Here is a 57,671-nt window from a genome sequence, read left to right on the forward strand (position 1 = left end):
CTCACTACCTATGTATTCAGTAGTGGGTACCTAAGTATTACCCTAGGTAGGTTTCCCCATTCGGAAATCCACGGATCAAAGCCTGCTTGCGGCTACCCGTGGCTTATCGCAGCTTACCACGTCCTTCATCGACTCCTGGTGCCAAGGCATTCGCCCTATGCTCTTAATAACTTGACCAGAAATTGTATTTCACTTCATTTGCATTGTTCAATTTTCAAGGTACATTGGTGGGCTTGGGAGGACTCGAACCTCCGACCTCACGCTTATCAGGCGTGCGCTCTAACCACCTGAGCTACAAGCCCATGGAGAGTTAACCTCTCAAAACTAGACAGCTCAAGAAATGATTTGCTCCTTAGAAAGGAGGTGATCCAGCCGCACCTTCCGATACGGCTACCTTGTTACGACTTCACCCTAGTTATTGATTTCACCTTCGGCAGCTTCTTCCTTGCGGTTAGATCGCTGACTTCGGGTGCCCCCAACTCCCATGGTGTGACGGGCGGTGTGTACAAGACCCGGGAACGCATTCACCGCGACATTCTGATCCGCGATTACTAGCAACTCCAGCTTCATGTGGGCGAGTTGCAGCCCACAATCCGAACTGAGACTGGCTTTTAAGATTGGCTCCAGATTACTCTTTCGCTACCCGTTGTACCAGCCATTGTAGCACGTGTGTAGCCCAGAACATAAGGGGCATGATGATTTGACGTCATCCCCACCTTCCTCCGAGTTATCCTCGGCGGTCTCTTTAGAGTGCCCACCCAAAGTGCTGGCAACTAAAGACAAGGGTTGCGCTCGTTGCGGGACTTAACCCAACATCTCACGACACGAGCTGACGACAACCATGCACCACCTGTCTCTCTGTCCCCGAAGGGATTTCCCCGATTAAGGGTAATGCAGAGGATGTCAAGTCCTGGTAAGGTTCTTCGCGTTGCTTCGAATTAAACCACATGCTCCGCTGCTTGTGCGGGTCCCCGTCAATTCCTTTGAGTTTCAGTCTTGCGACCGTACTCCCCAGGCGGAGTGCTTATTGCGTTAACTGCGGCACCGAGGGGGGTAACCCCCGACACCTAGCACTCATCGTTTACGGCGTGGACTACCAGGGTATCTAATCCTGTTCGCTNGCTTCTTGCTCAAAATATCATTTTGGCATTTTGCATGTTTTTGCTTGTCATTTCTTGTGCTGTTTAGTTTTCAAAGGTCAATATGACTTGTTGTCGTTTTAGCGACTTAATCATCTTATCATTTTTATTTCTTGTTGTCAATCACTTTTTTATTTTTTTATTTTGTGTGATTTGATTTGTTGCGACAACATTTAATAATTTATCATATATTCTTTTACGTGTCAATATTTTTTTATTTTTATTTTATATTAATAAATTCTAAGCTACATATGAATTTGAATTTACCTTATATAAAAGAAATAACAGATTATATTCTTAAAATTTGAATATAGTTTTCAAAATAAAATAAGCTTTACAGCTTCTAGGAATTATTTTCTAAATTTTCCTGTATATTGATTGAATAGTGATAATGTTATACATTTTTTAGAAATTTATTAAGATTATCAGTTTTTTCTATATAACAAATATTTCCTATAACATTTTCTAGAATCCATATAGGTGCTATAATCTTATCTATATATAAGCCGATAGGTTATATATAGGGTCTATTTTCGAATCTGATGTACTAGGAAATGCATAAAACAAAGGAATCTTAATATGAAAAATTTCATCTTGTAATGTATCTTATGATCCTTATCATAACCCTTCTCTATGTTTGGTTTACATTATTCAATTGATATTTTTGCCTAGAACAACAGATTGTATGTACAAAACAATATTATTATAGGAGGCTTTTGAATCATGAATGGAATGAAATCTCTATTTAAGATAAGTCCTGTATTTTTAATAGCAGGCCTTATGATTGGAGGAGTAGATGCCCTGTTAGCTGCTCCCGCTGCTACACTTTATGCTGCTATTGTAGCTATGCTCACCGAAAAGATGGGTTTTAATGACCTTTTGGAAACTTCTGTTCAAAATGTAAAAGAACTAAATCTTGTATTTTTTATCCTTATGATGGCTTACGCTATGGCAGAGGTCTTTATGGCATCTGGAGTAGGCGCTTCTATTATCATTATGGCTTTAAATCTTGGAGTAACAGGAAAAACAATTGCCGTTGTAGGCTTCTTTGTTACATCTATTCTTTCAGTTGCAACAGGTACTTCTTGGGGAACTTTTGCAGCTTGTGCACCTATTTTTCTATGGTTAAATCATATCGTAGGAGGAAATCTTTTACTTACTTGTGCTGCAATAGCAGGAGGAGCTTGCTTTGGGGACAATATAGGTCTTATCTCTGATACTACTGTTGTAAGCTCTGGTATACAAAAAGTTGAAGTAATCGATAGAATTAGACATCAAGGTGTTTGGGCATTACTTAGCCTTGTTGCTGCCGGAGTAATATTCTTCTTTATGGGATTAGGTCTTCCAGGAGATACAGCATCTGCTAGTGAAGCAATCAATCAAATTACTCCAGATGTAATGAATTATCTACAAGCAGAAAGACCTTCTTCTGTAGTATTATTAAATCAAGTAAAACAAGGGGTACCACTTTATATGATTATCCCTTTACTATTAGTTCTTGTAGCAGCTATTAAAGGACTTCCTACTATAGCTTGCCTAGGTATAGGAATCATTGCATCTTTTGGATTGGGTAGTGTTGCTGGAACTATTAAAAGTTTAGGAACTTTTTCAGAACTTGTAATGGCAGGCTTTAAAGATGCTGGAAGTTGGGTTATCGTAATGATGATGTGGATTGGAGCTTTTGGCGGAATTATGTCTAAAATAAAAGCCTTTGATCCTCTATCAAAACTCGTACTAAGAATGGTAAGAAATGTAAGACAACTTATGTTTGCAAATGGAATCTTAAGTATATTAGGGAATGCAGCTCTAGCCGATGAGATGGCTCAAATCGTAACAATAGGACCAATCATTAAAGATCTTACAGATCAAAACGTAGAAGCTTCAGAAGAAGATATGTATAAACTAAGACTTAGAAATGCTACCTTTGGATCCTCTTTAGGAGTATTTGGATCACAACTTGTTCCTTGGCATGTTTATATAGGATTTTATGTAGGAATCGCTTCTGCTGTATATCCTCTACATACCTTTGTGGCTATGGATATTATCAAATACAATTTTATGGCTATGATTTCCGTAGCCAGCATATTAATATTTACACTGACTGGTCTTGATCGATTGATCCCAGGCTTTGGACTTCCTAGTGAACCTGCTGTAAAACTTAGAAAAAGCAATTCTTATGCAGAATCTAAAATATCATAATATGTATTATAAAAGGCTATAATCAAAAGATTATAGCCTTTTATTCTATAGCTTCAGAAGAATCTTCTTCCGTTTCTTCTATTTTTTCTGCTTTTGTAAGAGATGCAATAATCTCCTGTGGTTGATTAAGAATACTAATCTCTTTTGAGAATTCCATATCTGCAACCTTTAAAGGATTTCCAGGTGCCAAGCTAGATATATCTATTGCTATACTTTCTGGAATATTCGTAGGTAAACACTCTACATGCACTTCTCTTAGTTGCTGTTGTACCACTCCTCTATTAGCCTCTGCTCTTTCTCTTCCTATTAATCGAATAGGCACTATCGTTTGAATAGGTTTATTTTTAGATATTTCCTGAAAATCTATATGCTGTATTTCATTTGTAATTGGATTTCTTTGAACTTCTTTCATCATTACTACAGCACGATCTGTATCCATATTTAAATCTAAGAAAACATTCATTCCATAATTTCTAATGATTTGATTGATCTCCATCTTCCCTACTTCTATAGGTTGTGTTACTCTACTTGGTCCATATACTATTGCTGGAATATATCCTGCATCCCTTGTTCTATGAGATGGACCTTTTCCTGTTTCACTCCTTAAATCTGCTTGAATAGAAGCTTTTAACATATTTACCCCTCCTAAACCTATGGTCTAGTAGTAAGTATATCCAATCCATTTTTTTATCATACTAATAATTTTCTACACATTCAAAAAGGCGTCTCATGGACGCCTTCAGACTATTACAAAACTATACTTTAGCAAAGTCATAAAAATTAGGAACATTTATTGAGAATTTGTGAAAATATAGAATAAGGGAGAAAATCATTAGCATTACACTGTTTGAGCAAAGCGAGTTTGTAATGCTATTTTCGATCGTTTCTTTATATTTTCCAAATTTGAAAATTTAGTGACGTTTTTTATGACTTTGTCTACAAATTAAAACCGTCTCATAGTCGCCTTCCCTACATAACAAATTTGTTGATTTCTATAGTCAATTCTTTTGTCAGTTCATTGAGTTGATTTGCTGCATTCGCTACTTCATCTACAGTACTTGCTTGTTGTTGCATAGATGCACTTACTTGTTCTGCAGAAGCTGCTGTTTCTTCTGAAACTGCTGAAATATTTTGTATAGAGAGTACAATATCATCCTTGTCTCCATTAATTTTTTCAATTTCTAAACTGATATTCTCAATTCGATCCGTAATATTTTTAATAGTTGTATAAATATGATTAAAAGAGTCATTTACATCCATTACAGCTTTTGATTGTTCTTCTGATCTTTCTTTTACTTCTTTCATAGTTTTTACACTCTCATTAGCTTGACTTTGTATGTCTCCTACTACTTTTTTTATTTCATCAGCAGATTGTCTAGATCCTTCTGCAAGCTTTCTGATTTCATCTGCCACTACTGCAAATCCTCTCCCTGCATCTCCTGCACGTGCCGCTTCAATAGATGCATTGAGTGCTAATAAGTTGGTTTGTTCTGCTATAGAATTGATGGTTTCAATCATATCTCCTATGTTTCTTGATTTTTCTTCTAATTCATAAATCACTTTTTCTATCTTTATGGTAGATTCATTATTTAAGTTTGTTTTTTGTTTTAATTCTCCTACTACCTTTGTCCCTGCTTGACTTGCATCAATCACAGTTTTTGCTGAATTTGACATGTCTTCATTTTCTGCCATTAACTGTTTAAATTTATCATCTAGATTCGATACTAGTAAAGCTCCTTTTTCAGTATCTTGTGCTTGTTCACTTACTCCTTTTGCAATCTCTTCAACAGCTCTTGATACTTCTTCTATAGATACATTTGTTTGCTCAGATGAAGCCGCTAAATTTGTTGCCGATCTTGATACTTCTTCACTAATATGATTGGCCTTACAAATTAATTCTTTTATACTATCTACCATAGTATTAAAAGTAGTAGAAATCTCTCCTATTTCATCATTAGAGTCTATATTTAACTTCACAGACAAGTCCCCTTTTGAAACAGAACTTAATCCAGCTAAAATCTTAGGTACATTCTTTAAAATTTTCTTCGTAAAAAGAAAAATTACTACACTTAAAACAATACAACTAAATGTATATATGAGAATGACAATGGTTCTAATTTTTTTAACATATTCTAGTATATAATCTTCATCTATTGTCATACCTATGGACCATCCATTTAATTTGATAGGAGTATAAGCCATATATTTTTTTACCCCATCAACAGTATATTCTTTTGTATCTGATTCTCCTTTGATCATACTTTGTGCAATTTCACCAATTTCACCTGACTCTTTTGCCATATTTACTTTTAGAATTTTATCTTTATCTGGATGATATACTACATTTCCTTGTTGATCTAGGAGTACAGCATAACTGTTTTCACCAATTTTATATTGGGATAATATTGTTTCTAATTGATCTATATAGATGTCAATAGCAGCAGCCCCTATAGATCTTGATTCTTCAAATATAGGTGTAGCTACAGTTACTGCTACTTTTCCTGTAACGCTATCTACATAAGGAGAGGAAAAATATGTATCTCCCTTTTTAACTGTATCTATATACCAAGGCCTTTTTAACAAATCATAATCAGCTGCTACTTCATAATTTCTATCTTCACTAATAAAATTTTTATTATTTTCTAACGCTACATAAACCAATCCTAGATCAGTATCCGAATTTTTTACTCTTTGTAAGGTGTTTAATATGGCTTCATAACCTGGTAGTTGTTTAACTGCTTTTCGATCCGTTACACTTTCTGTTTCTTTAATATAATGGATGATATTTTCTGTATAAGCCAAAGTCGGAGTAATGGCATATTTTTTTGCAAAAAAAGCTTCTACCTTCGTTCCAATATTGTTTGCTTCATTCATAATTTGTTTCATTGCTAATTCATTCACCATACTGCTTACTCTACTATTAATAAATACTCCAGTAAATACAAAAATCATAATAGCTACAGATAAAACTACCGCCAACAGTTTATTTGCAATATTCATATTTTTTTTCATTAAAATCCTCCTTTATTTAAAATATTTTATATTACATATTTCGACACAAACAAACATTTTCTTTTGCGATTTTTGCATTTTATGGACTATTGTAATTTTTTCTAATATTGTAAAATATTTATCCATTTGTACAGCTCTTAAACATTTTTTTAAATAACGCAAACAAAAAGGGCCTAAGCCCTTTTATATTACAAATTTATTGATTTCTGTAGTCAATTCTTTTGTAAGTTCATTGAGTTGATTTGCTGCATTAGCTACTGCATCTACAGTACTTGCTTGTTGCTGCATAGATGCACTTACTTCTTCTACGGAAGCTGCTGTTTCTTCTGAAACTGCTGAAATATTTTGTATAGAGAGTACGATATCATCTTTATCTGTATTCATTTTTTCAATTCCTAAACTAATATTGTCTATTTTATCTGTAATACTTTGAATGGACATATAAATATGATCAAAAGACTCATTCACGTCTATTACTGCTTTAGATTGTTCCTCGGATCTTTCTTTTACCTCTTTCATGGTTTGTACACTTTCATTGGCTTGATTTTGGATATCTTCTATTACTCTTTTAATTTCCTCTGCCGATTTTCCTGAGCCTTCTGCAAGCTTTCTGATTTCATCTGCTACTACTGCAAATCCTTTTCCTGCTTCTCCTGCACGTGCCGCTTCAATAGATGCATTGAGTGCTAATAAATTGGTTTGTTCTGCTATAGAATTGATAGTTTCTATCATATCTCCTATATTTCTTGATTTTTGTTCTAATTCATAAATCACTCTTTCTATCTTTTTAGTAGATTCATTATTCAAAGTAGTTTTTTGTTTTAATTCTTCTACTGTCTTTGTTCCTTCTTGACTTGCATCAATGACTCCCTTTGCTGAATTGGACATGCCTTTATTTTCTTGAATGAGTTCTTTAAATTGATCATCTAGATTAGATACCAATAAAGCTCCTTTTTCAGTATCTTGCGCTTGTTCCGTTACTCCTTTTGCAATCTCTTCAACAGCCCTTGTTACTTCTTCTATAGATATATTCGTTTGGTCTGATGCTTGAGCTAAATGGGTTGCAGATTTTAATACTTCTGCACTAATATGATTCACTTTTCCAATTAATTCTTTTATACTTCTCACCATCATATTAAAAGTAGTGGCGATTTCTCCTATTTCATCATTGGAGTCTATATTTAAATCTACAGATAAATTTCCTTTTGAAACAGAAGTTAACCCCTCTAAAATTTTAGGTATATTCTTTAATATTTTCTTTGTAAACACAAAAATAGCTACACTTAAAACAATACAGCTCAGTGTATATATTAAAATAACTATAGTTCTAATTTTTTTAATATAATCTGATATATAATTTTCATCTATTGTCATAGCAATAGACCATCCATTTAACTCAATAGGTGTATAAGCCATACGTTTTTTTACTCCATCTATAGTATATTCTTTGATATTTGATTCTCCTCTAATCATACTTTTTCCAATTTCACCAATTTCACCTGACTCTTTTGCCATATTTACTTTTAAAATTTTATCTTTATCAGGATGATACACTACATTTCCTTGTGAATCTAGCAGTACTGCATAGCTATTTTTTCCAATTTTGTATTGAGATAATATTTCTCCCAATTCTTCTATATAAATATCCAATACAGATGCACCTATAGACTTTGAATTTTCAAATATAGGTGTAGCTACGCTAACTACTGTTTTCCCTGTCACACCATCTATATATGGAGAAGTAAAATATGTATTCCCACTTTTTATAGTATCTGTATACCAAGATTTTTGGGATAAATCATAATCATCTGCTACTTCATAATTTCTATCATCACTTATAAAATTATTATTTTTTTCTAATGCTATGTATACTAATGCTAAATCAGGATCAGAGGCTTTCACACTTTGTAATGTATTTAACACTGCTTCATAGCTTGGTAATTGCTTAACTGACTTTCGATCCCCTACGCTCTCTGTTTCTTTTATGTAATTGACGATATGATTTGTATTGGCAATAGTTGGAGTGATGGCATATTTTTTTGCAAAGAAAGTTTCTACTTTAGAAGCAATACTCTTAGATTCATTCATCACTTGCTTCATCACCAATTCATTGACTATGCTACTTACTTTGCTATTGATCACAATTCCAGAAAATATAAAGATAATCATTGCCAAAGTAAGTATTACCGCAAGCAATTTGTTTGCAATACTTATATTTTTTTTCATAAAATCCTCCTCTTATTTTATATATTTAATCTAGTATTTCGACATTTATTTACTTTTTCCTTTTTGTTTAAAAAATAATGGGATCATTTTTGTCCTATTCTTTTTAATTTTTCGCACAAAAAAAAGGGCCTAAGCCCTTTTTTATATACTTTCTTCCTCTTCATTTGTCACTTCTATTTTACTTACTCCTGTAAGAAGTGCAATCACTTCTTCTGGCTCACTTAATACCTCAATATTTTCATTTTTCCATATATCTAAATGTTCTACTAATAGAGGTTCTCCAAATGCCATTTTAGATGCATCAATCTCTATACTTTGAGGAAGATATTTAGGATATGTTTGAATTTCTATTTCTTCCATTTGTTGTTGAAGTACTACTGTTGTATCTTTTATTTTGTTTCTATTGATCAAATAAATAGGTAGTTTAACTCTTACTTTTTCATCTGCTTCTAATTCTTGTAAATCTATATGTAAAACATTTAGTTTTGTAGTATGCCGTTGAATTTCTTTAATAATAGCAGGTTTGATTTTTTCTCCTATTTTTACTTCAACATTTGATCCAATGCCATAACAATTTAAAACTTTTTCTGTTTCTGATTTGTTAAATTGAACATCTGTTGTCTTTTTATTCCTTCCATAAAGGACAGCTGGAATAAATCCTTCTTTTCTTAATTCCTTTAATGATTTTTTTGTATTTATTTCTCTTGCTTGTGCTTTTAATAATGGTTTTGCCATTTTCTCTCCCCCTCTATATTATTTTGTATCCCATATCTATTAAACCAGATTTTTATAAATTTTTCAAATTTTTGTTTTTTTGATTGATATTCATTCAATTTAAAAATGATTTTGCAAGATAGATTATTTTTTATAATTAATGGTATAATAGAAACAAATACAAGGAGGGATCATATGAAAAAATGGATATGTTTTGTACTTATAACACTTTTAGCAGTAGGTTGTACTCCTAAAGGTTCTAAAGAGCCTGAACCTAAGGAACCACAAAAACAAGAAACATTAGTTTCTTTATATTATGCAAATGATGAGTACATAAACACAGGAGATGAGAGTAAAGAAAAGTTTATAAAAATCGAGAAAAAATTTGAGAAAAATAAAGATTTTCCTATGTCTATTTTAAAAGAACTTCAAAAGAAGCCTGATGATGAAAATGCACAAACGCTTATTTCTGATTTAAAATTTTTAGATGTAGAAATAAAAGATAAAACAGCTTATGTAAATCTTTCCTCAAAAAATTTAAATGGTGGATCTTTACAAGAACTTTTTGTAATTGGTCAAGTTGTATACTCTTTGACTTCCGTTGAGGATATTAAAGAAGTTCAATTTTTAGTAGATGGTGAAAAAACAGATACACTCATGGGCCATTACGATACAAGCACTCCTTTTACAAAGGATACAGAATTATAGAATAAAAAAGTGTGAGGCTTTATGCCTCACACTTTTTTATTTATTGTGCTAATTTTTTATAAGTTTCATATTTTTCTTTTGCATCTCGTTCTGCTTTTTCAAACAATTCTTCAGCAATTTCTGGGAATTGTCTCTTAAGTGAACTATATCTTACTTGTGCGTCAATAAATTCTCTAAAGCTTGCTTTTGGCTCTTTAGAATCTAAGATAAATGGATTTTTACCTTCTTCTTTAAGAACTGGATTGTATCTATATAGATGCCAATATCCACAATCCACAGCTTTTTTAATATTGTCTTGACTTCTTCCCATACCTTCTCTTAATCCATGATTGATACATGGTGCATAAGCAATGATTAGAGATGGTCCATCATACTTTTCAGCTTCTATAACAGCTTTCATAAATTGGTTTTTATCTGCACCTATACCTACTTGAGCTACATATACATAACCATAATTTGCAGCCATCATACCAAGATCTTTTTTCTTAATCTTTTTACCAGATGCAGCAAATTTAGCTACAGCTGCTGTAGGAGTTGCTTTTGAAGACTGTCCGCCAGTATTTGAATAAACTTCTGTATCAAATACTAATACATTTACATTTTCTCCAGAAGCTAGAACATGGTCCAATCCACCATATCCAATATCATTTGCCCATCCGTCTCCACCAAGAATCCAAATAGATTTTTTGATTAAGAAATCTTTCTTTTCTTTAATTTGTGATAATATATCTTTTGCTTTTTCATCTGCACAACTTTCAAGTATTGGAAGAATTTTTGATGTTGCAACTTTAGACCCTTCTGCATCATCTTCATTTTCTAGCCATTCTACAAATGGAGCTTTGATTTCTTCAGATAGATCTAATTGAATCAATTCATTGATTAAATCTTTTATTTTACTTCTCATTTGTTTTACGCCTACAGCCATACCATATCCATACTCAGCATTATCTTCAAATAATGAATTTGCCCAAGCAGGTCCTTTACCTTCAGCATTTTTGCAATAAGGTGTAGCTGGTGCTGAAGCTCCCCAGATAGAAGAACATCCTGTTGCATTAGCAATCATCATTCGATCTCCAAATAATTGAGTAATTACTTTTGCATATGGAGTTTCTCCACATCCCGCACAGGCTCCTGAGAATTCAAGAAGTGGTTGTTCAAATTGACTTCCCTTTACTGTTTCTTTATTCATTGGATTTTGTTTTGGAGAAACACTCATTGCATAATCCCAATTTGGAACTTGAACTTCTGTATGTTTTTCAATTGGTTCCATTACTAATGCTTTTTGTTTTGCAGGACAAATATCTGCACAGTTTCCACATCCAGTACAATCTAGTGCACTTACTTGCATACGATATTTATATCCTTCAAGTCCTTTTCCACTAGCTTGAGCCATTTCAAAACCTTCTGGTGCTTTGTTTGCTTCTTCTTCATTTAAAAGTATTGGTCTAATTGCAGCATGAGGACATACAAATGAACATTGATTACATTGGATACAATTTTCTTTGATCCAATTCGGAACATTTACAGCAATACCACGTTTTTCATAAGCTGCTGTACCATGTGGGAAAGTTCCATCTTCTCGTCCTTCAAATGTACTTACTGGAAGTGCATCTCCCTTTTGAGCATTCATAGGTCTTAATACCTCTTTGATAAACGCTGGTGCTTCTGATGTTGCTGCAGCTTCTTCTTGTGCCCCCGCCCAAGCATTTGGAACCTCTACTTTTACTAATGCACCTATTCCTTTATCTACAGCTGCATAGTTCATATTTACAATTTTTTCACCTTTTTTGCCATAAGATTTTACGATAGCATCTTTTAAATATTTTATAGCATCTTCAATAGGAATAACTTTAGCAAGTTTAAAAAATGCTGCTTGCATAATCATATTTGTTCTTCTACCAAGTCCAATTTCTTCAGCAATAGCTGTTGCATTGATAATATAGAAATCAATATTATGGTCCTTGATATATTTTTTCATAGATGCTGGAAGTTTTTCTTCTAGTTCATCTACTGTCCATCTACAGTTTAGAAGGAATGTTCCTCCGTCTCTCAATCCATCTAATAAATCATATTGATTTACATATGCAGGAGTTGAACAAGATACAAAATCTGCATCACTAATTAAGTAAGTAGATTTGATTGGTTTTGTACCAAATCTTAAGTGAGAAATAGTTACTCCACCAGATTTTTTAGAGTCATATGCAAAATATCCTTGCGCATACATATCTGTATTGTCTCCAATGATCTTAATAGCACTCTTATTTGCTCCTACTGTACCATCAGATCCTAGTCCCCAGAATTTACATCTAATAGTTCCTTCTGAAGCTACTGAGATATTTTCTTTTATTTCAAGTGATGTATGAGTTACATCATCTACAATACCAATAGTAAATCCATTTTTAGGTTGATCTAACAATAAGTTATCAAATACAGATTTGATTTGAGAAGGTGTTGTATCTTTAGACCCAAGTCCGTAACGTCCTCCTACAATAATTGGTGTATTTTCCTTGTCATAGAATAAGGAACGTACATCTAGATATAATGGTTCTCCTACTGCTCCTGGTTCTTTTGTTCTATCTAGTACTGCAATCTTTTTAACTGTCTTTGGAAGTACATCAAAGAAATATTTTTCAGAGAATGGCCTATAAAGACGTACAACCACTACCCCTACCTTTTCTCCTTTTTGATTTAAATACTCAACAGTTTCTTCAATTGCATCTGTTACAGAACCCATTGCAACAATTACTCTATCTGCATCCGGAGCCCCTATGTAATCAAAAGGCTTGTAGCTTCTTCCTGTAATTTTTTCTATTTCTTTCATATAGTCTGCTACGATATCAGGAATTGCTTCATAATATCTATTGGATGCTTCTCTTGCTTGGAAGAAAATATCTGGATTTTGTGCAGTACCACGAGTTACAGGATGCTCTGGATTTAGAGCATGACATCTAAATTCTTTTATTTTTTCGTAATCTACAAGCTTTGCAAAATCTTCATAATCTATAACTTCTATCTTTTGAATTTCATGAGAAGTTCTAAATCCATCAAAGAAATGTAAGAATGGCACTCTACCTTTAATAGCAGATAAATGTGCAACTCCTGCCAAATCCATTGCTTCTTGTACACTTGCAGAAGCTAAAAGTGCAAAACCAGTTTGACGTGTAGCCATAACGTCTGAATGGTCTCCAAAAATAGATAAAGCATGACTTGCTACTGCACGAGCACTTACATGGAATACTCCTGGAAGTAGCTCTCCTGCAATTTTATACATATTAGGAATCATAAGAAGTAATCCTTGTGAAGCAGTAAAAGTAGTAGTAAGTGCTCCTGCTGCTAATGATCCATGAACTGCTCCTGCTGCTCCTGCTTCAGATTGCATTTCAGTGACCTTTACCTCTTGTCCAAAAATATTTTTTTGTCCATGAGAAGCCCATTCATCTACAAATTCTGCCATATTAGATGATGGTGTAATCGGATAAATTGCTGCAACATCAGTAAATGCATAAGAAACATATGCAGCAGCTGTGTTACCATCCATAGTTTTCATTTTCTTTGCCATCGTACTTCCCCCTTTAGTAATATTTAGTAGCTTTTTTTCATTGTATTACATTTTATAGAAAAATTCTAGTTTTTCAATCTTTTTTGATTTAAAATAAAAATTTGCATCTATTTTTAGAATATATATATTATTTTATTTTTTCTGTATTATGACAACGTTATCCTATTGTTCCTGTATTATTACATTTTTCTTCATTTTTAAAACAGCTTCGATTTTTTTTGATATATATTGACACACACCACTACAACAGCTCTCTTCGGTTAGTATAACAGAATAAAAAATCAGTGTCAATATATTGTATATAAGAAAAAATAGACCTCATCATAAGGGCTATTTGATAAAATTTCTTCTTACTTTTTAGCATTTTAAAAAAGTACACCCTAAAAATCATGAAATAGGAATGTACTTCTTACGTTTATTGATTCATTATAATAAATATTGTAAAACAACCATTAATATCACCCCAGGAACTCCTAAAAATCCTGCTACTAATGCAGTCAGAGGATTGATTCCAATATGTAGATTTAAAAATGATCCTATAAAATTAAGAACCACCAGCATAATTCCTCCAACGATTCCATTATAGATAAACTTCATAATCAATTTGATAGGTATCAATAAAATATATCCTAAAATATATAAAAGAATTAGTCCAAAGGCATAAGCCAAAAGTATATTTAACTCTATACCCATTCCCATTTTCGTCCCCCCTTTGTCATCTTAATTTATTATATAATCATTATACCAATAATATGATTTTTATTCATTATAAAAGGCAGGAAAATTCCTGCCTTTTACTGCATAGATGCTTTAATGCCCAGTTCTCTTGCTACTCGCATCAAATATATATATCTTGTTTTTGCTGCCTCAACTCTATAAATTGCATAATCAACTAAATCTGGATCCGTAACATTTTGAAAGAAAGCTTCTGCATTTCTCCACTCTTCATGGGCAGATTTAATAGTATCAATTATTTTGTCTTCTTCCGTCCTCATATCTTCCCCATGAAAAACTTGAGCATACACACCTGAAATCATGTTGAAGAATCCATTTTCATTTTTTTCTGCACGACTTTCTCCTCTTCTCATGCAACCCCCCCAATTTCGCTTATATGTATATATTATCCATTTTGGGGACGAATTATACGTATAAACAAAATGTTTCTGGAGAGAATTTATGCTAGAAGTTTTAAACTTTTTTAATAAGTTTCAACAAAGACTTCAAAATGTCCTTGAGGATGTACACAGGCAGGACATACCTTCGGTGCATCATCTCCTTCATGAATATATCCACAATTATTACATTTCCATCTTACAACTTTATCTTTTTTGAATACTGTATTATTATGGATATTTTCAAGAAGCTTTCTATATCTTGCTTCATGGTGCTTTTCTACTTCAGCTATTTTTCTGAATGCTACTGCAATCTGAGGAAATCCTTCTTCATCAGCAATATCAGCAAAATTAGGATAAAGATCTGACCATTCTTCATTTTCTCCCTCAGCTGCCCATAAAAGGTTTTGTTTTGTATCTCCTAATCCCACTGGATAAGCTGCAGTCATCTCTACTGCATCTCCCATTAAACTTTCATTTAAAAATTTGAAAAATCTTTTGGCATGTTCTTTTTCATTTTCAGCAGTTTCTAAAAATAAATTAGAAATTTGTACATATCCTTCTTTTTTCGCTGTAGATGCGTAATAAGTATATCTATTTCTTGCTTGCGATTCTCCTGCAAATGCTTTCATTAAATTTTGAGCAGTTTTTGTACCTTTTAAAGATTTCATTAAAAATCCCCCCTATTTTTTTCTCTATAGTCATAGATACCCTTTTTGATCCATATAACACATTTATTTTTTAAAAAGCAAACTTTTATCACATTTTTGCATAAAATAAATCAAACCATAGTTTAAAGGTATTTTCTTTTACCTTTTTCTATGGTTTTTGATAAAAATTTATAATTCTCGTCTTCCTTCTAATGCTTTGGATAAAGTGACTTCATCTGCATATTCCAAATCTCCTCCTACAGGAATCCCATGAGCAATTCTTGTAACTTTGATTCCTAATGGTTTTATAAGCTTTGAAATATACATAGCTGTGGCTTCTCCCTCTATGGTAGGGTTTGTAGCTAATATGATTTCTTTGATTTCTTTTCCTTGTATTCTCATTAAAAGTTCTTTGATTTTAATTTCCTCAGGACCTATTCCTTCCATAGGAGAAATAGCTCCATGAAGGACATGATAGACTCCTTCAAATTCTTTTGTTTTTTCCATGGCAATCACATCTTTAGGATCTTCTACAACACAAATCAATTGTGAATCTCTATGGGTATTTCTACATATATAGCAAGGATCCATATCTGTAATATTAGCACATTCTGAACAATATCTAGTATTTCTTTTAGCATCTACAATAGCTTGTGATAGATTTTGTGCATCTTCTATATTCATATTTAAAACATGAAAAGCAAGTCTTTGAGCTGTTTTTCTTCCTATGCCAGGAAGTCTTGAAAACTCATCTATAAGCTTTGCAATAGGTGCTGCGTAATAATTCATCTCAATCTCCTTTCTTCATACATAAAAACCGAGCCTTAAGGCTCGGCAACCTAGAATAAACCTGGAACGTTCATTCCTCCTGTAATTTTTCCCATTTCTTTAGACGTCATCTCATCAGCTTTTCTTAAAGCCTCGTTTATAGCAGCTATAATTAAATCTTGTAGCATTTCAACATCATCTGGATCTACTGCTTCTGGATCAATATTTATATCTAAAACTTCTTTTTTTCCATTTACTTTTACAGTAACTACTCCGCCACCAGCACTTGCTTCTACTTCTTTTTCTTCTAATTCTCCTTGCATCTTTTCCATTTCTTTTTGCATCTTTTGTACTTGCTTTAACATATTATTCATATTTCCAGGCATCATTGGCATTTTGCCCTTACCTTTTGCCATATTCTCTCCTCCATTTCTAGAAAGTTTTCACTATATTATACCATATATAGATGGGTAATTATACAGATTCATTACTCTATAATTTCTACTTGATTCTCTCCAAATAGCTCTATAATCTTTTGTACTTCTTCATCCTCTTTAGACTGCTCTCCTTTAGGCATAGTATGAAGTTCATCTTCCATAACGCATTTTAAATGTAGCTTTTGCCCCACCATTTCTGTCACAACATCTTCAATAAATTCTTTATAAGGACTTTTTTCTGCTGCTTCCTTATGAAATCCATATCCTTGTTTAAAAGATACAATGAGTTGATTCCCAGAAACCTCTACAAGCTCTCCTTCCATTAAAACTGCATAAATGGAAATTTTTCTTTTCTTTATCACTTGCAAAATTTGACTCCATCCTTTTTTTAAAGATTCTAATGGAATCCTTTTGACAGAAGGATTTTTATGTTTTTCTTCCTTTTTTTCATCCAAATCTTTAGATTTTTCTTCCTGCGTTTCTATGTGGATTTTTCCTGACTGAATGACTTTTTCTAGCTGAGCAATTCTCTCTACTAACCCCTCTATAGATACATCCATTTGTGGTTTAGAAAGTTTGATCATAGAAATTTCTAAAAAGACTCGGGGCTGAGTCGTCCATTTGACTTCTGCTAGTGTAGATGATAATTCTTGAATAGCCCTTATAATCTCATTCATAGATATTTTGTTTTCTTGTTCCCTAAGCCTTTGTATATTTTCTTTGGACATATGAATAATTCGATCTGGCGCATTGGATACTTTTGTCATCATCAGATTTCTATAATGCTGTAATAAATCTTTTATAAATTGTTGTATATCTTTTCCCAAGGATACTATTTCTTCAATTTGTTCTATTAAATTTTGTGTCTCTCTATTGGCAATGGCTTCTACTATTTTAAATAAATACTCATCACTTACAGTTCCTAAAAGATCTATTACATGTTCATAAGTAATTTTACCATTTTCAAAGGATATACATTGATCTAATATGCTTAAAGCATCTCTCATGGCTCCATCTGAATTCCTTGCAATAAGATGAAGTGCTTCTTCTTCTACCTCAATACCCATATGAGTACAAATATGATTCATTCGATCTATAAGATCTGTTTCTGTTACTCTTTTAAAATCAAATCTTTGACATCTTGATAAAATCGTTGCAGGAATCTTATGAGGCTCTGTAGTAGCTAAAATAAATAATGCATAGCTAGGAGGTTCTTCTAAAGTTTTTAAAAGAGCATTAAAAGCACCTGTAGAGAGCATATGCACCTCATCAATAATGTATACTTTATATTTTCCATTGGTGGGTGGATATTGTACATTTTCTCGTAATTCTCTAATATCATCCACCCCATTATTAGAAGCGGCATCTATTTCTATTACATCCATAATATTTTCGTGTAATATTCCACTACAATTTTCACATGTATTACATGGATTGTACTCTTTTGGTTGAAGGCAGTTTACTGCTCTTGCAAATATTTTAGCTGTAGAAGTTTTTCCCGTTCCCCTTGTTCCACAAAAAAGATACGCATGAGCAATGTTATTGTTTCTGATTTGATTTTTTAAAGTCTTTGTAATATGCTCTTGTCCTACTACATCTTCAAAAACTTGTGGCCTCCACTTCCTATAAAGAGCCATATATGCCATACCATACACCTGCTTTCATATAGAATATACCTGAATAAGAAAAATTCTTTCATTTCATTCAGAATTTCCCTTCCTTAAAATTTATAGAAACTTTAATCTTCTAAAATAGTTAACAATTTTAACTTTTCTATACCATTGTAATTAACATAAAAAAACATGTAGTTTTTTCTACATGTAAGTATTTTATGTAAGGCTGTGCACCTATCGTTGATAGGTTACTACAAACGTAACCTGTACAGTTAACTCGGTTTAGGCTCCCCTGCGGCACACTAGAGTGCCCACTTACCGTTGCTTCCTTCCGGATCTGGCGGGGTTCATGAGTTCTAGTTGCGCAGGACCCAATCTTCATCGCCACTTATACAGGGCAGACTTCACAGTAACAAACCGTCGATAGGCATTCAATCCTGCTACAGCGGATTGCAGGTTACAGGGCACCGCTACCTCCCCATCTAGCACAGCAAACTTTATAAACTTTTTAATTGGCGGAGAGAGCGGGACTCGAACCCGCGGGGCCTTGCGGCCTTACACGCTTTCCAGGCGTGCCCCTTAGCCAACTCGGACATCTCTCCATAGCGGGACATCTACTAATATATCATATTTAGACATAAATGACAAGTATCTAATTTTTTCATATAGTACCAAATTATAATCATTTTGCGTATTATTCATTCCAACTATTAACTTTAATAAAGTCATAAAATTCGCAAGCTCATGGCGCCAACGAAATCTCTTCATTGCATTCAAGATTTCCGTTGCTTAAAAATAAGAAACAATTATTGAGAATCACATCTTTTCATTTCTAAGAATCATGATCAAAAGATATATTCCCATAATGGCCGCACTTACATATCCGATCAGTCCAAAAAATGACATATCATATATTTTGGGTCCTACATTTGCAGTAATCACTAACGAAGAGCCTACTACAATAGAAGAAATAATAAGAGCAAACACAATTCTATTTGCCATCTTACTTAATTCTCTTATAGTCTCCTCCATATGAGCATGTTCTATCTTTACCTTTAACTTTCCTGCTAGTGCACTATTCATTAGTTCTAAGCTTTTGATGGGAATTTTTAATCCATATTTAGATAGTTGGTATATATTTTCTATTTGTTCTATTAGATCTTGTTTAAAATCTCTTTTAAAAAGAATATGTTCTTTTATATAAGGAAGTGCTGCATCCATCATATTCATCTTTGGATCAAGCTTTTGTACAACCCCTTGGATCGTCATCATTCCTTTTAAGAACATGGTAATATTTTTGGGCATAGAAAGATTGTTTCTCTTGCTTACTTGAAATATTTCATTCATAAACTGAGGAAAGTCAATATCTGATATGTTTTGTTGTACATATTTATTATAAATTTCTTCAATATCAGAATACAATCTATTCATTTGGACTTTTCCCTTTTTTATTCCTATTTTTACAACATTTTGAGTGATTTTTTCTATATCTTTTGTGGCAGATGCATATAATAACTCATTGAGTTTATATTTCATTCCCTCATCTAAACTTCCCATCATACCAAAATCTATATAAGCAATTTTTTTATGAGCAATCAACAAATTTCCTGGATGCGGGTCTGCATGAAAATATCCATCCTCAAATACTTGTTTCATATAATGATGCGTAAGCTTTTTTGCAATTTCTTTCAAATCATATCCACTTCTTTTTAAATCATCAATATTACTAATTTTAATTCCTTTTATGTATTCCATAACTAAAATATTAGAGGTAGTATATTCCTTGTAAACTTTAGGAGAAATCGCATATTGTATATTTTTATTTTTTTCATCAAATTTTTCTATATTATTTGCTTCATGGAAAAAATCTAATTCTTTTTTCATCATTTCTCCTATTTCATCTATCACCTCTTCAAAATCTATTACATTTTTCTGTGGAGCAAACTTTCCTATCTTTGTAAGCTTTTTTAAAAGAGCAATATCATTCATCATTACTTCTTTTACAAAGGGTCTTTGAATTTTTAAAACAACTTCTTCTCCTCTTTGTGTACATGCTAGATGTACTTGAGCCATAGAAGCTGATGCAATAGGCTCTTTTTCTAAATAGGAAAATACTTCTATTATTGGTCTTTTTAACTCCTTCTCAATAAGGTTTTGAATATCTTCAAATTTTTCAATTTTTACTTGATCTTGAAGCTTCTCAAATTCAAGGATATATTCTTCTGGTAATATATCTGGTCTTGTAGATAGAATTTGTCCTATTTTTATAAAAGTTGGTCCTAATTCCTCTAAAGCCTCTCTTGCATTTTCAGGAGTCATCCTTTCTTTTTTGATTCCATGTTTTATAAATACAGATATAATCTCTCTAATCCTCTTTCTTTCATTGATTGTATTCATTTCATATATTTGCCTCTCTTTTTTATCTTTATTTAATATTATAATCATTATTCCCTTCAATCAATCTATAAATTTTATATGATTTAACCCTTTCATGAATGAACGGTTATAAACTGGGGAAAATTATACAAAGAAAACGATTAGAAAGGATGACTGATTATGCCTAATGTTCAAATAGAACCTCCTCACTCAGACCTACCAAAAGAAAAGTTTGAACAACTAGCCGCTTATATAGATGGTCTAGATACTGCAAGAGGTGCATTAATTGAAATTCTTCATAAAGCACAAGATCTATTTGGTTATCTCCCAAGAGATGTACAACTTTTTGTAGCTAGAAAAATAGGGATTCCTGCTGCTGAAGTTTTTGGAGTTGTTACCTTCTATTCTTATTTTACTACAAAACCTAAAGGAAAACATACTATTAGTGTGTGTATGGGAACTGCATGCTTTGTAAAGGGCTCTAATGAAATATTTGAAGCCTTCAAAGAAAAATTGCACATTAATCCTCAAGAAACTACAGAAGATGGTCTTTTCACTTTAAACGATGTTCGTTGTATAGGTGCATGTGGGCTTGCTCCTGTTGTAACGGTAGATGAAAAAGTATATGGAAAAGTCACCATTGACGATATTGATCATATTATCAAAACCTATAGAAAGGAGGATTCCATGTGAAAATAGATTCTATGGATACTTTACAAAAAATAAGAGAAAAAGCACTAAAAAAAGTAAGATTAAGAAATCCCAATGAAAATATGAAAGATCATCAAGATGATCAAAAAGATATTTTAGTCTGTGGAGGCACAGGCTGTATGGCAAGTGATAGCAATAAGCTGATTAAAAATCTTGAATTGATCTTAAAAGCAAGAGGATATTCTGACAAAGTAAATGTCATCAAAACAGGATGTTTTGGCTTTTGCGAGCAAGGTCCCATTGTCAAAATACAACCTGACAATATATTTTATGTAAAAGTCGGCCCAAAAGATGCCAAGGATATTATTGATAAACATATTATAGGCGGACATCAAATAGAAAGATTGTTGTATAAAAATCCTTCAAATGAAGAAAGAATACACAAACATAAAGATATTCCCTTCTATAAAAAGCAACTACGTATTGCTCTTAGGAATTGTGGACGCATTCATCCTGAAGATATTTATGAATATATTGCTTTTTCTGGATATGAAGCTTTAGGAAAAGTTCTTGACAAATCTCCTGAAGAAGTAATAGATATAGTAAAAAAATCAGGCCTCAGAGGAAGAGGCGGTGGAGGCTTTCCTACAGGTCTTAAGTGGCAGCTTACTCGTGAATCAGAAGGAGATATAAAATATATCATCTGTAATGCTGACGAAGGAGATCCAGGAGCTTTTATGGATAGAAGTATATTAGAAGGAGATCCTCATAGCGTGCTTGAAGCTATGATTATTGGAGGATATGCAATTGGTGCAAATCATGGAGTTATCTATATAAGAGCCGAATATCCACTCGCTGTAGAAAGACTCAATACCGCTATTGATCAAGCAAGAGAATTAGGATTACTAGGAAAAAATATATTTGGTTCAGACTTTCACTTTGACATTACCATAAAATATGGAGCAGGTGCTTTTGTTTGCGGAGAAGAGACTGCTCTAATTAACTCTGTAGAAGGTAGAAGAGGAGAGCCAAACAATAAGCCTCCTTATCCTGCTCAAGAAGGCTATTGGAGTCGTCCTACCTGTGTAAACAACGTAGAAACCTTTGCAAATATTCCTCCTATTATTTTAAAGGGTCCTGAGTGGTTTTCATCTATAGGAACAGAAAAAAGCAAAGGTACAAAAGTATTTGCCCTTGCAGGGAAAATAAACAATATAGGCCTTGTAGAAGTACCTATGGGTACTACTCTTCGTGAAATCATTTATGATGTAGGAGGAGGAATTCATAAAGGGCATAAATTTAAAGCCGTACAAACTGGAGGTCCTTCTGGAGGAGTCATTACAGACAAAGATTTAGATACTCCTATTGATTACGAACACTTAACAGAAATCGGATCTATGATGGGATCTGGTGGAATGATTGTTATGGATGAAACAAATTGCATGGTAAACATTTCAAAATTCTATATGGAATTTATTATGGATGAATCCTGTGGAAGATGTACTCCTTGTAGAGTAGGTACAAAAAGAATGCATGAATATTTACAAAAAATCACTCATGGAGAAGCTACAATGGAAGACTTAGATGCTTTAAAGGAGCTTGCTTATATGATCAAAGATGGATCCCTTTGTGGTTTAGGTCAAACTGCTCCCAATCCAATCTTAAGCACTATGAAATACTTCTTTGATGAATATAGATCTCATATAGAAGATAAAGTTTGTCCTACTGGAGAATGCAAAAAGCTTTCTAGTCCTAAAAATGAGGAGGTGAAAATATGAATGAAGAAAAAATGATTCATATTAGTATAAACGATATGCCATTAGAAGTAAAAGAAGGAATTACAATTCTTGAAGCTGCTCATAAAGCAGGAGTAAAGATCCCTACTTTATGTCATCTAGATTTACACGATTTAAAGCTTGCCAATAAAGTGGCCTCTTGCAGAGTATGTACTGTGGAGTTAATCGGAAAAAATTCTTTAGTGCCAGCTTGTGTTACAAAGGTATCAGAAGGAATGGTCATTCATACAGATTCTATTCGAGCTATCAAAACAAGAAGAATGGCAGTAGAACTTTTATTGTCAAACCATCCTAATGAATGTTTTACATGTCCTAAAAATTTAGAATGTGAATTACAGTCTTTGGCAAAAGAACTTGGAGTACGGGAAATAAAATGGCTTGGAGAAAGAAAAAAATTTGAAAAAGATTTATCTAGCGATGCCATCGTGAAAGATCCTAATAAATGTATTATGTGTAGAAGATGCGAAACCATGTGTAACGAAGTCCAAACATGTGGAATATTATCTGCTATTGGTCGTGGCTTTAAAGCATTTGTAGGTCCTGCCTTTGATATTCCTATGGCAGAATCTTCTTGTACTTATTGTGGACAGTGTGTATCTGTATGTCCTACAGCTGCTTTAACAGAAGTAAACCATACAGACAAAGTATGGAAAGCTTTAGCTGATCCTGATAAACATGTAGTGGTACAGACTGCTCCTGCTATCCGAGTAGCCATTGGAGAATTATTTGGAATGGATGCTGGAACCATTGCCACAGGAAAAATGGTTACAGCCCTTAAAAGAATGAATTTTGATGCTGTATTTGATACGGATTTTGGAGCTGATCTTACCATTATGGAAGAAGCAACAGAATTTATGCATAGGATGGAGCATGGTGGAACCCTACCTATGCTTACAAGCTGCTGTCCTGCTTGGGTAAAATTTATCGAACATCAATTTCCTGAGTTATTAGATGTTCCTTCTACTTGTAGATCTCCTCATATTATGTTTGGAACCATCGCAAAAACCTACTATGCACAAAAGCACAATCTAGATCCTAAAAATATAGTAGTCGTATCTGTCATGCCTTGTATCGCCAAAAAAGCTGAAGCAAAAAGGCCAGAACTTACTAAGGATTATCAAACAGATGTAGATATTGTCATTACTACCAGAGAACTAGGAGCCATGATTAAAGAAGCTGGAATTGATTTTAAGAATCTTCCAGATAGTGAATTTGACCACCCATTAGGAGAAACAACAGGCGCATCTGTCATATTTGGAACAACAGGAGGCGTCATAGAAGCTGCTATGCGTACAGCTTATGAATGGATTACAGGAGAAGAATTAAAAGAAGTTGAGTTTACTCAATTAAGAGGTATGGAAGGCATACGAGAAGCTACTGTAAAAATAAAAGATAAAGACGTACGAATAGGCATCGCTCATGGTCTTGGAAATGCTCGTATTATCCTCGAAAAAATAAGAGATGGAAAATCTCCTTATGATGCCATTGAAATTATGGCTTGTCCTGGAGGATGTATTGGTGGAGGAGGACAACCTTTCCATCATGGAAATGATGAAATCGTAAGGAAAAGACAACAAGCCATCTATGAAGAAGATCGAAATAAAAAAATAAGAAAATCTCATGAAAACACTGAAGTATTAAGGCTGTACAAAGAATTTTTAGGAGAACCTTATGGAGAAAAAGCCCATAAGCTTCTCCACACCCATTATGAAAAGAAAGATAGAATATAATCATTGTATAAGTCTTAGTATATACTATACTAAGACTTATACAACTAAAAATACTAAAAGACTTGCTAAAAGAATAGCTACAATAAACACAGCATACCTTAAACTATTTACACTTTTACCTATTTCTTCTATAACTTCTTGTAAACTTTTGAATTCAAATTTCATATCTTTTATTATATATTGGATAGAAAATCTCCTTATTTTTTGTTTCTTATATTTTTTAGGTTGGATTTGTATTCCACTAATAGACTGAATGACTCCTTGTGTCAAATACACAAAGTCTACTACAATTCTATCTATAAAGTGAAATATAGCCGAAGTAAAACGAAATGTATAAACAAGTACAGGTTTATATAAATCTCTTTCAAGATTAAACCAATTTAAAGATGGATTGATATAAATTTTTTCTCCCTCTACTTCTTTTCTTAAAACTTTTTGTACAAATATGATATATATAAGTACCCCTATAAAAATCGTTTTGATAGAAGATATAATATAAGCAGGTTTGTAAAAATGAATGGGTGTATATTTTGATGTACCAAATATATATATAGCTTTCTGAAGAATAGGAGAAATACTATTAGGGAAAATCCCTATATAAACAATCACCCCTGCTAATGTGGCCATAGGAAAAATAGCTCTTTTTTTCACAAGGTGTTTAAGTTGTCCATTGTATTGTTCATTTTTTTCAACAAATACAGTTATAAATATTTTAAGAAGATATGCTACTGTAAAACTACTACTTAAAGTAAATATGATCTCTGCTATGGTAAACCATATATTGTGATACATATGATGAGCCACTCCTAGTGCTTCATGTAAAATAGTTTTACTAATAAATCCATTGAACCCTGGCATGCCTATAATAGCCAAAAGCCCAATGAAAAATACAGCCTTTAATTTTGTTTTATTTTTTCCAAAGCCTTTAATTTTATTGATACTTAATTCATGTAATACCATATAAATAATCCCTGCCCCCATAAATAAAAGTACTTTAAATATGGCATGATTAACAATATGATATAGTGTACCATAAATAGCTACACTTTTATGATCCTTTAAAAGTCCATACAGTCCTATTCCTACTAAAATATATCCTGCTTGACTCATGCTACTATAGGCAAGGATTCTTTTAATATTTCTTTGGAAAAGAGCCAAAAACCCTCCTAAGAACATATTCACAAGACCTAATACAAATAAAATGGTAGATAAAGTTTCATCGATCTCTATCATCCATACGGTTACAATAATCCCAAATATTCCTGTTTTGATTAGAATTCCTGACAAAATAGCACTTGCTGGGGTAGGTGCTGCCGGATGTGCCTTTGGAAGCCATACATGAAGAGGAAACATACTTGCCTTTGTTCCAAATCCAATAATCATAAGACCACTAATTAAATACTGTATATTCCCTATTTTTTTCATTTTCATTCCTAATTCACTAATATTTAAAGTTCCTGTATAGTCATACAAAATAAATAATCCCATTAAAAGTACAAGACCTGCTCCTATAGCCATAGCTAAATAAGATTTTCCTGCTTCATGGGCATATTGATCTTCGTCATGAATGATAAGTGCATAGGAAGTAAAAGACATGATCTCGAAAAAAGCAAATAAATTTAAAATATTTTCGGAAATAAAAATTCCTATGGTGCTAAATAAAGTAAGCATGAAAAACGAATAATATCTATTTCTTTTTTTATAATGAATCAAATATTGAGTAGAATACATAGTTGTCAAAACCCATATAAAAGTAGTAATAAAAACAAATATATATCGAAATGCATCTAATCTTAAAGATAGTCCTGTTCCCATAATATCTGGTATGAAAAGTAAAATAGGTTCTTTCATCACTCTTTTATAAAGAAAAAGTACGATCAAAAATTCCAAAGCCGTCATTAATATGTTGAAAAGATCTCTATACGTTTCATTTTTTCTTCCTATAAGCCACCCAAATATAGCCCCTATGAATGGGATGACTAAAATGAGTATCAAAGCTGTTTGATCAAACAAAATCATCCTCCTCTCTTTAAAAAACAAGTACCATTAAAAGGATTGCTAATATCACCGCAACTATAAACAAAGCATACATCAAACTATTCATTCCTTCATACATATGACTTACTACTTGAGATACAGTCTTTGTTGGAATATCTATAGAAATATTTTTATTGCCTTTACTTAACTCTATCCCACTTAATCTTTTTATTTTTCCTCCCATATAATATACTAAATTTAAAGCACTTTGATCAATTACGTGAAAAACATATGAAGAAGATATAAAAATCCATCTTAAAGTAGGTTTATATATATTTTTTTCAATACTCAACCAGTTTAAAGTAGGATTCATGTAAACAATCTTTCCTTCTATTTCCTTTGTCAAATATTTTTTAGTCAATAGATATAAGATGATTCCTAATACTATATTGATCAAAGAACTTTTCATATGACTCCATGTATAGAAATGCTGGATAGAAAAATGTCCTTCTCCTAATTCATCTGTTGCATATCCTATGATATTCATCATATTTTGAGGATTTATTCCTATATAAATAATCAATATACTTAAAATCAACATAGGAAATAGTGCTCTTTTTTTGATAAAACTTCTCCATTGACCTTTGTATTTTTCATTGTTTTCTATAAATACAGTAACAAATATTTTTAACATATAAGCTACAGTAAAAACACTACTAATAGTAAAAATCACTTCTGCTACAGTCCATCCTATATTGTGATACAAATGATGTGCCTCAGCTAAAGCTATATGAAGTAACGTCTTACTAATATATCCATTAGACCCTGGAAATCCTATAATTGCTAAGAACCCTAGGAAAAATAATCCTTTCAATATATACTTATGCTTTCCAAATCCCTTAATTTCATTAATACTTAGTTCATGAAGAATCATATAAATAATTCCTGCCCCCATAAAAAGTAACACTTTAAATATAGCATGATTTACAATATGAAATAATGTAGCATAAATAGCTACGGAGCCATGTTCTCTCAAAATTCCTATTAAACCAATTCCTACAAGAATATAACCTGCTTGACTCATTCCACTATAAGCCAATATCCTCTTTATATTTCTTTGAAATAAAGCAAAAAAGCCTCCCACAAACATATTGATCAAACCTAAAATCAATATAAAAATAGAAAAGTTCATATCACCTTCCATTAAATAATAGTTAATAATAAATATTCCGAATATACCTGTTTTGAGTAATACACCAGATAAAATAGCACTAGCTGGAGTTGGAGCAGCAGGATAAACTTTAGGAACCCATACATGAAAAGGAAATACTGTTGCTTTTACTCCAAATCCTATAAAAATCAAAGTACTAATCATATACTTGATGTTTCCAATATCTCTCATAGCCTCTCCCAACTGGCTAATGTATAAAACACCTGTATATTCATATAAAAGGAATAATCCCATCAAAAGAACCATCCCCCCTCCAATAGCCATTCCAATGTAAACTTTTCCTGCTTGGAGAGTATATTGATCCTCATCATGAATAATCAACATATAAGAAGTAAACGACATGATTTCAAAGAAAGTAAATAAATTGAGTATATTCTCTGATAAGAATATTCCTATAGTACTAAATAATGTAAGCATGAAAAATGCATAATATCTATTCCTATTTTTGTGACGAATCAAATATTGAGTAGAATAAATAGTAGTTAAAAACCATATCAAACAACTAATCCATAAAAAGATATAACGGAAAACATCTAGTTTTAAAGATAATCCCGTTCCCATAATATCAGGGATAAAGACAGTGATAGGTTCTTTGACAACTTCTTTATATAAAAAAGTCACGATCAAAAAAGTGATACCTGTTAATCCTATATGAAGTATATCTCTTATTTTTTCACTCTTTTTACCTACTAAGTATCCGATCAAAGAAATTATGGCAGGAAATAATAAAATACTTAAGAGGATCACTTGATTCATAAAAAGATCTCCTTTCATAAAGCCTTTATAATATATTTTTGGCAATTTGCTGGATATAATGCAGAATTACATTTGGGAATAGTCCTAAAAAAACTGTAATGGTAGTGAGTACTACAATAGGAACCAACATTTTTAAAGGAGGATCTAAATTTTCTATATTCTTTTGTTCTTCCTTGTGAAAAAAAGCTGTCACTACAATAGGTAAAAGATAGGTTGCAGTTAAAAAAGCACTTACTAAAAGAATCACAGGAAAAATGATTTTATTTTCAGAAAGCCCTCCTAAAGCTAAAAACCACTTGCTTACAAAAGCATTGGTAGGAGGAATCCCAACCAATGAAATAGAAGCAATCCCAAAGCACCACATAGTAATAGGCATTCTTCTTCCAATTCCTTTGATCTCATCCATATTTTTTTTATGGGTCATATAATAAATTGCACCTACACAGAAGAATAGAGTAATTTTTATCACTGCATGATTAATCAGATGCAGCAATCCTCCTGTTAAGGCATTTTCATTTAAAAGAATGATGCCAAGTAAAATATACCCAAGTTGACTAACAGTTGAATATGCAAGCCTTTTTTTCAAATTTTCTTGATGAAGGGCAAGCAGTGACCCTAGAAGTATTGTAATAAAAACCAATACACTAATATACTTATTTCCATGAATCGTTCTAATGACCTCAGAACCAAATATAAAATAACTTACTCGAATGAGTACAAATACTCCAGACTTTACAACTGCTACAGCATGTAAAAGTGAACTTACTGGAGTTGGAGCTACCATGGCAGCAGGAAGCCAACTATGAAAAGGTACAATAGCAGCTTTTACACCAAATCCCAAAAACATAACTGTATAAATAATTCTCATAAGATGTGGATTGTCTATAAGTGCTCCTTTTAAAACTCCTCCTGGTATGAAATTTAAGCTACTCGTCATACTAAATAAAAGGATCATTCCTAAAAGGGCAAGAGTGGCTCCTCCTAAAGAATAAATTAGATATTTTTTCCCACTATATAAAGCTTCTTTACTACCTGCATGAATCACAAGAGGAAAAGTTGCTAACGTAAGAAGCTCATAAAAAATATATAGAGTAAATAAATTTCCCGAAAATGCAATACCCATAGTAATCCCTAATGTGAGGATAAAAAATATAAAAAATCTTTCTTCTTTTCCTTCATGCTTCATATATTCCATAGAGTAAAAGGTCGTAAAAATCCAAAGGGTAGACGCCAAAAGAGCGAACAATAGTCCAAGTTTATCTACTTTGAAATAAACATCTATCAAAGGATTGATTCTTAAAAGATCTATCTTTGTTTCTTTTCCTTGAAGAAAAATTGCTAAAACTGCTAAAAAATTCATTGCTACAGATGAGACTGCAAATATATTTCTTATCTTTTCTCCTTTGAATAACACTTTTGTTCCTACTCCTGCAAGAAAAAAAGGAAGAAATATTGGCACAAGCAAAAACCAGTTCATTTTCGTCACCTCACTAAATAAGTCCTTTTCTTATCATATCAATCAATCCATTAGAAATGACACCTACTCCAATCATAATTATCATCAAAATAAATATAGGCGCTAATTCTTTGAATGACTTTTCCTTGGATCCATAAACTTTTCCCTCTATATTTTCTTCTCCAAAATATCCATTTACTACAATTGGAAAATAATAAACTGCATTTAAAAGGCTGCTGATTAAGATGGCCCCCATAAAAACAAGTTTTCCCATATCTATAGTAGCTAAAGCTAAATACCATTTGCTAATAAAACCTGGAAGAATTGGGATTCCTACCATAGATAATGCTCCTAGTGTAAAAATTCCTAATGTGAGAGGCATCTCTTTTCCGATTCCTTTTAATTCACTTAGCTTTTTCGTATGTGTTTTTTCAATCATAGCTCCTGCTGCTAAAAATAATCCTGATTTTGTAACCGCATGACCAATCATATGAAAAATTGCCATAGTAAGTCCTAACTCATTTCCAAGTCCTATTCCAAAATAGATATATCCCATTTGAGCCACACTAGAGTATGCAATGACTCTTTTGATTTCCTTTTGCCTAATGGCAAATATAGATCCCATAATCATACCTAATGTACCTAATATCAGAATGAAATTTAAAATACCAAACTCTATAATCATTTCTTTCCCATAAATTCTGTAAAATATTTTGATGAGTAATAAAACAGGTGGTTTTAACACCAACGAAGACAATAAGGCACTAGAAAAGGATGGAGCACTAGAATGAGCATCTGGAAGCCATACATACATAGGAAACATAGCACTTTTAATACCTATGCCTATGGTAAAAAGCCCTGATGAGATGAGTAATGTATTTTTATATAATCCATAAGAATTTACAATCTCCTTATGCATAAAATTCATATTTAAATGACCTGTAATATCATATAAAAATGCAATTCCCATTAATATAAGCCCTGAGGCTAAGCTGCTTAAAATCAAATATTTTAATGCAGCAGCAATGTTTTCTTTCTTATCTTTTACTACAATAATTCCACAAGAAGCTAAAGTGGTCACCTCTATAAATACAAAGCTATTAAATAAATCATTTGTAAAAACCATCCCTAGTAAGGAACCTACCAAAATATTCACTAATATATAATAAAATATAATTTTATTTTCTTTTATTTCTTTTTCTATAGAATAAATAGAATACCAAGTCACCAATAATGCTACAAGACAAAATACAATACTCATCATGCTTTCTATAAATCCTATCTGAAATTCTATCCCCCATGGTGCATCAAAATGTCCTACTCTGTATATATAAGCTCCATTCTCATTTACATATCCTAAGTTTAGTATTCCCAATACCAAAGATATAGACATTGTAAAAATACTAAGCTTTTTTACTCTATCTATTTTTTTCATAAGGGGCATTACAAAAGCACTGATGAATAAAATTAATATGATCAACAGTGGAAAATTATTGGCACCCATTTTAGTCCCCCCTCATTTTCATAATTTCATCTAATTCAATTGTTCCATATTTTTCGTAAAGTTTGATGGTAAGGGCTAAAGCAAAAGCTGTAACACTTACAGCTACTACAATCCCCGTAAGCATTAAAGCAGTAGGAATAGGATTGATGTATCCTTGTGCTCCTTTATGAAGCTTTCCTACAATAGGAGCCTCTCTTCCTGCAATAAATCCTTTGGAGATGAAAAACAAAAAAACAGCTGTATCCATAATATTCATCCCTATAATCTTCTTGATTAAATTATTATGAAGTAGCAATGTTACAAATCCTACTCCAAATAAAATCATAGCTCCTGTTTCATAATAATTGGTAAGTAGTTTTTCCATACTATATTTCTCCTTCATCAAACAAACTATAAAAGAAGTATACACTTACAGATACAATAATCCCTACACCTATATTCAGAGGAAGAAGATATCCTCCGCTTAATATATTCCCTGGAGTTCCTAAACCCATTTGAGGAAGATGTAGATGACTTCCTCCTGTAATAAAGCTATATCCTTTCAATACTCCATATACAATGAGTGCACTACTCATAAAATCCATCATACGTTCATAGCTAAATTTCTTTTTTGCTTTTTCACTTCCATATACAATTCTATAAAGAATAAAACTCGTTCCAAGGATGGTTCCTCCTGCAAAACCTCCTCCAGGAGAAAGATGTCCATGTAATATAACATATACTCCAAATAATTGTATAAATGGAATAATGATTTTACTGATCTCCTTTAATATAATATTTTCCATACCAAGCACTCACTTTCTTTCATCTCTTTTTAAAACTGTCAAAACTACTATAGCTCCTGTAAATAATACAGTGGCTTCTCCAAAAGTATCAAAAGCTCTATAATCTAATATAATTCCAGTTACAGTATTTAAAGCACCTGTTTCTTCTACCCCTTTTTGCACATACCGATCCATGACTTCATTGTGAGCAGGATTATTACTTTCTCCAAGAGGTGGAAGTTCTTTTACTCCTATTAATAGAATACCAATAATTAAAATCGTTAAAAAAACTGCCATAATTTTTCTCATTTATGGACACCTCTTATTTTTTTAAGAGTAAGAACAAATAATACAGTAGTAATCCCAGCTCCTACTGCAGCTTCTGTTATTGCTAAATCTGGAGCATTGAGTTGCTGCCATAAAATTGCCATAACCAAACTATATACAGTAAAAACAATAATCGTTCCTAATAAATCTTTCATAATAGATACCGCTACTGCTGATCCTATTAAAAATAAAATCATAACTACACTGAATATTTCCATATACTTCACTCCACTTGTTTATTTTTTCTTATAAAAGCTGCTTTAGATATAAGATGGGTAGCTGTAGGATTTGTAATCCATAAAAATATAATGATTAAAAAAAGCTTTATACTTGTAAAATGAAATCCATTGTATACCATAAGCGCTAAAAGACATAAAACTGCTCCTAATGTATCACATTTTGCAGCACTATGAAGCCTTGTAAAAAGATCTGGAAATCTCAGTATTCCAATTGTTCCCACAACAAAGAAAAACAATCCTCCTAAAAGTAAAATACCAATGAATATAATTTTTATCATTTCTACTCTCCTGCCTTTTCAATGAAATGAGAAATCACCACAGACCCTATAAAACTAATCAGTGCATACACAAGGACTACATCAATAAAATAAGTTTCTTTTAATATAAAAGAAATCATAGAAATTAATATAATTGTCTTTGTTCCAATGACATTAATAGCAACTAATCGGTCAGAGGCTTCAGGCCCTTTTATGGCTCTAATCATACATAATATAATGGTTACTGACAAAATGAGACTTGCAAAAATCAATAACTTATCTATCATTTTCCTACTCCTCTATTTTTAAAAGGATTTTTTCAAATTTTGAATTTAAAATTCCTTCTATATATTCTTTTTTTAAACAATGTACAATCATCTCATCTTTTTTTATAAAAACCGTAAGAGTCCCTGGTGTAAGAGTAATAGAATTTGCTAGAATAGTTCTATGAAAATCACTTTTTAATTTAGAATGAAATTTTATGATTTGAGGAGATATATCCATTTTAGGACTTAAAACAATTTTAGCTACTTGAAAATTGGCAATCACAAGTTCCTTTATAAAAATCAATACATAAAGAAAAGAATAATATACTTTTTTAAAATTATGAAAACATTTTCCCGATATGGAAAAAATCAGTTCCTTATTCAATTGATAAATTCCCATACAAACAATGAGTCCTAGCATTCCTCTTTCCACATTGATTTGTTCAGCTAATATAATCCAAAATAACATTAAAAAAGTCATTCCATATATCATTCGTCCCATAAATTCCTCCAATTGATAAATTTGATTCTACAATAGTATATGCAATAAACATGCCTAATCTATGGATTTTTTTAAATCAATTTTTATCATTTAGTATTTTACTACTTTATTTCTGTTTTATTTTCAGAAAATAAAATAGAAATAGAATACTTTTTAAAATTTTATGTGATAAATTGTTTCAAAATGAAACAATTTATCTTTCATTATGAGAATACACTGTATTATTTTAATACACTTGTATCATTTTAATACATGTTCAAGATGGTATTTTTCAATTTTTCTATACAAAGTACTTCTTCCGATTCCTAAAATTTTAGACGCTCTTACCATATTTCCATCTACTTCTTGCAGTGTTTTGGTAATGGCTATTTTTTCTATCTCTTCTAAAGATAATAGATCACTAGGCACTTCCCATCTTTTAGGAATATTGCTAGATTGAATATGATTGGGAAGGTTTTTATAGGTAAGAACTTCATCTTGAGTCATGTATACGATCAGTTGAATTACATTTTGTAATTCTCTTACATTTCCTGGCCATTTATAATGAATCATCCCTCGATAAAAACTTTCATCCACAGCCTTTATATTTTTTCCTATCCTACTACTGAATTTATGAATAAAATAATCTATAAATGTTTTTATATCCTCTTTTCTATTTCTTAAAGAAGGGGTTTGAATAGGCATTACATTGAGTCGATAAAAAAGATCTTCTCTAAAATTTCCAAGCTCCACTTCTCTTTTTAAATCCTTATGAGTAGCTGCAATCACTCTAACATCCACAGAAACTACATTATGCCCTCCGATTCTTACAATTTGCTTTGTTTCAAGGACTCTTAAAAGATTAGCTTGAGTATCCAAAGGCATATCTCCAATTTCATCTAAAAATATGGTTCCCCCATCAGCCAATTCAAATTTTCCTGGATGTCCTTCTCTTTTGGCCCCTGTAAAAGCTCCTTCTACATATCCAAAAAGTTCACTTCCCACTAAATCACGAGGGATAGCTCCACAGTTTAAAAATATAAATGGATTTTTTCTTCTAGGACTTTCATTGTGAATAGCTTGAGCAAACAATTCTTTTCCTGTTCCACTTTCTCCCAATAATAAAATAGTAGCATTTGTTTTAGCAGCTAAAGAAGCAATTTGAATAGCTTGTTTAATTTCTTTACTATTTCCCAATATGTCTTTAAAAGTAAATCTAGCTTGTGATCCTACAATTTTATTGACCAAACTATGAATCGTTTTCACTTCTTTAAATGTAAATACAACTCCCTCCAAATCCTTATCTACTATAGGAGTTACCGTTACGATACAAGGAATATCCTCTTTTTTTCTATTTTTAAAATATATTTCTTCTTCCTCAAATTTTTTTCCACTTCTAATCCTTTTCATAATTTTATTATAATTTTTTTGATCTAATATATGATGAATGTTTTTGCCTAATAATTCTTCTTGTTTGATTCCAAAAAAATTTCGTGCAAAAAGATTAATATCCATTACAATTCCTTTGGAATTCGTACAAATAAGACCTTCTGATATGGATTCCATGATGGCATAAAAATGCTTATTGGCCATATCTAATTGCTTATTCATCTCCTCAAGCTTCATTTTCTTTCCTATTGCTTGGGCAGCAGCAACTACCATCCCAAGTGTATGGGGATGAGCCTTCTTATCAGGACCTGTAATGCTTAAAACTCCTATAATTTCTTCATTTTCATCTCTTATAGGACATGCAGAGGAAGTGAGATCATGATATTGCTTGCAATAATGTTCCGCCCCTAAAACTTGAAGGGCTTCTCCAATTTCTAAAGCTGTCCCAATAGCATTTGTTCCAATGATATCTTCTCGTACATTACACCCTAATAAAATATTCAACTTCTTATATTTCTTAATCATCTCTTCACTACCCATACATTCTAATACATATCCATCTTTGTCTGTAAGCCTTACAATAAATCCTGTACTATTTACAATTTTTCTAAGACTATGCATAAATGGAATAGCCGTTTGAATAAAAGGCATAAATTGTCTATACTTTTTCTCACATTCTTCTTGGGATAAAAAAATATCCACTTTCTGTGAAAAAGGATCTACTTTATATTTTTTACTTCTAATCCATGAATCTGCAATAACAGGTCTTATATGATTTCTTTGTATGTTTCCATTCGCCACAAAATTCTGCCAGGCTTTTATAAAGCCTTCCTTCTTATCTGAGAGCTTATTTACAGGCAAAAACATTCCTCCCATGCATATAGTTTATTTATATTATTATATCATTCCCATACTTATCTTTAACATTATTCCTGTATCCTACTTACGAATCATTTTTCTATGTCCATAGCCTCATATAAAATGGTATAAATTTCCCAAAGGATTTTGTTCTTCCTTCATGAATCTATTCATAATACATAAAGGTATACTTTTCTATACAAAGAAATGGGGGGATAGGGTATGGAAACACCTATCATACAAACAATCAATATTCCTATAGAAAATTTGAAAGAAAATATGATTATCGGTGAAGATGTGATCAATGATGATGGAAAGAAATTAGTAAATCAAGGCTATTGTATCAAAGACTTAGAAAGAGTAATTTCTCTTTTTCAAAATTACGGTATTGATTTTGTAAATATCCAAATTCAAGAAGATTCTTCAATCCATGATGATGATTTCATTATTCCAGACATAAAAAATATGGATGTAGAAAATAAAAGAGAAGAAGAGATTATTGACTTTAAAGAAAATTTTCATCAAACAAAAAGATGTATTTATACGGACTTTAATGATCTATTGTGTAAAAAACCTATGACTCGTGAAACTTTAAAGGAACATACAAAGAAACATCTTAAGATCTTCTCTATTGGTACAAACATTTTTCAGCTTATAGAAATGATGAGAAAAATGGATACTACCATTTATACTCATTGCTATCATGTAGCTTTAACCAGCTATTGTATTGGAAAATGGCTAAATCTTGTAGAAGAAGACCTAGAAGAATTATTTTTAGCTGCTATTTTTTCTGACATTGGAAAATTAAAGCTTCCTAAAGCTATTTTGTATAAAACAGAACCTTTAAATGCTCTTGAAAAAAAGAAAATACAAGAACATGTTTTTCACAGTTATCATATTCTTGAACCTTATTTATCCATCTCTAGCAGAATCAAAAAAGCCATTTTATCTCATCATGAAGCCATAAACGGAAAAGGCTATCCTATAGGAATACAGGATGAAGAGATTCCACTTTTTTCAAAAATTATTGCTGTAGCAGATACTTATAATACGCTTACATCTAAAAATTTATCTTCTGCTACAGTCCTAGATACTATTAAAACTATGGAGACTGACTATAAAAATCAATTAGATACGAAAATATTGTATGTATTTTTACAACGTATTGGAGATTGTTTTATTGGTCAAAAGGTCAAGCTTAAAAACCAAGAAATAGGTGAAATTGTATTTATGAATCATAGATTCATTCAAAAGCCTATGATCAAACTTTTATCTAATCAAAAAATTATAGATTTAAGCAGCGCCCCTAAGCCTTTTTATATTCAAGAATTAGTTGTATAAAATTTTTATAACCCATTCTTTCTATCAACATTATAAAAAATAAGGAACAGTTATTAAGAATTTGTGAAAATATAGAATAAGAAAGAATTTGAATAGCATTACACTGTTTGAGCAACGCGAGTTTGTAATGCTATTTTCGATCGTTTCTATATATTTTTCAAATTTGAAAATTAGTGACGTTTTTTTATAACGTTAAGACTGTTGATAAACTACATTTTGACAAACGTCATAAAAATTAGGAACAATTATTAAGAATTTGTGAAAATATAGAATAAGTGAGAAAATGAATAGCATTACACTGTTTGAGCAACGCGAGTTTGTAATGCTATTTTCGATCGTTTCTATATATTTTCCAGATTTGAAAATCAGTGACGTTTTTTATGACTTTGTCTACAAGCTCGACATTTTTTTATACCGTTGTTATTCATTTATAAAAATACAGCTTTCCATTTTCTATTTCATAAGAAAGTTCCTCTTCGCACAAATAAGTGAGTATGGCTCCTATGGTCGTATGTAAAAAATGATATTCTTTAAAATCCACTTCTAAATCCTCTAAAACGATCACTTCTTCTAATAGCTCTTCTCTTGTTTTAGGTTGTGCTAAAAGTTCTTTACAAATTTCTATATATTTTTCTAAATTGTCCTTATTCTTTTGAACAAGTGTCTTTATTTCTTCTTTATTATATATATGGTTTCCATGACTTAGAAGATAATATTCATAATCTAGGGAAAGTATTTTATCATACGTATTCATTTGATCTTTGATATCCATCAAAAAAGGCATTTTATATTTTTTAAATATTTCTTCACTCATTAAAGAATCTGCCAAAAAAAATACTCCATCCTTTGTTCCTATTCCTATTTGTCCTTTTGTATGTCCTGGCAATGAAATGATTTCAAATTTTTCATTATTTATTTTTTCCATTCCTTCTTCTACAATAGCATCTACTTCAATATTTTTCCCATGAATAAATTCTTTTCTCAACATTTTAATAGGACTTGCTCCATAAAGATTCATAATAAAAAGGTCCTCATTTTCTATATATAATTTTTCTTTGGAAGATGAGTAAATAATACTTCCTGGATAATTTTCTTTTAAAAAATAATTTCCTCCTGCATGATCTATATGATGATGGGTATTGAATACATATTTTATATTCATATTATTTTGCCCTAAAATTTCACAATTCTTCCTTGCTTGTTGATTGTTATTTCCTGTATCTATTAATAATGTATATTTATCTTTAAACAAAAATACACCTACATTTGTACCGGATAAAATACAATAGGTATTTCCTTTTATTTTTTTAAGTTCCATAAAGTCCTCCTATCCATAAATATTTCTTAAAATATTTTATCTAAATCTTTTCATTCCTGCAACCTAGTCTCATAGTCCTAAACCAAAAAATACTTGTTTTTATTCTTAAAAATTGTGATAAAATTGTCGTATCATCTTATTGTTTGGAGGAATCTTATGAACATAAAAAATATGAAACTTCCTATTATTATATTTTTCATCTTACTACTCATTCATGCAGTCATAGGAAGTATTACCTTTAAAGCTTTTATCAATATCACAGCTATAGAGATCATATTAGCTGGTATTTTTCTATCTGTCATTATAAGCTTTTCATTTGATACTTTACTTCATACCATTCAAATGATCAAAAAAAGCTTTAAAGAAGAAATAAACTACGAAGCTTCTATTCACAAGGTTTATGATTTGAGTGTCAAAATAAAAAAAGATGGTGTTTTATCTATTCAATCAGACATAGATTCAGAAGAAAATATTTTTTTAAGAGATGCTATGACTCTTTTAAATGACTATAAAAAGCCTGAAGTCATGAGAGAAATTATGGAAAAAGATATTGAATCCAGAAAAGCAAATTTTTATAAACCTCATAATGTATTAAAAATGATTGCTCATGTATCCCCTTCATTTGGACTTATTGGAACTCTTTTAGGAATGGTAGGTCTTTTGTCTAATATTCATCAAACAGATATGATTATGAGTAATATGGCATCAGCACTTATTAGTACTCTTTATGGAAGTTTAATCTCAAATTTTATTGCAGTTCCATTGATGGGAAGAATGAAAGAATATATTGACCAAAATATATTGCAATATAGAATCATTATGGAAGGAATTTTACTTATTTCTCAAAACGATACAGCTAGAAATGTTTTTGATAAAATGAACGTTATGCTAAAAGAAGATCAAAGACTAACATATCCTAAAAAAACAATAGAAAGTGGTGAAGAATATGGAGGATGATAAGGATCAATATGACATAGATATTTCTACAAATTGGCTTATTACCTATAGTGATATGATCACTATTATTCTTTGTTTTTTTATCATATTCTTTAGCCTCAATGCAAAAGAGATGAGTATGCTTACAGAAATCAAAGATTCTCTTTCAAAAAAAGTATCTACTTTAACTTCTGAAAACGAAAAATTAAAAGAAGAAAGAAATTCTTTAGCCGCAAAGCTATTTGGCCTTACAGACATTGAAAAAGATGTAGTAACTTCCAAAGAAGATTTTATTACTTTTTTAAGAAAAAATAATCTCCTAGATCAAGTAAAAATCCTTGAAAATGAAAGAGGACTTGTGATTCGATTTAGAGACAGCATTTTATTTCCAAGTGCAAAAGCAAATATTTCAAAAGAAGGCTATGAAGTATTAGATCATATTGGAGAAAAATTAAAAAATATAGACAATGATATTATCGTAGAAGGATTTACAGATAATCTTCCTATTCGTACGAAAGAATTTCCTTCTAATTGGGAATTATCTGTAGCCCGTGCTATACATGTAGTAAAATTTCTTACAGAAACAAAAGGAATTGATGAAAATAGAATTTCTGTAAGTGGCTTTGGAGAAAGAAAGCCTATTGATACAAATAAAACTTCTACAGGAAGGTCTAATAATAGAAGAATTGAAATTACTATATTAAATTAAAAATAAACAAAGTCATAAAAAACGTCACTAATTTTCAAATTTGGAAAATATATAGAAACGATCGAAAATAGCATTACAAACTCGCTATGCTCAAACAGTGTAATGCTATTCATTTTCTCACTTATTCTATATTTTCACAAATTCTCAATAACTGTTCCTTATTTTTATGACTTTGCTAAAATATAGTTTGTCTTCAGTTTGAGGCAGTTCCTATAGGAACTGCCTTTTTATTCTGGTAATACTATAAATCTTATGATAAATAAAACAGCTAGTAGATACATAATCGGATGTACTTCTTTGTATTTGCCTGTGCTTACTTTCATAATAGGATAAAAAATAATTCCTGCTGCGATTCCATTTGCAATACTATAAGTAAATGGCATCATAGCAATGGTAAAAAACGCAGGAACTCCTTCTGTAAAATCTGAAAAATTTACATCTTTAACAGATTCAAGCATCAGCACTCCAACTATAATCAGTGCAGGTGATGTAGCTTGAGCTGGTACAATTCCTACAATTCCACCAAAAAATAATGACAATATAAAAAGTATTCCTACTACAAAACTTGTAAGTCCTGTTCTTCCTCCTTCTGCAATTCCTGCAGTAGATTCAATATAGGTAGCAGTAGTTGCCCCTCCAAATATAGAACTACATGTAGTTGCAATAGCATCTGCCAAAAGAGCTTTTTTCATTCCTCTTATTTTTCCGTCTTTCTCAATCATATCTGCCTTTTGAGCTGTTCCTACTAAAGTTCCTATTGTATCAAATAAATCCACCAAGCTAAAAGTTAAAACCACCATGACTACACTCGTAAGTGCGCCAATCAAACCTGCTCCATTATGTGATAATAGTCCATTAAAATCCATAGCAAAGAATGTAGGCTCTATAGATGGAGGCATACTAAACACTTTGAGTCCTTCTACATTTGTAATCCCCATAGGAATTCCTATAAGTGTAGTCAAAAGAATAGAAATAAGCATAGCTCCTTTTACTTTTCTAGCCATTAAAATAGACATACTCACAATTCCTATAAGAGTAAGAAGTACTCCTTTGTCTGTAAAATCTCCAAAGCTTATTAAAGTCCCTGGATTAGGTATTACAATTCCTCCGCTTTTTAATCCAATAAGTGCAATAAAAAGACCAATTCCACCTGGAATAGCTGCTTTTATATTTTGTGGAAGACAATCCACAATTTTTTCTCTTATAGACGTCACTGTAATAAGTATAAATAATATTCCTGAGATGGCTACAGCAGCTAATCCCTGCTGCCAAGTATACCCTAGAGTAAGGCACACACTATAAGAAAAAAATGCTGTAAGCCCTATTCCTGGCGCCACTGCAAAAGGTAAATTTGCATAAAGAGCCATTATTAAAGTTCCAATAGCTGCAATCAAACAAGTTCCTGTAAAAACTGATCCTACAACAGGATCTCCCAAAATAGAAATATTTAATGCTTCATCTCCCAAAAGTCCTAAAGTATTCATTCCTGATACTTTTAAAATATTAGGAATTACCAAAAGTGCATAAGCCATAGTAATAAAAGTAGTAACTCCTGCTAAAATCTCTGTTTTTACATTTGTTTTATGTTCTGATAATTTAAAGCATGATTGAAGTAAAGATTTCTGCATATTTTTCCTCCTTTAATTTCTCTTTAAATAAAAAATTCCATGGGATGGATCATCCCATGGCAGCAATGTGTCTAGCACTTACTATTTGGACTTACCATAGTGAGAAATTTACGGTTTCTCGTAGAAACTTCTAACCCTTATCATTAGAATTATATGGTCTATATAAAATAATACATTTATGTATGTTAACACCCTATTGTAAAAAAGTCAATAAAATCTAAAGTATTACAAATAATTCCCTTGTAGCTAAAGTCATAAAAAACGTCACTCATTTTCAAATTTGGAGAATATACTTTGTCAACAATCTAAAATATTGTAAATAATTCCCTATGAATTATAAATAAAATCTATCTATAAAAAATAACTATAGATTATTTTTTATAGAGTAGACAAAATTTAAAAAAAGGAGTAAAATAATATCCAGGTCAAAGATATACCTCATTAGCTCAGTCGGCTAGAGCACCTGACTCTTAATCAGGGTGTCCAGGGTTCGAATCCCTGATGGGGTACCAAAGAAAAAAGCCTTGAATTTTCAAGGCTTTTTTTGTTATCCAAATACTCCTCCTATATATTGCTTTGTCCTTAGGTCCTTAGGGTTTTCAAATATTTCTTTTGTCTCTTTATATTCTATGACCTGTCCCTCTAATAAAAATAATGTATAATCAGATATTCTTCTTGCTTGTGAAAGATTATGGGTTACAATTACAATTGTATAATTCTGGGTTAATTCTTTTAACATATTTTCAATATTTTGTGTGTTTTTTATATCTAACGCCGAACAAGGCTCATCTAAAAGAAGAATTCTAGGTTCTACTGTAAGGGCTCTTGCAATACAAAGCCTTTGCTGTTGTCCTCCTGAAAGCTTTATAGCATTCATTTTTAAGTCATTTTTCACTTCTTCATAAAGTCCTGCTATTTTTAATTTTTCTTCTACTATACATTTTAATTGTTCTTGATCTTTCATTCTATAATAAATAGGACCATAAGTCATATTTTTATAAATGGATAGAGGAAAAGGAGTAGGATTTTGAAAAACCATTCCTATATTTTTTCGAACTTTTTCTTTTTGTATACTTTTAATATCTATATCATTCAAAAATATATTTCCACTTTCAAAGACCTCTTTTTCTTCTTCTAGCATTCTGTTGATACTTTTAAGTAATGTAGATTTTCCACACCCTGAAGGGCCTATAATAGATGTAATTTTATTTTTTTTAATATTTATATTGATTTTATTTAGTACTTTCTTGGTTCCATAAGATATGCATAAATCTTTTATACTGAGTATACTCTCCACTTTATTCCTCCTTCCTAAAAACCCCTATTCCCATTCCTATAGAGTTTAAAAATAACAAAATTAGCAAAAGAACAAAAGCAGTTTTATATGCATTTTCTATAGAAATTCCTTCTCCAATTAATAAATATAAATGATAAGGAAGCGCCATAGCAGGAGATAATATGTTTTTAGGAACAGGTGCATATACAACTGCTCCTGTAAATAAAATAGGAGCTGTAGCACCCATGGCAAAACCTCCTGCTAACGATATAGCTCCTATCATCTCTTTAACACACATAGGAAGTATGATTTTAAAAAAAGTATAAGATTTGGATACACCAAGAGCATAAGAAGCATGAATCATTTCTTGATCTATCTCTCCAATGATTTTTTCAATTCTTACTTCTATAAATGGAAAAATCATAATTCCTAAGATGATTCCTCCAGACAATAAAGAAATCCCAAGTTTTAAATGAACAACTAAAAAAGTATATCCAAATAAACCAAGTACAATAGATGGGATTCCTGCTACAGATTGAGTCACTAAATGAATCAATCCCTGTATGTTTTTGTTTGTACAATAAAAATTTAAATAGATGGCTGTACTAATAGAAATGATTCCCGCAAAGATACATGCAATCAAAGTAAAATATATACTTCCTATTATGGCAGGAAATATACCTCCCTCCGTTCCTAGGGGAAATCCTTTTGGGACTCCTGATAAAAACTCTTTATCAATCCCTCCTATTCCTTTTATAAGAATGTAGAAGTTTATATAAAGGACAATTCCTATAAGGAGTATCCCACTTCCTATACTCCAGATTTTTAAAGCCCTATGTTTTTCCATATTTTTCATTCCTATCTTTCTATTCTTTTTTTCATACTATAAAAAATTCGCATGTTCCTATGGTCACTGCTCATGGCCTAAGCGAAATTCTTTCATTTCATTCAGAATTTCCGTTGCTTAAAATTTGATGAAAATCTAACTTTTTAAAATGATCTACAATTTATTCATTTATATAATTTCTTAAAAAGCAAAATATCATATTCACAATAAAAAGAATCATCATAAGTACAAAGCCTGATGCAAATAAAGCATGATAATGAATACTATCTACTTCTGCTCCTCCCATTTCCAGGGCAATTAAAGATGGAATCGTTTGAGCTTTTCCAAATAATTTGGGGAAAATAGGACTATTTCCAATAACCATCATAACAGCCATAGTCTCTCCCATACTCCTTGCAAAGCTTAGAATCATTCCAGCCAATATACTCTTTTTAGAGGATGGTAAAACAAGATATCTAATCATATGCCACTTTGATATTCCTAGTGCATCTGATGATTTTTTATATCGTTCTAAAATCTTAACCATAGATTCATCACAAGTAGAAATCATATATGGCAGGGTCATAATAGAAAGGAGTATCCCTCCCACTAATACACTTTCTCCTGATGGAAAATAAAAATGCTTTTCAAAAAATTTTACCAATACCAAAAGACCCATCAATCCATATATGACAGATGGAATCCCTGCTAGTAAATCTATAGCAGGTTTTATCATATTTCTAACTTTTCTATCTACTACACTGCTTAAAAATATAGATGCTCCTACTCCAATAGGAATGACTATGATTAATGCTACAAAGGATACATAAAATGTGGACAAAATCATAGGGAAAATAGAAACTTGTGGATGAATTTCTGTTGGATTCCAATGACTTCCTAATATAAAATCTATAAAAGATACTTGTTTAAATAAAATTATACTTTCCTTTGCAATAAAAAAGATAATAAAAGTTAAAATAGCTACAGAAAAAAAAGTAAGTATTCTCACCATATGAAAAAATATTTTTTCTCCTTTATACATCATCTCACATCCTTAAATAGAATAAAATTCAGAAGGAAAACCTTCTGAATTTTATTTTGCAGGAACAAATCCCATATCTTCGATTGTTTTCATTCCCTCTTCACTTGTTAATAAATCAATAAATATTTGTGCTTGAGGAAGTATTTCTCCCTTTGTAAGTACCACTAGAGGTCTTGAAATTTTGTAATCTCCATTTACAATATTTTCTTTTGCTGGAGATACTCCATCTACATCTAAAGTAATAATTTTTCCTTCATTTTGATTGACCATTCCGTAAGATGCATATCCTACAGCATTTTTATTTTCCATAATTTTTGTAACTAATGCACCCATAGAAGGAGCTTGTATTGCATCCTCTCTTACTTTTTGATCTCCCATAACTTTGCTTTGGAATACTTTATGAGCTCCACCGCCTAAGTCTCTTGTTACCACAACAATTTCTTCATGAGGAAGGCTTTTTTCTACTTGGTCCCAATATTTATATTCTCCCGAAAAAATCTTTTGGATTTCTTCTGTTGTTAAATTTTTCTTTACTTTATGTATATTGTTTTCTGGATTTACTGAAATAGTTAAAGCATCTAATCCTAATACATACTCTTTATACCCTTCTATTTTTCCTTTTTCTTCATCAGATACACTTCTTGCTGTCATTCCAAAATCACTTGTTTCATCTATAACAGATTTTACTCCTGCTGAAGATCCTCCTGCTGAAACAAAAATGTCTATGCTCTTTTGTGGAAAATCTTTATTTACTTGATCCCATGTTTCATATTTTTCAATAAAGTCTGTTGAAATTTTAGAAATGACAGGCGCTAATGTAGATGATCCTTTAAATAAAATTTGTGACTGAAAATCTGCTTCATTAGATGCAGCTTCTTCTTGAGGAGCTTGATTTGCACAACCTGTAAAAAGCGCAAATATTAAAACCATTCCCATAATCATACTCATGACTCTTCTCATGTTTCTATCCCCTTTTTCATAAATTATGAACTTCTTAATCTTAGTATAGCATAGGCATTTTATCAGATAAGATGAAATTTTTCAATGATCGTTTTTTAAGTATAAGATTTCTTTATACATTTATACAAAGATTCTACAGCATAATCTACTTCTTTTTTTGTATTTTTATGCCCAAAGCTAAATCTCATAGTTCCTTTTGGAAATGTTTTTAATGTCTGATGAGCAGATGGTGAACAGTGAAGTCCACATCTTATCATAATTCCAAATTCTTTATAAAGATTATAAGCAACCTCCCCTTGATCTAAATCTTTCACGTCAAGAGAAATTACACTCGTTCTATTTTTTAAATCCTTCTTTCCTACAATTTGTAGATGAGGCATATTTCCTACCCCTTCCATAAATCTATCTAAAAGTTCTATCTCCTTTTTTCGTATATTTTCTATTTTGTAATCTAGTATATATTCTAATGCTGCATGAAATCCATAAATACCAGGAATATTCATGGTTCCTGCCTCAAACTTATCTGGCATATACAAAGGTTGTTCTTCATACTCTGATAAACTTCCTGTTCCTCCTTGTATAAAAGAATTTACCTTATTGACCATATCATCACTAATTAAAAATCCTCCAATGCCCTGGGGCCCTAGAAGTCCTTTATGCCCTGTAAAGGCAATGGCATCTGCTCCTAATTTTTCGTAATCTATATCTAAAAATCCTGCTGTTTGTGCTGTATCTACAATAAATAATAGTTTATTCTCTTTACATATTTTTCCTACCTCTTCAAGGGGTAGAATCGTGCCGCATACATTTGAAGCATGAAGCATAATAATTGCTTTTGTATTAGACTTTATATACTTTTTGATTTCTTTTAAGTTTAATTCTCCTAATGAAGTACAAGGTACCTTTGTATATTCTACCCTCATCGCATGAAGAGGTCTCATCACCGCATTATGCTCCATAGAAGATACAATCACATGATCCTTCTCACTTAACATTCCTTTTAAAAGGACGTTTAAACTTTCTGTTATATTTTTTGTAAAAACTATATTCTCACTTCTTTTAAAATGAAACAGTTCACCAATAAGCTCTCTTGTTTCATAAACTATATTTTCTGCCTCAAAAGAACTCCCATAAGCTCCTCTATTAATATTACATCCAATATGGTTTAAATAATGACTCATTTGTTCTACAACTCCAGGAGCCTTTGGAAAAGAAGTAGCTCCGTGATCTAAATACACATTCATATTCATTCCCCCATAAGATAAATCTATCATCAATCTTAAACTATAAGAATGTTTTATTTAACATTTATTGTATAAATTGTTAATCTTAACTTATACGCAATATTAAAAATATTCTATCACAGGAGGGGTGAATGTGGAAGGAAAAAAAGGAATTCTTATTTCAGGTACCATTATAGGAATTGTATCTGTGTTATTGGTAAAATTAGGAAATCCAGCTAATATGGGATTTTGTATTGCATGCTTTATTAGAGATATTTCAGGGGCATTAGGACTACATAGAGCAGAGATCGTTCAATATTTAAGGCCTGAAATTATGGGATTAGTTTTAGGTTCTTTTATTATGGCAATCATGCATAAAGAATTTCGTCCTCAAGGAGGTTCTTCTCCTTTTATTCGTTTTGTATTAGGAATTGCAGTTATGATTGGTGCTTTAATGTTTTTAGGTTGTCCTCTTCGAATGGTTCTTCGCCTAGGAGGAGGAGATTTAAATGCTCTCTTTGGTATTTTAGGATTTATCGTGGGAATTTTTATAGGCATTTTCTTCTTAAACAAAGGCTTTAATTTAAAAAGAAACTATAAGCTTTCTAATGGAGAAGGGATTTTATTTCCTATCGTCAATATATTTTTATTGATTTTACTCGTTAGCGCTCCATCTTTTATTTTCTTTAGTCAAAAAGGACCAGGTAGCATGTATGCTCCTGTCAGTATATCTTTATTGGCAGGATTAATCGTTGGTATTTTATGTCAAAGAACTAGGCTCTGTATGGTGGGAGGCATAAGAGATTTTATTTTATTTAAAGACACCTATTTGCTTTTAGGATTTATAGCTATTTTTATATTCAGCCTAATAGGTAATGGATTATTAGGATATCTTAAGATAGGTTTTTTAGAACAACCCGTTGCTCATAATGATGGTATGTGGAATTTTTTAGGTATGGTTTTATGTGGACTAGGATCCGTATTATTAGGTGGATGTCCTATGAGACAACTGATTTTATCTGGAGAAGGCAATACAGATTCTGTAATCACTATCATGGGTATGCTCATAGGTGCTGCTATTTGTCACAACTTTGGATTAGCATCTAGCCCAAAAGGTCCTACCCCTAATGGCCAAATTGCAGTGATTGTATGCTTAATCATTGTAGGGGTTATAGGATATTTACATTCAGAAATGTTCATACCAAAAAAAGTGAAAGGAGATGTAAAAATTGGATAGAGTAGACACAAGAGGCATGTCATGTCCTCAACCTGTTTTAATGACTAAAAAAGCTATTGCTAACAATCCTAAAGATTTAGAAATTTTAGTAGATAACAATACTGCCAAAAACAATGTATCTAGATTTTTAGAACATGCTGGATATACTTTTCAAATAAACGAAGGGAATGAAGATTTTGTCATTCGTGCCACAAAATAATATCTCCATGAAAAATTATATAGCAGTCTTTTTTACTCATTCAGGAGCTATCAAATTTAATAGATTTGCAAAGAAGAATAATATTTTTTGTGAACTTATGCCTGTTCCTAGAAAATTAAGTTCTAATTGTGGAATCGGAGCAAAATTTTGTTGTAATAATATTAACAAAATAATAGATTCTGAAATCGAAAAAATATTTGAAGTGAAAAATGATGAATATATTTTAGTATATGAAGAATAAAAACCCCTTAAGGGTATTGCCCTTAAGGGGTTTTTATTTATTCTATAAATTTTAAACAATCCATTAATAATTTTTTATATCCTTTTCTTTTAGATAATTCTATATATTTTATTTTTTTTGAAATTCCTTCTATTTCTTGTCGTATAGATTGAGAAAGTAAACACATAAGCGCTCCAATCCTAGAAGAATTTCCTATATAATGTGCTTTATCTTTTAATTTTTCTGGCATCATTCCTATTCTTACTAAGCTTTCTACATTTAAATACTCTCTAAACTCTCCTGCAATCATTACTTCATCTATATCCTCTACCCTTAAATCATTTTCATGAAGAATCACATAAATTCCTGAAAGAATAGCTCCCTTTGCAAGTTGAATTTGACGAATATCTTCTTGCGTAATAAATATATTATGTTCTTCATCTACTATCATTTTTCTTTTTTTCTCTTCTTCTATAATAAACTTTTGAAAATCTATAGGAATTTGTTTTTTCTTTTTTATCCTTCCGGATGAATGCAACATACCCCTTTGAAGCATTTGTGCAATAATATCTACAATGCCGCTTCCACAAATCCCTAGAGGTTGTTTGTTTTCTATTGTTTTAAAACTTATTTTCCCACCTTCTATTTTTACCACTTCAATAGCTCCTTCACAGGATCCAATTCCATATTCAATATTCATCCCTTGCAGTGCTGGACCTGATGAACAAAAACAGGAGGACAATTCTCCACTCTTAGATAAAACAATTTCTCCACTCACTCCAATATCTACAAATAATACATTTTTGTTCTTCTTATAAAGACCACTTACTAAAATTCCACCTACAATATCTGCTCCTATATAGCTTGATACACTAGGAAGACAATATACATTTGCAAATGGTGCAATCTCTATTCCAACCATAGATGATTTTATATTTTTAGGCTCACAAAATACAGGAACCGATGGAGATTTTTCTGAAAAATCAATCTGTACTCCTAAGAAGAAATGCATCATAGCATTGTTTCCTCCCACAACTATTTCATAAATATTCTTTTTGAATATTTTATGCTTTCTACATAACTTTTCTATTAATTGATTCAAGCAATCTATCACATTTTTTTGAAGAATTTCTAATCCTTCTTTTTTGCTTTTGACAAATTTAATTCGAGATAATATATCTAGCCCATATTGATTTTGAGGATTCAGCATTCTTTCTGAGGACATTTCCTTTTTTTCATTTAAGTCTACCAAAGATGCAACTACTGTAGTTGTACCAATATCTACAACAACTCCATAAAGTAAGGAAGATGTATTCTTAGGCTCTACTCCTATCAATTCATCCTTTTGGTAGATGGCTGTTACTTCATTTTCTTCCAATATTTCAGGAAGTTTTCTGATGATATCTATAGGAAAGGAACCTCTATTGAGTCCAACAATTCCTTTTAAAAAATTTTCATAGGAATTATATTGCTTTAGCTTCATTTTGGGAATACTATATACTTTTTTTTGAATAGAAGGCTGTATTGGAAAATAAGGGATAGATACATTTGTTAATATTTTATGTTCTTCTTTATTTTCTTTTAAAAGTTGTATGGTTATATTGCTAGTAGGTTTAATCATACAAGCCAGTCGTATTCCCTCATTGATTTCTTCTTGGGATAAATATCTTTGTTCTTCTTCTAACATCTCTTCTACTTGTCCTTGTAATATCTTTACTTTACATTTTCCACAAATTCCATTGCCTCCACATGAAGTCTCAATTTTTATTTTATAATTCAAAAGAACATGAAAAAGATTTTCTCCTTTTTCAAAAGAATATTTTTTCCCTTCTACTTTTAGATACATTTTCTTTCCCTTCTTTCATTTAGAAACCGTTATTGAAAGATTCAATCTATATATCAACACATTTGTAAAATGATCTTTTTATATTTATTACTTATTTTTGAATTAATTTTAAATTCTGATAATTTTTACGACTAATGCCTATATCTAGTGTACAAATTATTTTTTATTCCTTCCAATTAAAAAATACTATTGTTTTTTGATTGAAATAGATATTGTTTATACTTTTTTAACTTGTAAATTGAATTGTGACTCATTATATAAATAAATTATGATATAATGTGTAAGTAAAAATTATTCAAAAAGGGGGGTCTCTCTTGAAAGAAGTCCTTGAATGGATAAAAACGATTGTTGTTTCTATCCTTATCGCTTTTGTTATTACAACTTTTGTTACTCCACTCATTGTAGATGGTGTATCTATGTATCCTACTTTAGATGATCATGATTATCTTATTCTAAAAAATACACATCATGTACAAAAAGGAGATATTATTTCATTTTCTTCTGATTTAAAATTTTCTACTGAAGAATTAGAAAATTTAAGTGTTTTTCAAAAAATCAAAAGAGGAGAAACAAAAAATTTAATTAAGAGAGTTATTGCTGTAGAAGGAGATCAACTACTCATTAAAGATGGACAAGTTTATGTAAATGGAAAAAAATTAGAAGAAAATTATATTCATGGAGCCTTTACTTTTGGTGATATATATATAGAAAAAATTCCTTCTAACAAGATTTTTGTAATGGGAGACAATAGAGAGAACAGTTTAGATAGTAGAAATTTAGGTTTAGTAGATTTAGAAAAAGTACAAGGAATAGCTGTTATAAGAGTCTTTCCTGTATCTAAAATAGGGAGCATTCAATAATAATAAAAAGAGTGAAAATTTCACTCTTTTTATTATTATTAAATGGTAAAACAATTTAAAAAATTATAGCTGAACTGCCTGAACAAATCTTTTTATAATCATCGGAAGAATAGTAATAACTGAAATAAGTCTCATTAAATGTAAAATAGCCACTTTTGGAGTTTGAGCTCCATATGCTTCTGATATAAGAGTCATGTCTGTAATCCCTCCAGGAGCACAACTAAATAATGCTGTCACAATATCTAAGCCTGTAAATTTTGAAATTAAAAATCCTAATCCTATACTAAAAATAGTCATCCCTATGACTAAAATAAAAGCAGGTAAAATTAACTCCTTCATACCTTTTACTATGTCCATAGTAAAGTTCAGTCCAATCATTCCTCCTACCACCATTTGGGCAATGATTTTAAACTTGATAGGAATATATCCTTTTCCTGTATAGATGTTATAAATGGCTACAGCAATCATAGCTCCTACTAAAGCTCCTGCTGGAATTTTTAATTTAATCCCTATCAATCCTCCTATTACCGCTATTACTAAAGTATACAGTATCTTCTCCATGCTATTCATCTCCTTCTCGTTATATATATCAGTATATCAAAAATCCTCCTAAATGGAGGATTTTTCACTTCTTATGCCAAACTAAACCTAATCTTTATGTAATTAAAAATTTCCTCTGCTACCTTCATTTGAGTTGCTTCTTCAAATCCTTCAAATCCAGGAGCAGAATTGGCTTCACAGATTCTATAATGTTCTCCATCAAATAAAAGATCAATTCCTGCTACATCTAATCCTAAAATTTTAGAACTTTCTGTCGCCAACCATTCAATTTCAGGATTTAATTCATATTTTTTTACACTTCCTCCTTGAGAGAAATTTGCTTTAAAACTACCATCTTTTGAAATTCTCTCCATGCATCCAATGGGTCTTCCTCCAATTACTAAAACTCTTAGATCTCTTCCAAAACTGTTTTTAATAAATTCTTGTAAAATAATATTCATATTGGTATTAGTACTATTGATCAGTTGCATCAAATCATCAAAACTACTTTTATTATTAGAAAGATATACTCCACTGCCTTGAGATCCATGAATAGTTTTTACAATCACAGGAAAACCTAAATACTTTTCTACTAAATCTACATTTACAGGAAACTTTACAAGCATAGTCTTAGGTACAGGTAAATTATTTGTAGCCAATATTTGCTGTGTATAAAGTTTATCTTTTACCACATCTATACTGTGGGGATGATTAATGATATGAACTCCTAATTTCTCAAGATGTCTAAGTACTGCTAAAGAAAAATAAGAAGTATGTGAACCCATTCTAGGCAGTACAAAGTCTGGTAAAATTATATTTTCTCCATCTAAAAATATAGATTTTTCCCCTTCCTTTGTGACAATCAAATCTAATTGTTCAGGATAAATAATTTTTAAATCAATATCATGTGCTTTTGCAGCCTCTAAAAATCTACTATTTTCATAGCTATCTTGTTTGATTCTAGCTTTAAATGGACTATATAAAATCCAACCATTAATACTCATTCCTATGCTCCTCCTTGGGATTTTCCCTAAGCTGTTTCCTATATTATGTCCAATATTAAATATAAATACCATAAAAGAAAAAGAACCAAGAAAAAAACTTGGTTCTATCTACTATCTATATTTGTCTTATAAATCTATTTAATCCATAAATAACAACAGGAATCAGCACCATTTGCACTACAATGCCAGGAAGTCCTGTAAGAATTCCTCCCTTTACAAATAATATAGGATTCATTTTTAATCCAAATAACAAAGAAAGAAAATATACTGTAATTCCTGCTACAATTCTTCCTCCTATCATAGAAACTAGAAGAGGTATCATAACAGGTTTTCTTCTTTTTCTTGAAAATAAAGAAATAATAAGTCCATATGTACCTAATTCAAAAGCCATAATAACAGCCATAGGAAACAAAACAGGCATTCCTGTTAATACGCCACTCATAATAGGTGTAACAGCTCCAACGATAAAAGCAAATATAGGTGATAAGAAAAAACCTCCTATGAAAACAGGAATATGCATAGGTAACAATATTTTTCCCATACTTCCAAAGGCATGAAATGCCATAGGAAGAAGTACTCCTATTGCAATAAACAATCCACTTACTATGATCTCTTTTGATTTTTTGTGATTCATTTTTTGTCCTCCTTACATATAACAAACCCTATCATGATTGACTCTTTTTCATAAACTCGCCTATATCCTTTAATAGACAGATAGGATCTTCTACGGCCTGAGATAATTCTTCCATAGGACACCTTCCATTTTTATTTCTATTTTGTATATAAGGGCAAGCCTCTTCATAATAAAATATAATTTCAGATTTTTTTAATACCTTCATAGCATCTTGAGAAATAAGTCTTGTATGTAAATATTTTATTTCTAAATGAACACAAAGAATAGCCGCTGCCTTCCCAATCACTCGATCTGCTATGCTTGCACCTTTTAATTGATCCTTTATGGTACATGTAACTTCATATAAAGGTCTAATGCCTTTTTCTTTACTTGAAAATAAAACTTTTCTTTCTTTTACAACAACTAACGTACATCCTTCTTCTTTAAGAATTTTTTTTGCTAATTCAATATCTGTCATATATTCAGCTCCTTATGGAGTATGGTCTTTGATCATTATTCAATGACAACTACTGCACTCTCCCCAATTTGTAACCAATCATATAAAAACTTTGCATGACTTGTATAATTTCTTACACATCCATGAGATTTAGGTATCGTTCCAATCGTCCATAAATATTCTCTCATACCAGGATCTATTTGTTTTCCTTCAACTACTTTATATGCTGTAGGCACCCCGTGAATATAAACTCCTCCGCTAAATCTTATAGCATAAGGAGCATATCCATCTACTTCATTGTTCCCATCATGAAGATATAAAAATCTAGGTCTTTTTTCTATGGCCATAAAATATCCTAAAGGAGTTTGTTGCTTATATTTTCCCCGATCTCCAGTAGTAGCTAAAGTATAAGATACAAGTTGCCATTTTCCATCTACATATTCAAAAACTCCTTCATTTTGATTTTTTCTGTCTACTACAACTACTTTTTTTAAATCTTTAATATGATTTTGAAAAGATATATATTTCTTAGGAACCCAATAAATTCCTTCAAAATTCAAAGTCGTAATTTGATAAAAACCATTTTGCTCTCCCCATACTCTTACTAGTCCTCCATCTTCTATATACCTAAAATCAGAATGGATAGAAGGTTTTAGATAAGCTGGAGCAGCTTGATCTCTTTTTTTCCCATAATAATCAGATTCTTTTCCTGCCCATAGAGGTCCTTTTCCATTTTTATTTTTGTAATTAGAAATATAAGCAATCTTTTGAGACTTTATTTCTTCTTTTAAAGCGTTTATGGCTTTTTCCATTTTTTCAAATTGAAAAGATCTAGGTTCTACTAAAGATGCAGATATATATCCATATTGGATCATAGAATCTTTCCACCAATATACTTTATACCACTGCTCGTTATCTCCATTTACTTTTTCTATCAATCCCATTCTTTCAAAATAAGATATATTATGGACTACTTTTGATTGAGTACTAGGTTGTTCAAATATTTTTACTCCTTTAGATAAAGCCAATATATAATCATAACTTGTAGCATAATTATTATATTTTAAATTTTTTATGATTTGATTGGATAGTTGAGTTTGAAAAACTTCAATGACATTGTTTTCTTCTACTTTCTCTTCTTTTAACTCTTCTTGTGGTTCTTCTTGTATAACTTGCTCTTGTTCTGTTTCTTGTTCTAAAAGTTGTTCCTCTTTTAAATTCTCATCATTTTCAATTTCTTTCATTTCATCTTCTATTAATATGGATTCTTTCGCATCATCCACTTGACTAAACCCATATATAGGATAGCCTTGTAAGAAAATGAATAATACCATAAAAAAACATGCCATTTTTTGTTTCACTATCTACTCCCCCTGTTCATCTCCATAGTATACTATCTATATTCTATCAGTCTATAAAACTTCCTTCTATATTTCATTCATATCATTATTTATGATATCATTTCTGTACAATGAATTTCTCCATTTTCTTGCATTGTATGTATAATCTCCTCAAAAACTTCTACAAGATATGGATCAAAATGCGTTCCTACTCCATCTTTTATGATTTTCATTGCTTCATCAAGGGACATAGCTTTACGATAAGATCTATTGCTCGTTAGGGCATCAAATACATCTGCAACAGCTAATATTCTAGCCCCTAATGGAATATTCTCTCCTTTAATTTGATCTGGGTACCCCTTTCCATCATATCTTTCATGATGATATTTAATCATATACTTAATATCATGAAACATATTCGAAGCATTTAATATTTTATAGCCCATATCAGGATGTTTTTTAATCACTTCATATTCTTCCTCTGTTAATTTTCCTGGTTTATTTAATATCCTATCAGGAATTGCTATTTTCCCTATATCATGAACCAATGCAGCATTTGATAATATACGTAAATCTTTGTATCCTATATTTTTTCCAAGGTGATAAGCATAAAAAGCTACTCTTTCTGAATGACCTTTCGTATAAGCATCTTTTACTTCTAAGGATGTTACCAAAGCTTTAATAGATTCTAGATAATTTTCCTCTTGTCTAAGCATCATCATCTCTATTTCTTTAGAAAGTTTATTTACGCTTTTAGAAAGTTCTATCACCTCGTAAGACCCCTTCTCTTCTAGTCTTTTTTTATAATCTCCTTTTGCAATAGAATGAATTTGAAGAATCACTTCATAAATTTTTTTCATTTCCTGATCCATTAAAATAGTCACAATCACTCCTGCTATCAAAGAATAAAAAATAAAGGTCATCATAATTTCTTTAAATATATCATATTTAAAATGATTTAAATCAGATAAATCATATACTGCTCGAACCCATGCTATTTCATCTTCTTTATTTTTTATAGGTTGATAGATCTCTATTTTATTTTTTTTATGTACAATAGAAAGCTTCTCATCATGTTGTTTGATTATATTTATTTTTTCTAAATGATCTCTTACGGCAAATAGCTTTAAATGATCTAAAAACTTTTTGTCTATTTTTTTCGCCAAAAGAAGCATCCCATTTGATTTGTTTTGATCCTCAGTAGTAATAGGACTTACAACTACATCATATACAGTATGATCAAAGACTACATATTCATGACTCATCTTATTTTCTTTTAAAGATTTTTTATATACATTTGTATTCTCTAACTGAGAAATAGAAAGTTCCTCTCCATAATACTCTATATAAGTATTATTTTTTTTAGATAAATAAACTACATCTATTCCAAAAAAATCAGTTTCATATAAATACTTTGTAATATTATTCTGCAACCACTTTGAATCTTCTTTCTCTACATGATCAAATGCATCGTCCCAGCGAGCATAATCATTTATGTAGTTGTCTAATTCTTCAGAATAATCCTTTATATAATTTTCAACTACCTTTAGTCTAGATTCCCCATATAAATTAAAAAAGTCTTTTTGCGCTTTTTCCATAATCACAGTAATCTGTATAGTAACCGTAATAATTATAATAGCTATTGCACATAAAATAAACAATTTTATTTTTGTTTTTGATCTCATACAATAGCTCCCCTTTTTATTGTAATAAATACCCACTATCATATTTTCTATAACCTAAATCTCAATTTATTCTTACATTTATATTTTCTACATTTTACGTCATATTCCTCCATTAGCTCCAAAAAAAGCTGAAGATAATCCTCAGCTTTTTAATAATGTATATGAAAGATTTATTTTTTCCTCATCATCAGATGAATTGATGATTTCTATCGTACC

Annotated in this window: 51 protein-coding genes, 3 tRNA genes, 1 rRNA gene, 1 other RNA gene, 1 riboswitch and 1 other annotated feature (1 of these 58 running past the window's edge); of the genes, 13 read left to right on the top strand and 43 right to left on the bottom strand. The window is 31.3% G+C overall.

Annotation, left to right across the window (positions count from 1 at the left end; genetic code table 11):
- Both BN2409_RS01465 and BN2409_RS01470 read right to left on the bottom strand, forming a co-directional pair.
- Window positions 1-177, bottom strand: a 23S ribosomal RNA gene (locus tag BN2409_RS01465); the annotation flags it as partial.
- Window positions 178-225: 48 nt separating this feature from the next.
- Window positions 226-302 (bottom strand) — tRNA-Ile (locus BN2409_RS01470).
- A 54-nt stretch (window positions 303-356) separates the two neighbouring features.
- Window positions 357-1,235 (bottom strand) — a sequence feature (16S ribosomal RNA rRNA prediction is too short).
- A 627-nt stretch (window positions 1,236-1,862) separates the two neighbouring features.
- Between BN2409_RS01470 and BN2409_RS01475 the strand changes: the two genes are divergently transcribed.
- A complete protein-coding gene (locus tag BN2409_RS01475) occupies window positions 1,863-3,338 on the top strand; it encodes a Na+/H+ antiporter NhaC family protein (protein ID WP_242847895.1) in 1,476 nt (491 codons plus the stop codon).
- Window positions 3,339-3,378: 40 nt separating this feature from the next.
- Here the strand turns inward: BN2409_RS01475 and BN2409_RS01480 are convergent, their stop codons facing one another.
- The 4 genes from BN2409_RS01480 to BN2409_RS01495 all read right to left on the bottom strand — a co-directional run bounded on the left by BN2409_RS01480 (window position 3,379) and on the right by BN2409_RS01495 (window position 9,311).
- Complete coding sequence (locus tag BN2409_RS01480) at window positions 3,379-3,972, bottom strand: 50S ribosomal protein L25 (RefSeq protein ID WP_053954897.1); 594 nt, start codon at window positions 3,970-3,972, stop codon at window positions 3,379-3,381.
- A 335-nt stretch (window positions 3,973-4,307) separates the two neighbouring features.
- The gene (locus tag BN2409_RS01485; protein WP_053954898.1) at window positions 4,308-6,350 is read right to left on the bottom strand and encodes a methyl-accepting chemotaxis protein; all 2,043 of its coding nucleotides are present in this window, start codon (window positions 6,348-6,350) and stop codon (window positions 4,308-4,310) included.
- Window positions 6,351-6,533: 183 nt separating this feature from the next.
- Window positions 6,534-8,576, bottom strand: coding sequence for a methyl-accepting chemotaxis protein (locus BN2409_RS01490; protein WP_053954899.1), 2,043 nt, complete (start codon window positions 8,574-8,576; stop codon window positions 6,534-6,536).
- A 141-nt stretch (window positions 8,577-8,717) separates the two neighbouring features.
- Window positions 8,718-9,311: a 50S ribosomal protein L25 gene (locus BN2409_RS01495; RefSeq protein WP_053954900.1), complete on the bottom strand. Its 594-nt coding sequence runs from the start codon at window positions 9,309-9,311 to the stop codon at window positions 8,718-8,720.
- A gap of 174 nt (window positions 9,312-9,485) precedes the next feature.
- Here BN2409_RS01495 and BN2409_RS01500 point away from each other — a divergent pair, with 174 nt between their 5' ends.
- On the top strand, window positions 9,486-9,998 hold the full coding sequence (locus tag BN2409_RS01500) for a GerMN domain-containing protein (RefSeq protein WP_053954901.1): 513 nt from the start codon (window positions 9,486-9,488) through the stop codon (window positions 9,996-9,998).
- Between the two features lie 40 nt (window positions 9,999-10,038).
- On the opposite strand, the gene nifJ is transcribed toward BN2409_RS01500, so the two are convergent.
- The 10 genes from nifJ to BN2409_RS01545 form a co-directional block, all read right to left on the bottom strand.
- Window positions 10,039-13,557 carry a pyruvate:ferredoxin (flavodoxin) oxidoreductase gene (gene nifJ, locus BN2409_RS01505; RefSeq protein WP_053954902.1) on the bottom strand — a complete coding sequence of 1,173 codons (3,519 nt, stop codon included), beginning with the start codon at window positions 13,555-13,557 and terminating at the stop codon, window positions 10,039-10,041.
- Between the two features lie 426 nt (window positions 13,558-13,983).
- Window positions 13,984-14,256 carry a pro-sigmaK processing inhibitor BofA family protein gene (locus BN2409_RS01510; protein ID WP_053954903.1) on the bottom strand — a complete coding sequence of 91 codons (273 nt, stop codon included), beginning with the start codon at window positions 14,254-14,256 and terminating at the stop codon, window positions 13,984-13,986.
- Window positions 14,257-14,351: 95 nt separating this feature from the next.
- Complete coding sequence (locus BN2409_RS01515) at window positions 14,352-14,645, bottom strand: YaaL family protein (RefSeq protein WP_053954904.1); 294 nt, start codon at window positions 14,643-14,645, stop codon at window positions 14,352-14,354.
- A 110-nt stretch (window positions 14,646-14,755) separates the two neighbouring features.
- Entirely contained in the window at window positions 14,756-15,340 is a 585-nt protein-coding gene (rbr, locus tag BN2409_RS01520; protein ID WP_053954905.1) for a rubrerythrin, read from the bottom strand.
- A gap of 168 nt (window positions 15,341-15,508) precedes the next feature.
- Complete coding sequence (gene recR / locus BN2409_RS01525) at window positions 15,509-16,108, bottom strand: recombination mediator RecR (protein WP_053954906.1); 600 nt, start codon at window positions 16,106-16,108, stop codon at window positions 15,509-15,511.
- Window positions 16,109-16,158: 50 nt separating this feature from the next.
- Entirely contained in the window at window positions 16,159-16,503 is a 345-nt protein-coding gene (locus BN2409_RS01530) for a YbaB/EbfC family nucleoid-associated protein (protein WP_053954907.1), read from the bottom strand.
- A gap of 71 nt (window positions 16,504-16,574) precedes the next feature.
- Window positions 16,575-18,170, bottom strand: a complete 1,596-nt coding sequence (gene dnaX / locus BN2409_RS01535) for a DNA polymerase III subunit gamma/tau (RefSeq protein WP_053954908.1) — start codon at window positions 18,168-18,170, stop codon at window positions 16,575-16,577.
- Between the two features lie 193 nt (window positions 18,171-18,363).
- An RNA gene (ffs, locus tag BN2409_RS16675) (signal recognition particle sRNA large type) lies at window positions 18,364-18,628 on the bottom strand.
- Window positions 18,629-18,650: 22 nt separating this feature from the next.
- Window positions 18,651-18,739 (bottom strand) — tRNA-Ser (locus BN2409_RS01540).
- A 214-nt stretch (window positions 18,740-18,953) separates the two neighbouring features.
- Window positions 18,954-20,582, bottom strand: a complete 1,629-nt coding sequence (locus BN2409_RS01545; RefSeq protein WP_053954909.1) for an ABC1 kinase family protein — start codon at window positions 20,580-20,582, stop codon at window positions 18,954-18,956.
- Between the two features lie 111 nt (window positions 20,583-20,693).
- Here BN2409_RS01545 and BN2409_RS01550 point away from each other — a divergent pair, with 111 nt between their 5' ends.
- From BN2409_RS01550 to BN2409_RS01560, 3 genes are read left to right on the top strand one after another with little or no spacing between them, the layout of a single operon-like run.
- On the top strand, window positions 20,694-21,206 hold the full coding sequence (locus BN2409_RS01550; protein WP_053954910.1) for an NADH-quinone oxidoreductase subunit NuoE family protein: 513 nt from the start codon (window positions 20,694-20,696) through the stop codon (window positions 21,204-21,206).
- Window positions 21,203-22,942: an NADH-quinone oxidoreductase subunit NuoF gene (gene nuoF / locus BN2409_RS01555; protein ID WP_053954911.1), complete on the top strand. Its 1,740-nt coding sequence runs from the start codon at window positions 21,203-21,205 to the stop codon at window positions 22,940-22,942. The genes BN2409_RS01550 and nuoF overlap by 4 nt, the downstream gene beginning before the upstream one ends.
- Window positions 22,939-24,690, top strand: a complete 1,752-nt coding sequence (locus BN2409_RS01560; RefSeq protein ID WP_053954912.1) for an NADH-dependent [FeFe] hydrogenase, group A6 — start codon at window positions 22,939-22,941, stop codon at window positions 24,688-24,690. The genes nuoF and BN2409_RS01560 overlap by 4 nt, the downstream gene beginning before the upstream one ends.
- A gap of 36 nt (window positions 24,691-24,726) precedes the next feature.
- On the opposite strand, the gene BN2409_RS01565 is transcribed toward BN2409_RS01560, so the two are convergent.
- The 12 genes from BN2409_RS01565 to BN2409_RS01620 form a co-directional block, all read right to left on the bottom strand.
- Complete coding sequence (locus tag BN2409_RS01565) at window positions 24,727-26,703, bottom strand: complex I subunit 5 family protein (RefSeq protein ID WP_053954913.1); 1,977 nt, start codon at window positions 26,701-26,703, stop codon at window positions 24,727-24,729.
- A gap of 16 nt (window positions 26,704-26,719) precedes the next feature.
- Complete coding sequence (locus tag BN2409_RS01570) at window positions 26,720-28,654, bottom strand: complex I subunit 5 family protein (protein ID WP_053954914.1); 1,935 nt, start codon at window positions 28,652-28,654, stop codon at window positions 26,720-26,722.
- 25 nt (window positions 28,655-28,679) lie between these two features.
- The gene (locus BN2409_RS01575; RefSeq protein ID WP_053954915.1) at window positions 28,680-30,131 is read right to left on the bottom strand and encodes a monovalent cation/H+ antiporter subunit D family protein; all 1,452 of its coding nucleotides are present in this window, start codon (window positions 30,129-30,131) and stop codon (window positions 28,680-28,682) included.
- A 13-nt stretch (window positions 30,132-30,144) separates the two neighbouring features.
- Window positions 30,145-31,614, bottom strand: a complete 1,470-nt coding sequence (locus BN2409_RS01580) for a complex I subunit 5 family protein (protein ID WP_053954916.1) — start codon at window positions 31,612-31,614, stop codon at window positions 30,145-30,147.
- 1 nt (window position 31,615) lies between these two features.
- Window positions 31,616-31,978 (bottom strand): sodium:proton antiporter, encoded by a 363-nt coding sequence (locus BN2409_RS01585; RefSeq protein WP_053954917.1) that lies wholly within the window; start codon window positions 31,976-31,978, stop codon window positions 31,616-31,618.
- 1 nt (window position 31,979) lies between these two features.
- Window positions 31,980-32,399 carry an MnhB domain-containing protein gene (locus tag BN2409_RS01590; RefSeq protein ID WP_199872892.1) on the bottom strand — a complete coding sequence of 140 codons (420 nt, stop codon included), beginning with the start codon at window positions 32,397-32,399 and terminating at the stop codon, window positions 31,980-31,982.
- A gap of 9 nt (window positions 32,400-32,408) precedes the next feature.
- Window positions 32,409-32,687: a hydrogen gas-evolving membrane-bound hydrogenase subunit E gene (gene mbhE, locus BN2409_RS01595; protein ID WP_053954919.1), complete on the bottom strand. Its 279-nt coding sequence runs from the start codon at window positions 32,685-32,687 to the stop codon at window positions 32,409-32,411.
- Window positions 32,684-32,923 (bottom strand): hydrogenase subunit MbhD domain-containing protein, encoded by a 240-nt coding sequence (locus BN2409_RS01600; protein WP_053954920.1) that lies wholly within the window; start codon window positions 32,921-32,923, stop codon window positions 32,684-32,686. Before BN2409_RS01600 ends, mbhE begins: the two co-directional genes overlap by 4 nt.
- A 5-nt stretch (window positions 32,924-32,928) precedes the next feature.
- Complete coding sequence (mnhG, locus tag BN2409_RS01605; RefSeq protein WP_053954921.1) at window positions 32,929-33,222, bottom strand: monovalent cation/H(+) antiporter subunit G; 294 nt, start codon at window positions 33,220-33,222, stop codon at window positions 32,929-32,931.
- Window positions 33,223-33,224: 2 nt separating this feature from the next.
- Window positions 33,225-33,488, bottom strand: a complete 264-nt coding sequence (locus BN2409_RS01610; protein ID WP_053954922.1) for an MrpF/PhaF family protein — start codon at window positions 33,486-33,488, stop codon at window positions 33,225-33,227.
- Between the two features lie 4 nt (window positions 33,489-33,492).
- Entirely contained in the window at window positions 33,493-33,969 is a 477-nt protein-coding gene (locus tag BN2409_RS01615) for a Na+/H+ antiporter subunit E (RefSeq protein WP_053954923.1), read from the bottom strand.
- A 240-nt stretch (window positions 33,970-34,209) separates the two neighbouring features.
- Window positions 34,210-36,198, bottom strand: coding sequence for a sigma-54-dependent Fis family transcriptional regulator (locus tag BN2409_RS01620; protein WP_053954924.1), 1,989 nt, complete (start codon window positions 36,196-36,198; stop codon window positions 34,210-34,212).
- A gap of 219 nt (window positions 36,199-36,417) precedes the next feature.
- Between BN2409_RS01620 and BN2409_RS01625 the strand changes: the two genes are divergently transcribed.
- Window positions 36,418-37,536 carry an HD-GYP domain-containing protein gene (locus BN2409_RS01625; protein WP_053954925.1) on the top strand — a complete coding sequence of 373 codons (1,119 nt, stop codon included), beginning with the start codon at window positions 36,418-36,420 and terminating at the stop codon, window positions 37,534-37,536.
- Window positions 37,537-37,960: 424 nt separating this feature from the next.
- Here BN2409_RS01625 and BN2409_RS01630 read toward each other — a convergent pair whose 3' ends face one another.
- Window positions 37,961-38,854 carry an MBL fold metallo-hydrolase gene (locus BN2409_RS01630; protein WP_053954926.1) on the bottom strand — a complete coding sequence of 298 codons (894 nt, stop codon included), beginning with the start codon at window positions 38,852-38,854 and terminating at the stop codon, window positions 37,961-37,963.
- A 156-nt stretch (window positions 38,855-39,010) separates the two neighbouring features.
- On the opposite strand from BN2409_RS01630, the gene BN2409_RS01635 reads away from it, so the two are divergent.
- Together BN2409_RS01635 and BN2409_RS01640 are read left to right on the top strand one after the other, a co-directional pair.
- A complete protein-coding gene (locus BN2409_RS01635) occupies window positions 39,011-39,811 on the top strand; it encodes a motility protein A (protein ID WP_053954927.1) in 801 nt (266 codons plus the stop codon).
- Window positions 39,801-40,499, top strand: coding sequence for an OmpA/MotB family protein (locus tag BN2409_RS01640; RefSeq protein ID WP_053954928.1), 699 nt, complete (start codon window positions 39,801-39,803; stop codon window positions 40,497-40,499). The genes BN2409_RS01635 and BN2409_RS01640 overlap by 11 nt, the downstream gene beginning before the upstream one ends.
- A 227-nt stretch (window positions 40,500-40,726) precedes the next feature.
- On the opposite strand, the gene BN2409_RS01645 is transcribed toward BN2409_RS01640, so the two are convergent.
- Window positions 40,727-42,127, bottom strand: a complete 1,401-nt coding sequence (locus BN2409_RS01645) for an NCS2 family permease (RefSeq protein ID WP_053954929.1) — start codon at window positions 42,125-42,127, stop codon at window positions 40,727-40,729.
- Between the two features lie 77 nt (window positions 42,128-42,204).
- Window positions 42,205-42,304: riboswitch (purine riboswitch) on the bottom strand.
- Window positions 42,305-42,562: 258 nt separating this feature from the next.
- Between BN2409_RS01645 and BN2409_RS01650 the strand changes: the two genes are divergently transcribed.
- Window positions 42,563-42,639: transfer RNA gene (locus BN2409_RS01650), tRNA-Lys, on the top strand.
- Between the two features lie 35 nt (window positions 42,640-42,674).
- On the opposite strand, the gene BN2409_RS01655 is transcribed toward BN2409_RS01650, so the two are convergent.
- From BN2409_RS01655 to BN2409_RS01675, 5 genes are all read right to left on the bottom strand, one after another.
- Window positions 42,675-43,424, bottom strand: a complete 750-nt coding sequence (locus BN2409_RS01655; RefSeq protein ID WP_053954930.1) for a phosphate ABC transporter ATP-binding protein — start codon at window positions 43,422-43,424, stop codon at window positions 42,675-42,677.
- A gap of 1 nt (window position 43,425) precedes the next feature.
- A complete protein-coding gene (locus BN2409_RS01660; protein ID WP_242847896.1) occupies window positions 43,426-44,250 on the bottom strand; it encodes a PstA family ABC transporter permease in 825 nt (274 codons plus the stop codon).
- Between the two features lie 160 nt (window positions 44,251-44,410).
- Window positions 44,411-45,271: a phosphate ABC transporter permease subunit PstC gene (gene pstC / locus BN2409_RS01665; protein WP_053954932.1), complete on the bottom strand. Its 861-nt coding sequence runs from the start codon at window positions 45,269-45,271 to the stop codon at window positions 44,411-44,413.
- 51 nt (window positions 45,272-45,322) lie between these two features.
- Window positions 45,323-46,231 (bottom strand): phosphate ABC transporter substrate-binding protein, encoded by a 909-nt coding sequence (locus BN2409_RS01670; RefSeq protein WP_053954933.1) that lies wholly within the window; start codon window positions 46,229-46,231, stop codon window positions 45,323-45,325.
- Between the two features lie 95 nt (window positions 46,232-46,326).
- Complete coding sequence (locus BN2409_RS01675) at window positions 46,327-47,475, bottom strand: aminotransferase class V-fold PLP-dependent enzyme (protein WP_330375355.1); 1,149 nt, start codon at window positions 47,473-47,475, stop codon at window positions 46,327-46,329.
- A 133-nt stretch (window positions 47,476-47,608) separates the two neighbouring features.
- On the opposite strand from BN2409_RS01675, the gene yedE reads away from it, so the two are divergent.
- Genes yedE through BN2409_RS01690 form a run of 3 tightly spaced genes read left to right on the top strand, consistent with a single transcriptional unit; the run spans window position 47,609 to window position 49,131 of the window.
- On the top strand, window positions 47,609-48,691 hold the full coding sequence (yedE, locus tag BN2409_RS01680) for a YedE family putative selenium transporter (RefSeq protein WP_053954935.1): 1,083 nt from the start codon (window positions 47,609-47,611) through the stop codon (window positions 48,689-48,691).
- Window positions 48,684-48,890 (top strand): sulfurtransferase TusA family protein, encoded by a 207-nt coding sequence (locus tag BN2409_RS01685; protein WP_053954936.1) that lies wholly within the window; start codon window positions 48,684-48,686, stop codon window positions 48,888-48,890. The genes yedE and BN2409_RS01685 overlap by 8 nt, the downstream gene beginning before the upstream one ends.
- Before the next feature lie 7 nt (window positions 48,891-48,897).
- Window positions 48,898-49,131 (top strand): putative Se/S carrier protein, encoded by a 234-nt coding sequence (locus BN2409_RS01690; RefSeq protein WP_053955167.1) that lies wholly within the window; start codon window positions 48,898-48,900, stop codon window positions 49,129-49,131.
- Between the two features lie 37 nt (window positions 49,132-49,168).
- Here the strand turns inward: BN2409_RS01690 and BN2409_RS01695 are convergent, their stop codons facing one another.
- Entirely contained in the window at window positions 49,169-50,956 is a 1,788-nt protein-coding gene (locus BN2409_RS01695) for an ASKHA domain-containing protein (RefSeq protein ID WP_053954937.1), read from the bottom strand.
- Between the two features lie 314 nt (window positions 50,957-51,270).
- On the opposite strand from BN2409_RS01695, the gene lepB reads away from it, so the two are divergent.
- Window positions 51,271-51,816 carry a signal peptidase I gene (gene lepB, locus BN2409_RS01700; protein WP_053954938.1) on the top strand — a complete coding sequence of 182 codons (546 nt, stop codon included), beginning with the start codon at window positions 51,271-51,273 and terminating at the stop codon, window positions 51,814-51,816.
- Window positions 51,817-51,879: 63 nt separating this feature from the next.
- Here the strand turns inward: lepB and BN2409_RS01705 are convergent, their stop codons facing one another.
- The 7 genes from BN2409_RS01705 to murI all read right to left on the bottom strand — a co-directional run.
- A complete protein-coding gene (locus BN2409_RS01705) occupies window positions 51,880-52,377 on the bottom strand; it encodes an AbrB family transcriptional regulator (RefSeq protein WP_053954939.1) in 498 nt (165 codons plus the stop codon).
- A gap of 71 nt (window positions 52,378-52,448) precedes the next feature.
- Window positions 52,449-53,360 carry an ATP-grasp domain-containing protein gene (locus tag BN2409_RS01710; protein ID WP_199872893.1) on the bottom strand — a complete coding sequence of 304 codons (912 nt, stop codon included), beginning with the start codon at window positions 53,358-53,360 and terminating at the stop codon, window positions 52,449-52,451.
- 115 nt (window positions 53,361-53,475) lie between these two features.
- Entirely contained in the window at window positions 53,476-53,994 is a 519-nt protein-coding gene (locus BN2409_RS01715) for an ECF transporter S component (protein WP_053954940.1), read from the bottom strand.
- A gap of 31 nt (window positions 53,995-54,025) precedes the next feature.
- Window positions 54,026-54,451: a DUF1893 domain-containing protein gene (locus BN2409_RS01720; RefSeq protein WP_053954941.1), complete on the bottom strand. Its 426-nt coding sequence runs from the start codon at window positions 54,449-54,451 to the stop codon at window positions 54,026-54,028.
- 35 nt (window positions 54,452-54,486) lie between these two features.
- Window positions 54,487-55,791 carry a L,D-transpeptidase family protein gene (locus tag BN2409_RS01725; protein ID WP_053954942.1) on the bottom strand — a complete coding sequence of 435 codons (1,305 nt, stop codon included), beginning with the start codon at window positions 55,789-55,791 and terminating at the stop codon, window positions 54,487-54,489.
- An 89-nt stretch (window positions 55,792-55,880) separates the two neighbouring features.
- Window positions 55,881-57,455, bottom strand: a complete 1,575-nt coding sequence (locus tag BN2409_RS01730; RefSeq protein ID WP_053954943.1) for an HD domain-containing phosphohydrolase — start codon at window positions 57,453-57,455, stop codon at window positions 55,881-55,883.
- Window positions 57,456-57,596: 141 nt separating this feature from the next.
- Window positions 57,597-57,671, bottom strand: partial view of a glutamate racemase gene (gene murI / locus BN2409_RS01735; RefSeq protein WP_278320167.1) — the final stretch only. The gene runs 690 nt beyond the window's last position; 75 of the gene's 765 nt are visible here — the last part of the coding sequence; its start codon lies beyond the right edge, outside the window; its stop codon occupies window positions 57,597-57,599.

Origin of the sequence: Inediibacterium massiliense (assembly GCF_001282725.1) — a bacterium.
GTDB lineage: Bacteria > Bacillota > Clostridia > Peptostreptococcales > Thermotaleaceae > Anaerophilus > Anaerophilus massiliensis.

Bases quoted from the DNA above. Each gene is read 5' to 3' on its own strand.
- BN2409_RS01490 (WP_053954899.1), bottom strand. From the start codon at position 8,576: ATGAAAAAAAATATAAGTATTGCAAACAAATTGCTTGCGGTAATACTT.
- BN2409_RS01530 (WP_053954907.1), bottom strand. From the start codon at position 16,503: ATGGCAAAAGGTAAGGGCAAAATGCCAATGATGCCTGGAAATATGAAT.
- BN2409_RS01550 (WP_053954910.1), top strand. From the start codon at position 20,694: ATGCCTAATGTTCAAATAGAACCTCCTCACTCAGACCTACCAAAAGAA.
- BN2409_RS01690 (WP_053955167.1), top strand. From the start codon at position 48,898: ATGAAAAATTATATAGCAGTCTTTTTTACTCATTCAGGAGCTATCAAA.
- BN2409_RS01610 (WP_053954922.1), bottom strand. From the start codon at position 33,488: ATGATAGATAAGTTATTGATTTTTGCAAGTCTCATTTTGTCAGTAACC.
- BN2409_RS01510 (WP_053954903.1), bottom strand. From the start codon at position 14,256: ATGGGAATGGGTATAGAGTTAAATATACTTTTGGCTTATGCCTTTGGA.
- BN2409_RS01710 (WP_199872893.1), bottom strand. From the start codon at position 53,360: ATGAGTATTAATGGTTGGATTTTATATAGTCCATTTAAAGCTAGAATC.
- BN2409_RS01715 (WP_053954940.1), bottom strand. From the start codon at position 53,994: ATGAATCACAAAAAATCAAAAGAGATCATAGTAAGTGGATTGTTTATT.
- BN2409_RS01705 (WP_053954939.1), bottom strand. From the start codon at position 52,377: ATGGAGAAGATACTGTATACTTTAGTAATAGCGGTAATAGGAGGATTG.
- BN2409_RS01720 (WP_053954941.1), bottom strand. From the start codon at position 54,451: ATGACAGATATTGAATTAGCAAAAAAAATTCTTAAAGAAGAAGGATGT.
- BN2409_RS01625 (WP_053954925.1), top strand. From the start codon at position 36,418: ATGGAAACACCTATCATACAAACAATCAATATTCCTATAGAAAATTTG.
- BN2409_RS01645 (WP_053954929.1), bottom strand. From the start codon at position 42,127: ATGCAGAAATCTTTACTTCAATCATGCTTTAAATTATCAGAACATAAA.
- BN2409_RS01675 (WP_330375355.1), bottom strand. From the start codon at position 47,475: ATGAATGTGTATTTAGATCACGGAGCTACTTCTTTTCCAAAGGCTCCT.
- BN2409_RS01695 (WP_053954937.1), bottom strand. From the start codon at position 50,956: ATGTATCTAAAAGTAGAAGGGAAAAAATATTCTTTTGAAAAAGGAGAA.
- BN2409_RS01600 (WP_053954920.1), bottom strand. From the start codon at position 32,923: ATGGAAATATTCAGTGTAGTTATGATTTTATTTTTAATAGGATCAGCA.
- mbhE (WP_053954919.1), bottom strand. From the start codon at position 32,687: ATGAGAAAAATTATGGCAGTTTTTTTAACGATTTTAATTATTGGTATT.
- BN2409_RS01545 (WP_053954909.1), bottom strand. From the start codon at position 20,582: ATGATTATAATATTAAATAAAGATAAAAAAGAGAGGCAAATATATGAA.
- nifJ (WP_053954902.1), bottom strand. From the start codon at position 13,557: ATGGCAAAGAAAATGAAAACTATGGATGGTAACACAGCTGCTGCATAT.
- BN2409_RS01570 (WP_053954914.1), bottom strand. From the start codon at position 28,654: ATGAATCAAGTGATCCTCTTAAGTATTTTATTATTTCCTGCCATAATT.
- BN2409_RS01475 (WP_242847895.1), top strand. From the start codon at position 1,863: ATGAATGGAATGAAATCTCTATTTAAGATAAGTCCTGTATTTTTAATA.
- pstC (WP_053954932.1), bottom strand. From the start codon at position 45,271: ATGTATAAAGGAGAAAAAATATTTTTTCATATGGTGAGAATACTTACT.
- BN2409_RS01580 (WP_053954916.1), bottom strand. From the start codon at position 31,614: ATGGGTGCCAATAATTTTCCACTGTTGATCATATTAATTTTATTCATC.
- BN2409_RS01495 (WP_053954900.1), bottom strand. From the start codon at position 9,311: ATGGCAAAACCATTATTAAAAGCACAAGCAAGAGAAATAAATACAAAA.
- BN2409_RS01480 (WP_053954897.1), bottom strand. From the start codon at position 3,972: ATGTTAAAAGCTTCTATTCAAGCAGATTTAAGGAGTGAAACAGGAAAA.
- BN2409_RS01585 (WP_053954917.1), bottom strand. From the start codon at position 31,978: ATGGAAAAACTACTTACCAATTATTATGAAACAGGAGCTATGATTTTA.
- BN2409_RS01560 (WP_053954912.1), top strand. From the start codon at position 22,939: ATGAATGAAGAAAAAATGATTCATATTAGTATAAACGATATGCCATTA.
- BN2409_RS01640 (WP_053954928.1), top strand. From the start codon at position 39,801: ATGGAGGATGATAAGGATCAATATGACATAGATATTTCTACAAATTGG.
- dnaX (WP_053954908.1), bottom strand. From the start codon at position 18,170: ATGGCATATATGGCTCTTTATAGGAAGTGGAGGCCACAAGTTTTTGAA.
- BN2409_RS01660 (WP_242847896.1), bottom strand. From the start codon at position 44,250: ATGGAAAAACATAGGGCTTTAAAAATCTGGAGTATAGGAAGTGGGATA.
- recR (WP_053954906.1), bottom strand. From the start codon at position 16,108: ATGAATTATTACGCAGCACCTATTGCAAAGCTTATAGATGAGTTTTCA.
- BN2409_RS01500 (WP_053954901.1), top strand. From the start codon at position 9,486: ATGAAAAAATGGATATGTTTTGTACTTATAACACTTTTAGCAGTAGGT.
- BN2409_RS01575 (WP_053954915.1), bottom strand. From the start codon at position 30,131: ATGAACTGGTTTTTGCTTGTGCCAATATTTCTTCCTTTTTTTCTTGCA.
- BN2409_RS01630 (WP_053954926.1), bottom strand. From the start codon at position 38,854: ATGGAACTTAAAAAAATAAAAGGAAATACCTATTGTATTTTATCCGGT.
- rbr (WP_053954905.1), bottom strand. From the start codon at position 15,340: ATGAAATCTTTAAAAGGTACAAAAACTGCTCAAAATTTAATGAAAGCA.
- mnhG (WP_053954921.1), bottom strand. From the start codon at position 33,222: ATGATAAAAATTATATTCATTGGTATTTTACTTTTAGGAGGATTGTTT.
- BN2409_RS01730 (WP_053954943.1), bottom strand. From the start codon at position 57,455: ATGAGATCAAAAACAAAAATAAAATTGTTTATTTTATGTGCAATAGCT.
- BN2409_RS01590 (WP_199872892.1), bottom strand. From the start codon at position 32,399: ATGGAAAATATTATATTAAAGGAGATCAGTAAAATCATTATTCCATTT.
- BN2409_RS01485 (WP_053954898.1), bottom strand. From the start codon at position 6,350: ATGAAAAAAAATATGAATATTGCAAATAAACTGTTGGCGGTAGTTTTA.
- BN2409_RS01635 (WP_053954927.1), top strand. From the start codon at position 39,011: ATGAACATAAAAAATATGAAACTTCCTATTATTATATTTTTCATCTTA.
- BN2409_RS01670 (WP_053954933.1), bottom strand. From the start codon at position 46,231: ATGAGAAGAGTCATGAGTATGATTATGGGAATGGTTTTAATATTTGCG.
- BN2409_RS01515 (WP_053954904.1), bottom strand. From the start codon at position 14,645: ATGAGAAGAGGAGAAAGTCGTGCAGAAAAAAATGAAAATGGATTCTTC.
- BN2409_RS01615 (WP_053954923.1), bottom strand. From the start codon at position 33,969: ATGGGACGAATGATATATGGAATGACTTTTTTAATGTTATTTTGGATT.